The sequence below is a fragment of the Nocardia jiangxiensis NBRC 101359 genome, from assembly GCF_000308615.1.
GTDB classification, from domain to species: domain Bacteria; phylum Actinomycetota; class Actinomycetes; order Mycobacteriales; family Mycobacteriaceae; genus Nocardia; species Nocardia jiangxiensis.
The window spans coordinates 1-57002 of the sequence record NZ_BAGB01000170.1; the positions used below are offsets into that span (position 1 = coordinate 1).

Sequence of the window (57002 nt, forward strand, 5' to 3'; positions counted from 1 at the left end):
TCTATCCGCCCCGACTGCACTTCCCCCATCATCCTCATACTTGCCGCCCTCAGCGGAAGACGGCCGGGTCAAGGGCGGGTTTTCCCTTGACGCGGTTGTCTGGAGCGAGACAATCAGGCAATGAGGAGGGTGGGGGATTCTTGCGTAACCACGCCTGGACCAGCCGAATGTCCGGTTTCATGCATGAATTTGAGGCGGATTCGGAACCACAGCCGGTTGACCGGGCTGGGTGTCGGCGGATCCGTGATCGGCTGCGGGAGGTAAGCCGGGTACGGCTCTCGTCGTGCCCACACTGCTCGGTCGTTGAATTACGTGGCCAGATAGGAACAGTCAGCGGTGCTACCACGTCGCCAGAGCGGGGCCGACGTGCCCAACGCTCCCCGCCTGCCGGAGCGAAGCGGAGGCCGGCGGGTTGTGCGGTGCCGCGCGGCGGCACCGCTCCGGCGGCGCGCCAGCGCCGCCCTTGATCCTATATAGGCCAATTCGGCAGCAACCGCGCTGGGAAGTGAGCGGTCGAAATTGGCCGGGACGGCTGGAGTCGTCCAAAGCTGAGCATGAATCGGACAGCCCCGCGCTTCGAGGCGGTCCGGAATAGGTGGCGCACGAAGGTTTGTGTCCATATATCCGACTAGGCTGACGTGGCCTGAATTCGGTGATACAGTTGGTGGATAGCCACCATGCGAAAGGATCGCGCCCGATGTCGAACACCAAGCATGAGTCGAGACTCAGTGACGTACTCAGGGCGTATATGAGGGCGCACGGACTTACCCAGCACAGCGAGATGGCTAAAGTGCTGGGCGTAGATCGAACATTGGTATCGAAGTACCTGAGCGGAACGAGAGTTTGTCGGGATGTTGACCAGCTTCGGCGCTTTGCTGAGGCGATGGATCTGCCCCCGGAAACCTTCGGTTTGATCAGCCCTTCGGATGTTGCTCAGGCTGAGCGCGATGAAGCTGTGACGGAATGGCGATTGGTCCGCCAGACACTGAATCGGAACCGCCATGCTTTGACTGCTGCCGCTGCTCGGCTCTACTGGGATGTGATTCCCATTGAGGGAACGACGTGCATTACTCGACCTGGCTGGCTTGCACCGAACCCAGTTGACCTCGAGACGATTGAGCTGGGCTTCGATGCGGATGCTCCCGATCCCGAGATCAACGGTGGTGAAGTCGAGTCGGAAGCGTATCGGCCGCCCCGGCCAAACGGTGACAGGTACTCACGTTACAGCCAGGCCGTCCGGGCGATTGCTCAGCCTGCGCTGTTCGAAAATCGCACTTCGTACCGACTTCTCGACGTGGATTTCAGCGCCGCTGGTGGCCGGATGGGATTCGGTTTGACCACGTATTTCGATATGGTAGATGTGTGCGAGGTTCTAGCGCACGAGACTTCTTCCGTGTGGATTTCGAAGCAGCGTAGCCGGTTTGACATCGAGGAATTGCCCTTTCGTCGACGGGTCGGTGATCTATTTGATCCTCGGCGACGCGCAATCTTGCCCAGTATCAATACGTTGACTATCCGTCGAGGATCGGAGGGTGACACGTTCTTCCTGCATCGCCGTGGGACTGGGTCGGTTACGCTTGCGGCTGGATTGACCCACATTATCCCGGCTGGGGTTTTTCAACCTGCGGCTATCGGCCAAGCTAACATCTCGCGTGATTTCAGCCTTTGGCGGAATATGCTGCGTGAATTCTCGGAGGAATTCCTCGACGCTCCGGAGCATGACGGTAGTAGTGGAACCCCGGTGAACTATGACGTTGAGCCTTTCCGAACCCTGACGGAAGGGAGGCAGGCTGGAAAGGTTCGCGCGTGGTGTTTCGGTGTCGGGCTCGATCCGCTGGCCCCTGCCGGTGAGATCTTGACGACGGTGGTTGTCGATGCCGATGTCTTTGATGCCGCGTTCCCGACGATCGCTCCTCGTAACGCTGAGGGGGAGCTGTATCCCTCGGACGCCGGAACGGTTGGGATCGGTTGGACTGATTCCAATGTGCGCCAAGCGCTCTACCGCGAGCCGTTGGCTGCTGCTGCGGCGGCCTGCATCTCTCTTACCTGGAAGCACCGTGATGTTCTGCTGCCCGGATGACATGATGATGGTGTGCGCGTACTGGTGACCGGGGCGAACGGCTATGTTGGCCGCGCCGTTGTGAAAGCGTTGAGTCTCGTCGGCCACGATCCCGTGGCTATGGTGCGCTCACACGGTGGCGATGTCTCGGGCGCCAGCGCAATTCGGGTTGCTGATCTGCTGGACAGGCAGTCGCTGCGTCGGGCGGTAGAGGGCGTTGACGCTGTCTGTCACTTGGCGGGTCTGACGAGGGCCCGTGAGTCCTTCGCCAACCCGATTCGCTATTTCGAGGTAAACACCGCTGGAACGATCGCGCTACTCGATGCGATGAACCGCGCTGGTGTACACCAAATCGTATTCGCCTCGACCGGTGCAATTTACGGTAGCCCTGATCGCCAACCGATGACGGAAGACCTTCCGTCGGCACCGCCGCATCCGTATGCGAGCAGCAAGCTTGCCGCTGAGCTTGCGATCGAAGCACAGTGCGGCACTGGGGATTTGGCGGCTGTGGTCGTTCGGCTGTTGAATGTGGCGGGTGGTGATGACGGCGATCCGACCCGGCTTGTACCTCGGATACTTGCCGCAATCACAAACAATTCCGACTTTGCAGTGAACGGCAACGGCACAGCCGTGCGCGACTACTTACACATTGCTGATGCAGCTGATGCATTTGCGGCAAGTGTCGATCATCTTCCGGCGGCGGGTCAGGTAGCGACATACAACGTCGGCAGCGGTTCCGGAAGCAGCGTCGCCGAGGTGATCGCCGCCGCAGAACGCGTTACAGGGCAACACGTTTCGGTTGTACGTCGGCCTGCTGCGGCAGAGCCTCAAGTTCTGATCAGTGATCCATCACGAGCGATCGTAGAATTGGAGTGGGAACCTCGCCGTTCGAGCATCGACACGATTGTCGGCGACGCGTGGGCGGCAATGCCTGCTGCCCAGTAAGTCTCACTCCTTCGAAGGCGAGCTTTGGTCGACTGCCTTGTCGACGTTCGCGTCTGGTGGGCGCGCCGGAAATGTATCGGTCTCACCGGCTAGCCAGCGCAAGAAGTCGATGATGTGCGCGTTCATATTTGAGCCCGTTCGCTGTACCGCGTCCTGAGCTCGTCGGTATAGCTCAGGGTCCGGTCGATAGACGCGCGCTGGGTGCTGATGCTTGCTCGGCATACATATCAGCATGTCACGGTGGCTAGCCACGCGTCCACATATGCGGTATAGTTGGAGGTGGCTAGCCACCCTGACCTGCTGTGACAGATCGTCACGTTCGGTGGCTCGATAGCCGGTCAAGCTGAAATCAGCCAATCAAGAACTACGCGGAGGTCGTCATGCAGGCTCAGCAGATTTCATCGGTGGAGGTCCTGCGCCCGTCTCGGTTGAACTACGCGGGGTGGTGCATGTGGTGCACGGAGCGGTATTGCGCGAATCTGCGTTGCGTCGAGTTGCATGCTCGCTCGGTGTGGGAGGTGTGCTCGGAGTGCGAGGGCTCGGAGTCGTCGGATCGGGCGACCGCTGAGCGGTGCTTGAACTGCGTGGGCGGCTTGACGGACGTGACCCCGATTTCTCCGAGCCTCTCCGTGGTCCCGGATGCCCCGGATGACGAATCCGGCTGGTACGTCGTTGATCCGGAGGCGCGTCGGGTGGCTGAGCAGGAAGCGGCGACCCGGGCCCGGTTGCACGGGGTGAATACCCGCGAGGAGTACGAGGCTGCGGGTCTGGTGCCTCGGGTGTGGGTGGATGAGTGGGACTACGCGGCGGGCTGCCCGAAGTCGGTGAGCGGTGCGCGTAGCTACCAGGAGGGCCCGAAGGTGGTCGACGCGGATTACCGCCCGGCTGCCGGTATGGCGCATGTTCGCGGCTGGGGGCTGTGACCGATGGCGGGGAAGGCGAGGAAACCCCAAGGGCAGCAGGAGAGTTCGAGCGCTGCCCTTCGCGGGAAGCGGCGTTCGGCTTGTCGGTCGGTTGTCTCGGCTGAGGCCCGCGAGTTTCAGGATGCATTGAGGGAGGCGTTGACTGCGCGGGCGCGGGCTTTCGATCGTCGAGCGGCTGCGGCCGTGGACTGGGATATCGACGGCTCGGATGTGTGGTACTGATGACCAATTCTATTGTGACTGACCTGGATTCGCGTCGTCGAACGGCAGCGGAGCAACGGGCTATTCCGAACCTTCCCGAGATCGCTCAGGAGATGGCCGACCAGCACGGGGTGTGCAAGCGGCCGTTGCCTATGCGGTCGTTCGATCAGTCCTCGGGAGAGATGAAATACGTTGGCGTGCCGTGTAAGTCGACGCTGGAGTGTGTGTGTCCGGCGTGTGCAGGGCGCGCTCTGGCGCTGCGGCGTCATCAAGCCCGTGAGGGATGGCACATCCAGGAGGAACCAGTGGATCACAAGCGCAAACCCACCGCCCACGAGATCGAGATCATCGAGGCGCGGTCGGTGTTGCAAGCGGACTACGACCAGGCCAAGGAGGACGGCGACGAGGACGTGATGGCCGGTATCCGGGAGGTTGTCGCGGACCTGGATGCGGAGCTGCGCGAGGCTGGCGTGAAGGGCCCGTTCCCGCCGCTGGACCCCAAACCGCGTGCCGCGCGGAAACGTTCGACCAGGCGGCGGCAGGAGGCTCCGAACCTGCCCAAGGCGAAGGCGTCCAACTCCACGATCGGACGTGAGTACGCGGGCAAGTACCGGCCCTCGTTGTTCTTGACCCTGACTCTGCCCTCGTACGGTCGCGTGCATCCGGACGGGGCCCCGGTGAATCCGGACACCTACGACTATCGGCGTGCGGCCCGCGACATTGTGCACTTCGCGGCCCTGTTCGACCGCTTCGTCCAGAACTACCGGCGGGTGTCCGGTCGCAAGGTCCAGTACTTCGCCACGGTGGAGCCTCAGCGGCGCGGGGCCCCGCATATCCACATGGGTGTTCGTGGCACCGATCCGCGGGCGATGATCCGGCAGTTGACCGAAGCGACGTATCACCAGGTGTGGTGGCCGCACTTCGACCACGAGGTCTACAGCCCCGGCCACATGCCCCACTGGGACTACACCACCTCGCGGTTCGTGGACCCGGACACCCATGAGCCGGTCCCGACCTTCGACGAGGTAATGAACCTGATGGACGAGGTAGACGACCTCGAGCCCGCGCACGTGGTGCGATTCGGACAGCAGGTCGACGTGAAGGGAATCCTCGGCGGCACGGAAGAGGCTGGCCGGCATATCGGGTACCTGACCAAGTACCTCACCAAGTCCATCGGTGATGTCATCGAACCGCAGTCCAACCGCGCGGCCCGCCACTACGACCGGTTGCACGAGGAACTGTGCAAGACGCCGTGCTCGGAGACCTGCGCGGTGTGGTTCCGGTACGGCGTGGTTCCTGTGGGCGCCAACGCCAAGACCCAGCCGGGCCGATGCAGGGGCAAGGCGCATCGTCGGGACACTCTCGGCCTGCGCGGTCGTCGGGTGCTCGTGTCGCGCAAGTGGACCGGCAAGAACCTGACCGACCACAAGGCCGACCGGGTGGAGTTCGTCCGGCAACGGCTCGCTGAGGCGGGTATCGCACCACAGGACATCTCGCGGTTCCGGATCGCCCCGGCCGAACCAGGCGACCCGGATGTTCCTCCGCGCGAGTACCTGATCATGTCCATGGTCAGCGAGAAGATCCGGCAACGCTCGGAATACGACATCGCACGCATGGTGCCACCTGACCAAGATCATGATTCACGTGAAACCGTTGCGCCGCAACAGGATTCGGCCGATAAAGATGCGGCCTAGGAGGTGATGAGGTGGGCGAGCAAGAGTGCTACACAACCGAACAGGTTGCAAAGCTGTTGAAGGTGGATGAGTCGAGCTTGCGTCGTTGGCGTACGGCATGCCCGCCGCAGGGTCCGGCGTTTGTCCAGTTGTCGGCGCGGGTGACTCGGTATATGCGGGCCGATGTCGATGCGTACTTGCAGCGCAATCGTGTTGATCCGATGGCGGCGTGATGGCTTCTGATCGGATTGACATGATCCCGCTCGGAGTCGAGATCCGGGCGGACATCGAGGAGCGGAAGCGGGCTACTCCCTTCCGTGCGCGTGTTCGGTGGACCGATCCGGCAACCAAGCGTCGGCCGTCCAAGTCGGAAGCCTTCGACACCCGCGAGGAGGCTGAGGAATGGGTGGACCGAATTCGGCGGGCAGCTGCGCGTGGTGTTGACCCGATGACTGCGACGGCCACGCTGAAGGACTACGGCCAGACCCATTGGGATACTGCGATGCGCGGCCTGGAGGAGAAGACGGTCGGTGACGCTTATCGGCCTGCCTGGGAACGGCGAATTGTTCCGGCAATTGGTCATCTGCCGGTGACCATGATTACTGCGGGTGTGGCTGACCGGGCGGTCATGAACTGGATAGCCGAAGGGGTCAGCAAGTCGGCGGTCAAGAACGGATTGGCGGCGCTGTCCAGGGTCATGGACCAGGCCGTCAGGGATGAGGTGATCGACCGGAATCGCGTCGAGGTCGTCGGGTGGCAGCGTCAGTATGAACGGTACGAGGATGAACTCGATGACCCGCGCTCGCTGGCTCTACCGGATTGGGCGACGTTGACCAGGCTGGCCGATTCGCTCGTCGCTGCGTCGTCGGACGGCTATCAGGGCTGGGGTGACGTGGTGATCTTCGCGGCCTGCACCGCGGTGCGAATCGGGGAAGTGGCCGGATGCCGGGTCGGTGACATCGATACAACGGAGTGGGTCTGGCGATTGCGTCGGCAAACGTCTCCCGGCCCCGGCGGGCTGGTGGACAAGGGCACGAAGGGCAAGCGGTCTCGGAAGGTTCCGATCATCGAGGACATTCGGCCGTTGGTGCTCAAGCGAATTCAGGCCGCCAACAGTCGTCCGGACGCGCGGCTGTTCGTCGGTCCTCGGGGTGGCCGAATCCAAACCGGCGTGCTGCGCAAGGCAACTCACTGGCATGAGGTTGTGGCGAAACTGGGCTACGAACATCTGCGTCGGCACGATTTGAGGCACACCGGACTCACCTGGTTCGCCGATGCCGGGGTGCCGTTGCATCGGCTGCAGCAGATCGCCGGTCACACCGATCCCCGGATCACGCAGCGGTATCTGCACCCGGATATCGAGGCACTACAGAATGACGGCAACCTGCTCACAACCCACCTGCGAGCGCCACAGCGGTCCCCAAATGGTCCCCAACTGCGAGTCGTGTGAAAACCGAGAAACCCTCTCCGACGCTGGTCAGAGAGGGTTTTTTGCTGGTCGGGCTGACAGGATTTGAACCTGCGACCACCTGACCCCCAGTCAGGTGCGCTACCAAGCTGCGCCACAGCCCGTGGCGTCCGCTTTCGCGGTGCTCGACGAGATTACCCCACCACCCCCCGGTTGGACCAAATCGGCACGCTACCGGGGCGGAGTCGGGCCGCACGACCCGTGTGAACAGGTGCGGCCACGCAGTCCGCGAGGGGCCTGGATCGTCGTGGCATCGGTGCGTCGGGGTGCGTTCAACTCCACAGTGTCACATGCACTTTCGGGCGGAACCGGGTGACGCCGACGCCGGATCCGCGGATCATCGCCTGGATGCAGCGTGGGGTAGTGATGAACCGCAACAGTTCCGAGACCGCGGGCTGGCGGGTGTCGGGCGGCAGGGTGGTCGCGCACCACTCATCGGATATCTGCAGGCCGGGCCCTTTGATGTGGCTCAACCGGCCGGTCGCGAGGTCGGAGGAGACGGCGAAGCCGATTATCGGCGTGATGCCCCCGACACGGCGGACCTCTTCGAGGGCGGCGGCATCGCTCTGGAAGATCCGCTGGTGTGATTCGGGAATGGCCAACTCCCGCAGCATCGTCGCGATGTGCCCGTCGACGCTGCCGGCGCTGGGCCCCAGCATCCAGTGCTGCTCCCGCAGCAACGCCGGATGCGGTGCGACGCCGGCCAGCGGGCTGTCCGGCCGCGTGACCGAAATGATCTGATACTTCAGGAACGGCGCAGCGGTGATGGTCGTGTCGGCGGCGTCCTGCCCGGGCCCCAGCGCGATATCCACCGCGCGGCTCTCGATCAAGCTGTGGAACTGGCTGGTGGGATGCACACTCAGCTCGACCGACAGATCCTTGGCCCGCGCAGCGAACAGGTCGATGAGGCCGGGCGCGGCATGTTCGGCGAACGCATTCGATGCCGCGATGCGGAGCAACCGCCGGCCGTGCGCTGCCTCGCTCACCTCGATGGCGGTCTGGCTCTGCAATCCGAGAATCTCGATCGCCCGGCTGGCCAGGCGCAGCCCGCCGGGTGTGAAGGCCAGACCGGACGCCGTGCGGGTGAACAGCGGGTCGTCGAGTTCCTTGCGCAGCTGGGCGATGTGTGTCGAGACACCGGCGTCGGTCATCCCCAGCTCTCTGGCCGCCGCGCGGACGGAGCCGAGCCGAACCACGGTCGAGTAGGCCCGAAGCTGGGCGGGCGTCACAATCCGAGTCTACTTTGGAGGTGTACGCAGCGCCGACGGCTGCATCGCGTCTGGAGGACGCATCATGCAGGACGTGCTCACGGATCTGATGACAACATGGAACGCCGGGGGCACGGCCGGGGTCGGGACGGTCGTGCGGACGTTCCGTTCGTCGCCGCGGCCGCCCGGCGCCGCTATGGTCGTCGCCCCGGACGGCACGGTCGGCGGTTCGGTCTCGGGTGGGTGCGTCGAGGGCGCGGTCTACGAACTCGCCACCGACGTCATCCGGACCGGTTCTCCGGTGCTACAGCGGTACGGGTTCTCCGATGAGGACGCATTCGCCGTCGGTCTCACCTGCGGCGGCATCATCGACATCTTCGTCGAAGCCATCTCGCGGGAGACGTTTCCCGAACTCGGCGAAGTCGCCGCGGACATCGCCGACCACCGGCCGGTTGCGATCGCGACCGTCATCGAGCACCCCGACGCCGGACGGACAGGGCGACGGCTGCTGATCCGGCCGGGCAGTGCGCAGGGCACGCTGGGGTCGGCGCGCGCCGACGATGCGGTCATCGATGACGCACGCGGGCTGCTCGCGGCGGGGCGCACCGAAGTGCTGTCCTACGGTCCGGACGGGCAGCGTCGCGGTGAGGGCATGGGCGTCTTCGTGGCCAGTTACGCCCGGCAGCCGCGGATGCTGGTGTTCGGGGCGATCGATTTCGCGGCCGCCGTCGCCCAGCAGGGATCGTTCCTCGGGTACCGGGTGACGGTGTGTGACGCGCGGCCGATCTTCGCCACTTCCGCCCGGTTCCCGACGGCCGACGAGGTCGTCATCGACTGGCCGCACCGCTATCTGGCCGCGCAGATAGCGGCGGGCGCGGTCGACTCGCGGACCGTCGTGTGCGTGCTGACCCACGATCCCAAGTTCGACGTTCCGCTGCTCGAGGTGGCGCTGCGCGCGCCGGAGATCGGCTATGTCGGCGCCATGGGGTCGCGCCGCACGCACGACCAGCGGCTGGCCCGGTTGCGAGAGGCCGGCCTCACCGACGAGCAACTCACCCGGCTTGCCAGCCCGATCGGGCTGGATCTGGGCGGTCGGACGCCGGAAGAGACGGCGGTGTCCATCGCGGCCGAGATCATCGCGCGACGCTGGGGCGGACACGGCGCCTCACTGACCCGGACAGGCGGACGGATCCATCACACGACCAGCGCGAACAGTGAATTAAGCGATTCCTTGAATCGGTCTTGACGGCTGCGTCGGCGGGGCAGAGGCTTGGCTGGTTCCCGCTGATGTGAGGTCGATCACATGCAAGTTCCTGGGCCATTCGAATACGAGCGCGCAACGGGCGTGGATCACGCCATCGGACTGCTGGACCGGCTCGGGGAGGAGGCGCGCATCGTCGCGGGCGGGCACAGCCTGCTGCCGATGATGAAGCTGCGTCTGGCCAATCCGGAATATCTCATCGACATCAACGACCTGGCCGCTGAACTGGGTTACATCGTCACCGATCCGACCCTGGTGCGCATCGGGGCGATGGTCCGGCATCGGCATGTGCTCGAGTCCGCCGATCTCGCCGGGGTGTGCCCGATCTTCCGGGACGCCGAGCGCGTGATCGCGGACCCGGTCGTGCGCAACCGCGGCACCATCGGCGGCTCGCTGTGCCAGGCCGATCCCGCCGAAGATCTCTGCACGGTCTGCACGGTCCTGGGCGCCACCTGCCTGGTACGCGGGCCGTCCGGCGACCGGGAGATCGCGATGGACGACTTCCTGGTCGGTCCGTACGAAACCGCCATGTCGCACAACGAACTTCTGATCGAGATCCGAATTCCGGTGCGGCATCGGACATCGAGCGCTTACGCGAAAGTGGAGCGCAGGGTCGGCGACTGGGCGATCGCGGCGTCCGGTGCGACGGTGACACTGCACGGCGAGGCGATAGCGGCCGCGCGGATCGGCCTGACGGCGGTCGGCCCGGATCCGGCGGCGCTGGCCACCGCGGCGGACGTGCTCATCGGTGAGCCGCCCACCGAAGAAATATTCGCGGAGGCGGGCCGTCGCGCGAGCGCGGCGTGCTCACCCGTCTCCGATGCGCGCGGCAGCGCGGAGTACAAGCGCCATCTCGCGTCCGAACTGACGATTCGCGTGCTGCGCAGCGCGGTCGAGCGCGTACTCGATGCCCCTGCGCTGGAAGGGAATTAGCCATGCAGGTAACCATGACCGTCAACGGCGAGCCGGTGACCGCGGAGGTCGAGCCACGCACCCTGCTCGTGCATTTCCTGCGAGATCAGTTGCGGCTCACCGGAACCCACTGGGGCTGCGACACCAGCAACTGCGGCACCTGTGTGGTGGAGGTCGACGGCGAACCGGTGAAGTCGTGCACGATGCTGGCCGTCATGGCCGGCGGTCATACGGTGCGCACCGTCGAGGGGCTCGAGGTGGACGGCCGGCTCGATCCCGTGCAGGAGGGCTTCATGCAGTGTCACGGGCTGCAATGCGGATTCTGCACGCCCGGAATGATGATCACTGCCCGCGCCCTGCTCGACCGCAACCCGAATCCGGACGAGCAGACGATCCGGGAGGCGATCTCGGGCCAGATCTGCCGCTGCACCGGATATACCACCATCGTGCGGTCGATCCAGTGGGCCGCTGCGAAGCAACGAGGCGAAGCGGCGCAGCCCGAACCGGCCGCCACCCCGACGCCGGTAGGGAGAACGTCATGACCGGCGTCGAGTCCCGGCCCGAAGACCGTGTCGACAACGACCACAAGCCGTGCGGTCACGGCAGGATGCTCCGCAAGGAGGACCCGCGGTTCATTCGCGGACACGGCAATTACGTCGACGACGTGTCACTGCCCGGCATGCTGCATATGGCGATCCTGCGTTCCCCGTTCGCGCACGCGCGGATCGTGAGCGTCGATGTCTCTGCGGCACAGGCGCATCCGAAGGTCAGAGCGGTTGTCACAGGTGCGGATCTGGCGGCGAAGGGACTGGCCTGGATGCCGACGCTGTCCAACGATGTGCAGGCGGTGCTGGCGACGGACAAGGTCCGGTTCCAGGGGCAGGAGGTGGCCTTCGTGGTCGCCGAGGATCGCTACTCGGCGCGTGATGCGCTGGAGCTCATCAACGTCGAGTACGAGATGCTCGATCCGGTGATCGACGCCCGGACCGCACTGGCGCCCGGGATGCCGGTGATCCGGGACGATCTGGAGGGCAAGCAGAACAACCACTGTTTCGACTGGGAGACCGGCGACGCCGCCGCTACCGAGGCGGTGTTCGCGCGCGCCGACGTCGTCGTCGAGCAGGAGATCGTCTATCCGCGAGTGCATCCCGCCCCGATGGAGACCTGCGGTGCGGTCGCGGATCTCGATCCCGTGACGGGCAAGCTCACACTGTGGTCGACGAGCCAGGCGCCGCACGCGCACCGCACGCTCTACGCATTGGTGGCCGGGCTGCCCGAGCACAAGATCCGGGTGATCTCACCCGATATCGGCGGGGGTTTCGGCAACAAGGTGCCCATCTATCCGGGATATGTCTGCGCCATCGTCGGGTCGCTGCTTGTGGGTAAGCCGGTGAAATGGATGGAGGATCGCAGCGAGAACCTCACCAGTACCGGGTTCGCCCGCGACTACATCATGGTCGGCGAGATCGCCGCCACCGCCGAGGGCAGGATCCTGGCCATCCGGTCGACCGTGCTCGCCGATCACGGCGCCTTCAACGGCACGGCGGCGCCGTTGAAGTATCCGGCTGGCTTCTTCGGCGTGTTCACCGGCAGCTACGACATCGAGGCCGCCTACTGCAGGATGACCGCGGTCTACACGAACAAGGCGCCCGGCGGCGTCGCCTACGCGTGCTCGTTCCGGATCACCGAGGCGGTCTACTTCGTCGAGCGGCTGGTCGATTGCCTGGCCTATGAACTGAAGATGGATCCGGCCGAGCTGCGGCTACGCAATCTCCTTCGCCCCGAACAGTTCCCGTACACCAGCAAGACGGGCTGGGTCTACGACTCCGGCGACTACGAGAAGACCATGCGCCTGGCGATGGACATGATCGGCTACGACGCTCTGCGAAAGGAGCAGCAGGACAAGCGCGCCCGCGGTGAGTTGATGGGTATCGGGATGTCCTTCTTCACCGAGGCCGTCGGCGCCGGTCCGCGCAAGGATATGGACATCCTCGGACTCGGGATGGCCGACGGCTGCGAGCTGCGCATCCATCCGACCGGCAAAGCGGTTGTGCGCCTTGCGGTTCAGACCCAAGGGCAAGGGCACGAGACGACCTTCGCCCAGATCGTCGCCGAGGAACTCGGCATACCGCCCGACGACATCGACGTGGTGCACGGCGATACCGATCAGACTCCGTTCGGCCTGGGCACCTATGGCAGCCGGTCGACACCGGTCTCGGGCGCCGCGGCCGCGCTGGTGGCGCGGAAGGTGCGCGACAAGGCGCGGATCATCGCCTCCGGGATGCTCGAGGTCTCCGTCGCCGACCTCGAGTGGGAGAAGGGCTCGTTCCACGTCAAGGGCGATCCGTCCGCGGCCGTGACGATCCAGCAGATCGCGATGCGCGCACACGGCGCCGGTGATCTGCCCGAGGGCATCGAGGGCGGACTCGATGCGCAGATCTGTTACAACCCGGAGAATCTCACCTACCCGTATGGTGCGTACTTCTGCGTCGTCGACATCGACCCGGGGACGGCCGTGGTGAAAGTGCGGCGCTTCCTCGCCGTCGACGACTGCGGCACCCGGATCAATCCGATGATCATCGAGGGGCAGGTGCACGGCGGTATCACCGACGGCATCGGAATGGCGCTGATGGAGATCATGGCCTTCGACGAGGACGGCAACTGCCTCGGCGGATCCCTGATGGATTACCTCATCCCGACGGCGCTGGAAGTTCCGCATCTGGAGACCGGCTACACGGTCACCCCGTCACCGCACCACCCGATCGGTGCGAAAGGCATCGGCGAATCGGCGACGGTCGGATCGCCGGCGGCGGTGGTCAACGCGGTGGTGGATGCGTTGGCGCCGTTCGGAGTTCGGCACGCCGACATGCCGCTGACCCCGTCGCGGGTGTGGGAGGCCATGCAGGGGCGGGCCGGACCGCCCATCTGAGGTGGGTGCGAGCGATGGGATCACCGATGAAGATGAACGAACGGGCACTGCAACTGGGCCGCACTCGGACTCCGTTCGTGCACGCCACCGTCGTGCGTGCACAGCAGCCGACCTCGGCGCACGCCGGGGACGAGGCGATCCTGTTGCAGGACGGGACGATCGAAGGATTCGTCGGCGGCCAGTGCGCCCAGAACTCGGTCCGCAAGGCGGCACTGGGTGCGCTGCAGTCGCACGAGAGTGTGCTGCTGCGGGTACTTCCCGACGGCGATCTGCAGTTTCCCGAAGCGCCCGGCGCGACGGTCGTGGTGAATCCCTGCCTGTCCGGCGGCGCGTTGGAGATATTCCTCGAGCCGCAGATCCCGGCGCCGTTGGTGCGCATCTGCGGCGCGACGCCCATCGCGGATGTCCTGGCCGAACTGTGCGAACTGGTCGGATTCGAGGTGGAACGCACTGTTGCCGAAGCCACTGTTGCCGAAGCCGACTCACCGGATTCGCCGGCCGATACGACGGCAGTGGTGATCGCCAGCCACGGCGGTCCGGAAGCCGAGATGATCCGCGCCGCGCTCGACGCGGGTGTGGGATATATCGGGTTGGTGGCCAGCAGGGTTCGGGGAGCGTCGATTCTCGAGGGGCTCGGGTTGACCGACGCCGAGCGGGCGCGGGTGCGCACCCCGGTGGGGTTGCCGATCGGCGCCGCAACCTCCGCGGAGATCGCCGTTTCGATTGTCGCGCAAGTGATCCAGGCGATCCGCAAAGGTGGTTTGGCCGTGCCGCCGCGCCCGGTGCAGGTCGCGGTCGAGGCGCTCGACCCGGTGTGCGGCATGACCGTGACGGTCGGGCCGGACACACCCCATCTCACAATCGACGATGTCGACTACTGGTTCTGCGGCTCCGGCTGCCGCACCTCGTTCGCCGCGGCAAAGACCGGCTCATGACAACCGGATTCGTCACCGGAGTGGTACTCGCCGCGGGAGTCTCACGGCGTCTCGGAACTGCGAAACAGCTACTGCCGTACCGGAATACAACGGTTCTCGGCGCCACCCTCGAGGCGGTGCGTACCTGTGCTTTCGACCAGATCATCGTCACCCTCGGCGGCGCGGCGGCGGCGGTCCGGCAGCGGGTCGATCTCGCCGGGCTCGAGGTGGCCATGGCCGAGGACTTCGGTTCGGGCTGTTCGTCGTCGTTGCGTTCGGCCCTGCGCGTGGTGGACCCCCGTGCCGCCGGAATCGTATTGGTGCTCGGTGATCAGCCGGGTCTGTCGGCAGCGACCGTCGACCGACTGATCGCCGAGGGAACCTCCAGCGCGATCGCAGTCTGTCGCTACCGCGACGGTGTCGGGCATCCATTCTGGCTCGGCCGCAGTGTATTCGGCGAGTTGGCTCGATTGCACGGCGACAAAGGCGTGTGGAAGATCATCGAGTCCGGCCGTGTCGCGGTGGCTCGACTCGACGTCGACGCGCCGGTGCCCGTGGATGTGGACACCTGGGACGACTACGTGCGCCTGCTCGCCGCGACCTCGCCATGATGTCGCCGTTCGACGATATCGAGGACGTGGTCCGGCGTTTCGACGCCGAGGATTACCTCCTCGATACCGGTACCGCCGCCGCCTTCTATCTGGCCACCACATTGGGTCGGCCGCTGCTACTGGAAGGCGAACCGGGAGTGGGCAAGACGACGGCGGCCAAGACCCTGGCCACCGTGCTGGGGGCACCGCTGATCCGCCTGCAGTGCTACGAGGGCCTCACTGTGAGCGAAGCGCTCTACGACTGGAATTACCAGCGTCAACTGCTGAGTATCCGCCTGGCCGAGGCACGCGGCGCCGATCTCGCCGAAGCCGACCTGTTCACCGAGACATTCCTCGTCGCCCGCCCGATCCTGCGCTGTGTGCGCTATCGCGGACCGACACCCCCGGTGCTGTTGGTCGACGAAATCGACCGTGCCGATGACGAATTCGAAGCGCTGCTGCTCGAATTCCTCGGTGAGGCCGCGGTGACGGTACCCGAGCTCGGGACCTTCGCAGCCGAGCACCCTCCGCTCGCGGTGCTGACCTCGAACCGCAGTCGCGACCTGCACGACGCGCTGCGGCGGCGCTGCCTCTATCACTGGATCGACTACCCGGAGCCGACCCGCGCGGTGGCGATCGTGCGACGCACTGTGCCCGGTGCAACCGACGCTCTGATCGAGCACGCCACCCGATTCGTCGGGCGCGCCCGCGATCTCGACCTCGACAAGCCGCCGGGTGTCGCGGAGACCATCGATTGGATCGCCGCACTGGCGACACTCGACGTCGCCGATCTCACCGCGCCGGAGGCGGTCGCGGCGTTGAGCACACTGGCGAAGACACCCGACGACCGCGTCGCCGTGCACGCGGAGTTCGTCGAATACACCCGAAGCCTCGCGACCGGATGAGAGGGATGTTCCGATGAAGATCGCCAACGAGTTCACCGTCAACGCACCCGTCGAGCAGGCATGGGAGGTACTGACCGACCTCGAGCAGGTGGTCCCGCTCATGCCAGGCGCACGAATGATCGGCTGGGAGGGAGAGGACTTCCTCGGCACACTGAAGGTCAAACTCGGACCGGTGACCAGCGAATTCACCGGGAAGGCACACTTCACCGAGCGTGACGAACACGATCATCGCGCCGTCATCGACGGCAGCGGCCGGGATTCACGCGGATCCGGAAACGCGGCGGCGATCATCACCACGCGACTGCGCGAAGACGGCGACAGGACCCGCGTCATCGTGGACACCGACCTCAAGATCGTCGGCAAGCTCGCCCAATTCGGCAGCGGGATGTTGCAGCAGGTGTCGGAGAAACTGCTCGGCCAATTCGTCACCTCCCTCGAAGCGAAACTCGCGGCAGGCGACACGGCCGGCGTGGAGACCGAGGTCGGGTCCGACGGCCGAGAGATGCGGCCACAACCGGTCGTACAACCCGAGCCGGCACCGCTGGACCTCCTCGACCTGGTCAGGCCCGCGACGCTCGCGAAATATGCGCCCGCGATCGCGCTCGGGCTGGTCGCCGTACTCGGAATCATCCTGGTACGCAAGCGGATGCGCGCGAAGTCATGACACGAGCGGTCATGCTGCGCGGTGTCGATCTGGCCGCGTTCGCCGTCGCGGTGGTCGCTCGGTTGCGGCGTGGCGGTGTCGCGGTCGCGCCGAGCGGGCCCGCGCTGTTCGTGCAGGCCCTGGGCCGCATGGCGCCGCGGTCGCGCACCGAGATCTACTGGGCCGCGCGGCTCACGCTCGTGGATCGGATGCAGGACCTGGCCGCATTCGACGCGGTCTTCGCGACGGTTTTCGCCGACGCGGTGCTGGGTGTCGACCCGCCGAGCCGAACGCACGGACTGCCGAACGAACGCGCGTCGACCCCGGGCCCGCGGGGTCGGGGACAGCATCGGCAGGGTGGTGAAGTCCCTTGGGCGACACTGCAATCGGCGACCGCAGCCGACCGATCCATAGATCAGGGTCCGGCGCTCCCGGACGTTCTGCCGAGCCGGTTCGCGGCACGAGCACAGGAACCGTTCGACCGCTTCGATCCGGACGATCTGCGGACGATCGGCGCATGGCTGGAGCGGGCAGCGGCACGCTGGCCGCAGCGCAGCAGCCGACGCCACGTAAGCCACCCGCACGGCAAACGGATCGACTTGCGGGCGACGATGAAGAACTCTCGCCGCACCGGCTGGGAGTCGACGGTGCTGGTCCGCACCCGTCCCCGAAACCGCCCGCGCCGCATCGTCATGATCTGCGACGTCAGCCGCTCCATGCAGCCGTATTCGACGATCTACCTGCACCTGATGCGGGCCGCTGTGCAACGCCGTTCGCCCGATCGCCCCGAGGTGTTCGCCTTCTCTACCCGGCTGACCAGGCTGACCTCGGTGCTGGCGCACCGTTCCGCGGATGCCGCGGCAGTTCGGGCCAACGACAAGGTGGTCGACCGCTACGGCGGCACGCATATCGGACGGTGCCTCGGCACGCTACTCGCAACGCCGTCCGGCAACGCGGTGCGCGGCGCGGTCGTCGTCATCGCATCGGACGGCTGGGACAGCGACGCTCCCGATGTTCTGGGCCGTGCGATGGCCCGGATCCGACGCCGGGCTTGGCGCATCATCTGGCTCGATCCCCGTGCGGGCGACCCGCGATTCCAGCCGACCACCGGTGCGATGGCAGCGGCCCTGCCGTACTGCGACATCCTGATGCCCGCGCACACCCTGGCGGGCACGCACGCGTTCATACAAGCCCTGACATCGGCGATTGTCACCTGATGCACGGCGTCGACGAACTCGGTCCAGAGATGTCCGTGTTCACTGCGCCATGGCGCGGAACTCGGTGTGTAGCGAGTCCTGCAGTCGTTCGAAGGTGTCGTCCACGGATTCGGGGAGGCCGAAGCCTCCCGCGGATTCGAGGGTGACGATCCCGTGGCAGACCGTGCGGACCATGCGCACCGCATGGATGAGGTCGGCGTCGGACAGGTGGTAGCCGCGCAGGGCCGCGGTGAGGACCTGGTAGGCGCGGGTGGCGACCTGAATGTAGGTGTCGTCGGCGGTGGTTGGTGCGACGATGCCCGCGGCGTAGCGGCCGGGGTGGGTGCGTGCGTACTCGCGATAGGCGGTGCAGATCGCGCGCAGCGCGTCGCGGCCGGAGAGCCCGGCGGTGGCGTCGGCGAGCACGGTGGTCAACTCGCCGACCGACAGGATTGCCAGATCGCGTTTGACGGCCTCGAGATTGTCGATGTGCTTGTACAGGCCCGGCAGCGAGACGCCGCAACGCTGCGCCACCGCGGCGAGGGTGAGCCGCTCGAGACCCGCCTCGTCGGCGACCAGCGCGGCTTCGGCGATGATTCGATCGCGGGTGAGCCCAGCGCGCGGCACGTCGACTACCGGCCTTCCCGGCCCAGCACGATGCCGGTACCGGTGATCACGATGAGCAGCAAGGGGCCGGACACGAAGGCCAGAATAGCGAGGCCCTGAATCAGGAACAGATACGCGATCCCCGAGCCGACGATCGCGACCGCCATGGCGATGGCGGTGTAGCTCAGCCACCTGGGCAGAAGCCTGGACTGCACCGCCGCGACCGACAGTCCGGCCAGCAGGAACATCTTCGCCCCGTCGAACCGGCTCGTCAGCTCGAAGAGCAGATGGGCGGAATCCGGGGAACCGGTACGGGCCAGCGCCAGCCCGAGCAGGAACTGAGTGAACGAAATCAGCGCTGCCGCAACGCCGGTCACCGCGGCGAGCCGAGTGACGAGCGGAGTACGGGCAGCACGAGCCAGGGCCAGCGAGACGACGGCCAGGCCGATGGCCGGCAGCCCTTCGGTCAGCAGGAACTGGGTGTCGAAAGCGCCGGTGTGGCCGGACAACTCGCGGATGATCTCGCTGCCGGAGTCGGCGAAGGTCGGAGCGGGGGCGCCGACGGTCAGCCCGGCGATCCAGGAGGCCGAATAGGCGATGCCGACGACGGCGGGAAGAGAGGTGAGAATGGCGCGGCGAGGGTGGGCGACGGCGGTGGACATGATGGGCAACTCCCGTGTTAGTGCTATTAACTACAAGTTAGGGCAATTAACTTTGAAACGCAAGGCCGAGCGCGGCCGGGCGGGCGAACGGGGCAGTGTGGGCGAAAGTAGCTCTCGGAGCACGGCTTCGGAAGCTATGCCAGGACGTGGGGAAGGACGGCCGGTGGTTGTTCGCCGCAGCGGGTGGTGCTGTCCGGCAAGCGCATGTCGGGCAAGGTTTGCGGCGGCGGTGTCGGCGACCGTGTGCAGTGAAGCTGCAAATGCCATGCGCCCCAGGAATATCGGGCTCGAACGGCCGCGCTTTCGGGTGACTCGGAGAGGGTGGGAGCGCTCTACTGTGAACGGGCGGCCGAGCGGCGACGTGGCTGCCGTTTCTCCGCCGCGGCCTCGGTACCGGGCGTAGCAGACTTGCGTTGACGGACTCCGCGGTTCGGCGGCACATGCACGGCGCCGGCTGCGGCCAAGGCGATTCGAACGTACCGTTCGGCGAGTTGGCTCGGGTCCAGTGGTCCGTCGGGTTGGAACCAGCGGGCGATCGATTGGCACATGCCGAGCAGTGCGCGCGCCGTCTCGGCCGGGTCGTCCAGGGTGAATACCGCCTCACGCTCACCGGTCTCGAGGATCTCGGTGAGCAGGGTCTCGATCTCTTTGCGGTGGGCGGCATAGCGTTTGCGGTTCGGCGGCGAAAGATGCCTGAGCTCCAGATCGAGCGCGGCCAGCCGAGTCCGGTGTGCCATGTGCAGCACGATCGTCTCGATGACGTTCATGAATTTCTGCCTCGTACCGTCGCCGGCCGCAGCGGCGGCTTTGACCCGCCATGTCGCCTCGGCGGCGCTGAGTTCGAGCAGGGCGACGAACGCGCCTTCCTTGCTGTCGTGGTGATAGTAGAGCGAGGGGACCGTCTGTCCGACGCGCCTGGCGATGTCGCGAACCGTTGTGCCGTGGAAACCATGCTCGTAGAACGCCTCGAGGGCGGCTGTCAGGATCGGCGTCAGCTCCAGCGGCTCGTAGAGCCGCCAGTCGGCACCGGCTTGTGCGGCCTGTTCTTGCGGCATTACCCACCTATCGGAATCGTCGCGACCTGGGCCGAGTCTACTGAGTGGGTCTTCGGGAAGGCGTGAACGGCGGCGTAGCGGTATCCGATACTTAGCGAGCGCTAGATAATTTGTGACAGATGTCTCCATTGCGGAGCATCCTTTGACTTCCGGTGGTCTATCTAGCGATCGTTAAGTGCATTGCGGTGTGAGCCGCCGCGCAGATCCAGGAGGACACCTATGACTACGGCCGTTATCGTCGACGCCATCCGGACGCCGTCGGGCAAGGGCAAGCCCGGCGGGCAGCTGTCCGGAATCCACCCGGCCGCGTTGCTGTCTCAGGTGCTGACCGCGCTGGTGGAGCGCAATGGCATCGATCCGGGCATCGTGGACGACGTCCTCGGCGGGTGTGTCGGTCAGGTCGGTGAGCAGGCGGTGAACGTCACACGCAGCGCGGTGCTCGGCGCGGGCTTTCCCGAGCACGTTCCGGCGACGACGATCGACCGTCAGTGTGGATCCAGCCAGCAGGCGGCGCATTTCGGGGCACAGGGCGTGATCGCCGGTGCCTACGACGTCGTCATCGCCTGCGGTGTGGAGTCGATGAGCCGCATCCCGATGGGGACGGCGCTGATGGGTGCGGATCCCTACGGCCCGAGCGTGGCCGCACGCTACCCGGACGGGTTGGTGGGTCAGGGTATCTCCGCCGAACTGCTCGCGGCGAAGTGGAAGCTCGACCGCGACACCCTGGACGAATTCTCTGCCCGATCCCATGCCCGCGCCGCAACGACAGCGGCAGCAGGCGGATTCTACAACGAAGTCGTGCCCGTGGACGTCGACGGCGTGGTCCGCCGGAGCGATGAGACGGTGCGGCCCGCCACCACCGCGGCAGGGCTGGCCGCGCTGAAACCATCGTTCCGGGATGAGGTGCTGCACAAGCGATTCCCGCAGATCGATTGGAAGATCACGCCCGGCAACTCCTCGCCGCTGACCGACGGCGCCTCGGCGGTACTGATCATGAGTGAGGCCAAGGCCGGGGCTCTGGGGTTGCAGCCCAAGGCACGGTTCCATACCTTCGCGGTTTCCGGCAGCAACCCGCTGCTGATGCTCGACGGTGTGATCCCGGCGACGAAACGTGCGCTGGAGCGTTCCGGACTTTCGCTGGACGATCTCGATGCCTACGAGGTCAACGAGGCATTCGCGCCGGTGCCGCTGCTGTGGCAGCGCGAATTCGGTGCGGACCCCGACCGCCTCAACCCGCGCGGTGGAGCGATCGCGCTGGGCCACCCGCTGGGCGCGTCGGGCACCCGCCTGCTGACCACGCTCGTACATCACCTCCAGGCCACCGGCGGACGCTATGGCTTGCAGACCATGTGCGAAGGCGGCGGCATGGCCAACGCCACGATCATCGAACGCATCTGAGCAACGGGCCGCACAGCCCCGTTGGCGCCACATGACATTCCGTGTGGCTTCCCTCCACGCCAAGCGGAATCCGAAATTTCCAGGGCGGTAACACTTCTCATCTGCCAGCTGCGACCACGGGGCGACGCGGCGACGTATCGGTCGCCGGTGTCGACAGTGGATCCTCGGTTTCTCTGGCTAATGTGCCCGGTTGTGTCGACATACGAGGATTCGAAAACCCATCCTGTGCGGGCCGTTGTTTTCGACTGGCGGGGCACGCTCGTGTCCGAGCTCACGCAGCAGGGGTGGGCCCGGGAGGCGTTGCGGCGGGCCGGTCGGGAGCATGATGATGGCGCGGTGCGGGGGTTACTAGGGGATATTCGCAGGGCTGCCGGTGAGCCCAATCGTCTGCAGTCGCCGCTGGGGAACATCAGTGCTGAGCGGCATCGGGATACCTACTATTCGGTGTTTGCTGATGCTGGTTTGGATGACGAGCTCGCTGATGCTTTGTTCGCGGTGGATTCCGATCCGTCGTACAACATTTTCGCTGTCGATGCCGCCGAGACCCTCGCTTCTCTCATCGAGAAGAATTGCCGGATCGGTGTGTTGAGCAATATTCATTTCGATATCCGTCCCATGTTCGAGCGGGCAGGACTGCTCGGCTCGATCGACGCTTTCGTATTGTCGAATGAGCACGGAGTTCAGAAGCCTGATCCGGCGATATTCCGGTTGGCTCTGGAATTGCTCGGCACTCGTGCCGAGGAGACGCTCATGGTGGGTGATCGTGCGTCCCGTGACGGTGTCGCCGTCGAGGTCGGGATGCCCACTCTGCTGGTGCCGCCGTTGACCGATCCGCGACAGCGGCGGCTGCATCTGGTCACCAATGTCGTTGGTGCGCGGCGCAACTCCGAAACCGCAGGTGGGTGAGCGGCCCGTATCTGCCGGGCCGATACACTGCGCCCGTTCGTCACACCGACGACCGGTCCTCGAGTCACACCGAGACCCTCAGGTTATCTCGGAAGACGGGCCGTGTCGTTTTCCGATGTCGTTTGGAGAAATACCGGCGGACCTACGGAATCGAGTCGGATATGACCATCAACGAGACCGAATGGCTGATCACGAGCGACCGGATCCTGGAGGTGGCCTTTCGCGTCGACCTTCCCGAAGCCCACCGCGGAATGTGGATCCTGTCGTATCTGCCCACCAGCCTGCGCCTCACCCGTGAGCAGGCCGTCGTCGGGATGACGCTGGCGGAGATCGTGCTCACCGGCCAGCTCGACGACACCGACGAGTTCATGCCGGAGATCGCGCATCTGTATGCCGAACGGCTCGGTTTCGAGCTGGTCGACGTTGCGTGCATGCTCGCCGCGCGCTCGTCCTGCGAGGTTGTGGGCTGTGGAGCCGGCACGGGTCCGCTCGGTCCGAACGGATCGGGTGAACCATCGAATCCGTTCGGGCACCGGCACTCCGGCCGGATCGCTCAGGCGCCCACGGCTCGCTTCAGCGGCCGAGCATCCCGATCGAGTTCGGTGCGCCGCGTGCCGTCCGAACCGTTGGCGACGATGGTGACCAGGGGCAGGCGGCCGGGGCGCTGGATGCGGACGATGACGGAACCATCACGGGCACGGTCGAGTTCGGTGACGGCCACCGTGCGCAGGCGTCGGCGGACCGGCTCGGTGACGTCGTCGAATCCGTGTTCGTCGTAGAGCAGCACTTCCACGCCGCGGCTGCGGGCCGCGCGGGCCGCCGCGACGACCGGTGAATGCGCGAGTTGCGGAGCTCGCAGTGCATCGCGCAATTCGGCTTCCTGCAAGGCGCATTCGTTCCGGACGTCGTCGATGGGCTCGGCCCCGGCGAGCTGTTCCAGGAGCGGCCGGGTGAGTCCGCCGAGTCGATGCAGTTGCCGGTCCCGCTCGGCGATCGCGGCCGCTTCGGCGGCTTCGACGGAGACCCGGTGCAGAGTGTCCGCGCGCAGATCCAGGACCGTGCTGGCGACCGGGCGGATGATCCGGTGGAAGAACGTCGCGGCGACCAGCGGTGCGAGATACAGGAACGGGACGGTGAACCCGTGCGTCCCGCCGGCGGGCAGACCGGCCCGGAACGCGAATTCGGCGAAGACGAGCACCATCGCGAGCCAGCCGAGTGCGACGCGGCCGCGTAGGCACATGAACGTGCACACCGCCCCGGCCGCGCCGAGGGACCATTCCTGCGCGGTCGTGTCCTGCCACAGTGAGCCCACGGCGGAGACGATCGCGAACTGTGCCGGACCGCCCGCGACGAGGATGGCCAGCGAGACTCCGAGCGATGGCGGGGCACCCGGCATGAGCAGGACCGCTGCCGTCGCCGCCACCGTCAGAACCACGCAGGCCAGGGTCGGCCACGGGTCGGACAACAGCGCCGGGGTGGTGGCGATCGAGGCGGTATAGGCGAGCAGATAGCACCCGACGAGCACCCTCGCAGCGGGCGTGCGCATGCCGAGCAGGGTTCGCATACTCAGCGGCGCAAGGGATCTCGCCACCGGACCGCCGTATTCGTTCACGGCGGCGCGACGATCGATCAGCGGGCCCGACCAGTCCAGCCGGACCGTGGTTCCCGCGCCGGGACGGGACGTTATCGCGGCGCTGCCACCGCCCAGCTGCCGCATTCTGGCCCGGATGCTGAGTGTGATGCCGAGTCGATCCGGGCGATCGGCGGCGGTGTCGAAGCCGACGCCGTCGTCGGTCACGATCACGTGGAATCCGTTGTCGCCGACGTGAATCCAGACATGGCGGTAGGCGCCGGCGCCCGCGTGCAGCAGGCTGTTCCGAACCGCTTCACCGGCGGCCGCGGCGGTCACGCTCACCGCCGCGGCGGGGAACGCCCACCGCTGGGCGTCGGTCACGACCTCGACGGTGATCGGCAGCTTCGGATCGATGTGTGTGATAGCCGCGCGCAACCGGGCGGCGGTGTCCGGCGCATCGAGCACCCGCCCGAACGGATGCTCCAGATCGTCGAGGTAGTTCAGCGTCCGTGAGGCCAGCCGCCGCACGGTGTCCCGTTCGCTGCCGCGGGCTGCGGCCAGCAGGGTGGACATCACCCAGTCGTGGGTCAACGCGGCGAACCGCGCGCGTTCGTCGGCCCGGCCGCGCATGGCCGCGGCAGAGGCGGCGCCCCGGAACGTCTCGGTCTGGATCGTCTGTAGTTGTCGGCCGGTGCGAATGAACATCAGCAGGGCGGCCACGAACAGGGCGCTGTAGCCGCAGGCGTAGAGCAGATCCGGCACGAACGGAACGTTGACCTCCGGCGCACGGCCGGTGTAGTTGACGACCGTGGCGGTGGTCGCGGCGACGACGAGCGTCAGCAGGCTCGCCCACACGGGCCAGACGACCGCCGCGGACAGTCCGGCCAGCGCAGGGACATCCGCGAGCCATTGATCGGCGTGCAGCGGAATGTGCCGCCACGCGATCAGCCAGGTCCCGGTCGCCACCGGATAACCCATCGCCGCGAGCACCGCGGCCCGCCGCATCCACACCGAGTCGGAATGAAAGCTCAACGCGCCCATGGCAAGTCCTGGACCGAACGCCAGGGCGACCGCGAACGGGGTCCACCATGTCGCGGCCATCCGGGCCTGATCTCCCATATCGGGTACGACGAGTATCAGACCCATCAGGTAGCCGACGGCGACGATACGACCGGCCAGCCGCCGGAAGCGGTCGGCGATCGCAACGTGGCCGCCAACCATCGCAATCACACGCCCCATCTCATCCGACCGCTGACCTGCTCCCATACTTTACCTGCTGGTAGACGAGGAATCCTTCCGTCGATATCGGCCCCGGCCGGATTCGGCAGTGCGGTCGCGGAATTGATCACCACTGCTATGCTGCTGGCTCAGGAATGGGGTGAGGTTCAGTGATATTCGAGGTCATGGCATACGATCGTGCTCCGTTCCCCCTCGTGCTCAACCGATTACAACCCTGATCGAGGATATGTCGCACCACGGCACGCACGAACAGACATCCGCGCCGACGGACGGGCTCCACATGCCGCACCGTCGATCTGCACGACCGGACCGAGGTCGAGGTGAAGCCTGAATGATCAATCCGCCGATGTACACCGACAGCGACCGCATCGCCCTGTACAGCCCGGAATTCGCTGCCATGCCGCACGACTGCTACCAGGACATGCGCAAACGCTATGGGTCGCTGGTGCCGGTCGAGCTGTCGCCGGGCGTTCCCGCCACTCTGGTGATCGGTTATCGCACCGCGGTGCAGATCCTGCACGATCCCGCGCATTTTCCGGTCGATCCGCGGGCGTGGGAGAAGGACGTCCCGGACGAGTGCCCGGTGAAGCCGATGCTGGCGTGGCGGCCCAATGCGATGCGTAGTTCGGGCGAGGAACATCGGCGCTACCGGGATGCGAACGTCGCGGCGCTCTCGGCGGTTGATCTGCACGGTCTGCACGCGGTGGTGGAGCGGATCGCGGTGCCGCTGATCGCGCAGTTCTGCGAGACCGGCTCGGCCGATCTGATCGCGGATTACGCACGGCCACTGGCCTTCCAGGTGGTCAACGCGATGCTCGGGTGCTCACCAGATATCGGCCAGCGGGTCGCCACGGGCGTCATGACCATCTTCGAGGGTTCCGATGCCGCGGCCGGAAACATCATGCTCATCGAGGCGCTGAGCGAACTGGTCGCGGGCAAGCGCGCCGAGCCCGGTGACGATGTGACGACCCGGTTGGTCCAGCATCCGGCCGGGTTCGACGATCAGGAGGTCATCGAGCAACTCGTGCCGCTGTACGGCGCGGGTGTCGAGCCGGTGCACAACCTGATCGTCAATACGCTGCTGTTGATCCTGACGAACGACCGTTTCGCGGGCAGCCTGCTGGGCGGCAGCCTGTCCACCCGTGACGCGCTGGACGAGGTGCTGTTCCTGGACCCGCCGATCGCGAATTTCTGTATGACCTATCCGCGCCAGCCGGTGCTGCTCGACGAGGTGTGGCTGCCCGCGCACCAGCCCGTGATCATCAGCATCGCCGCGTGCAACAACGACCCGGCCATCAGCGGCGGCGACTACACCGGCAACCGATCCCACCTGGCCTGGGGCGCGGGCCCGCACGCCTGCCCCGCACGCCAGTCCGCCTATCTGATCGCCCAGGACGGCGTGGACCAACTGCTCGATGCCCTGCCGGAGATCGAACTGTCCGTCGAGCCCGACGAATTGGCGTGGCGCCCAGGACCTTTCCACCGCGCCCTGGCCACCCTGCCGGTCTCTTTCGTGCCGTCCCGCCCCTTTGCGAGCTGGCACCCCAGCTGACAACCTGCCCGGATCCCGCGACGTTCCGGCGAAGTCGGCCGTGCGGTTACCGGGGGAGGGCGGCGGCGATCTCGGCGACGGGTTCCAGGCTGGGCACATCGACGAGTCCGTGCTGCAGATCGATGACGAGCAGTGCGGAGGTGGGGTCGATGGTCGTGATGGGCATGGTGATCCTTCGAAGAGAGGTATGAACGGATTCAGTTCGTCGCGGTGCGGGGCAGGCGGCGATCCAGGACGGTGAGTGCGAGCAGGAAGACGCTGGCGCCGATCATGATCCAGGCGATCGTCGCGACCCCGGAGTCGGAGACGTTGTCGTGGAACACGATTCCGGTGATCGCCGAGGAGGCGATGGAGCCGAGATAACCGAACGAGCGCATCAGTCCCGATGCGGTGCCCAGGAGTTCGGCGGGCGTCTGGAGGTAGAGGGCGAGCTGATTGCTGCTGGCCGCGCCCTGGGCGAATCCCAGCAGGACGGTGATGACCACCACCAGCACCGGCCATCCCGGTGAAGCCAGGAACAGCGCGCCGACTGCGGCGAGCACACAGGCCGCCGCGGCCCAGATCACCGGTCCGCGAACGAGATTGCGGCGCGAGATCGGCACGATGACCACTCCGGCGATCACCGTCATCGGCAACAGCAGCAGTCCCGCGGCGAGTTCGGAGAGGTGACGGTCGGCCTCGAGCCACTGCGTGATGCCGTACAGCACCAGGTAGGAGGAGAACAACACCATGCCGAATCGGATGTAGGTGCGGGTCAGCGCCATGTTCCGGACCAGCAGCCGCAGGTCCAGGAACGGTGCGGCCGCACGCAACTCCCAGAGCGCCTCGGCGATCCAGAGCGTCACGGTGGTGGCCAGCAGAGCCCAGTTCACCGTCGGCAGATGCGACAGGAACAGCAGCAGTGCGCTCATCGCGGCGGCGAATCCGATGATTCCGGTGACGTCCAGCAGCGATGCGATCTCGCGTGCGTAGCGCCGCGCGCGATCGCGTTCATCCTTCGGAACCCACAGCAGCGTGCTCACCAGCGCGATCAGCGCGACGGGCACGTTGACGAAGAAGACCGACCGCCATCCGGCGAGTTGTACGAGTACGCCGCCCAGGGGTAGTCCGAGGGAGGCGGTGGCGATGCCAGCGATCTGCAGGCCGCCCAGTACACCGCCGGGCGGTTGGGCCAGTCCGGCGCTCTGGGCGCGGCGTCGGATGAGCACCATGGCCGTCGGATAGGCGCAGGATGTGCCGAGCCCGATCAGGATTCGGCTGATCAGCAGGATCGACAGCGTCGGGGCGAACCCGCCGACCAGCCCACCCAGGAGTACGAGCAGGATTCCGGTGAGGAAGACGCGGCGCGGGCCGAATACGTCGGCCGCCTTGCCCGCGGTGGGTTGTGCGATCGCGCTGGCCACATACAGTGCCGACACCAGCGCCGCGGTCTGCCCGATCGAGACGTGCACACCCGCGGCGATGGGTACGAGCGCGGTCGCGATCAGGGAGGTGTTGACCGGGTTCAGGGCCGATCCGACGAACAGTGGTGCGGTGAACCGCCAGGTGAATGGACGTTCGGCGAGAGATGTTGTCGCCGAAAGGGTTTCGGGCATGGTGGTACCTCGGCAACGGCGTGCGGGCACGCCGCGGGCAGGCATCGGCCGCGGCTGCCGATGCGGTGAAAGGGTAAGGGGGTCAGAGGAATTGGGCGATCCGCTCGAACAGCGGCGCTGCTCGGCGGATTTCCGCGATCTCCGCGGGGGTGAAGTTGTCGGCCAGTACGCGGGCGATCTGCTTCGTTCGGTCGTCGCGCGCGGCGCGCAACAGTTCTGTGCCCGCCTCGGTGAGGGACAGCAGTCCTCGGCGCTTGTCGTCCGGGTCGGGGATACGGTGCAGCAGGGCGCGGGATTCGAGGCCGCCGACCGTCGCGCCCATGGCCTGCGGGGTGATCTGTTCCCAGCGGGCCAGACCCGAAATGCTGTCCGGCCCATTGCGATCCAGGCGAGCCATGACCGCGGTCTCGGGCAGGCTCAGATCCCGGGTCTGGCTCTCCCGGGTGCGACGCTCGAGCAGGCTGATCGCCCGGCGAACCGCGGTGGCCGTGGTCAGCAGCTCCTCGTCGCCTCGCATATGTGAAGCCTAGGTTGCACAGTTGAAACTTGCAAGTTTGTCTTTCTAATTTTCCCGGTCCGCCGGATCTCAGATGAGGCCGAGCTCCTGGGCGCGCGCACCGGCCTGGAAACGCGAACTCGCGCCCAGGGCGCTCATCAGTTCGGCGACGCGACGACGATAGGTGCGCACCGACAGCCCCAGTACGCGGGCGGCTGCCTCGTCGGTGGCGCCGGTGTTGAGCTGGTCCAGGATGCGCGGCGCGAGCTTGCGCAATTCGTCCAGGTCGCGGTCGTAGGTGGCGAAATCCGTTGCCGCACGCCAGGTTGCGTCGAACAGCGACGCCACGCCGTGCACCACCTCGGGCACCGTGACGATGCTGTAGCTGCGCAGTCCGTAGGAGGTGTCCCCGGCCAGGATGGCGACTCGCCGGTCCAGCAGGATGGTCTCGCTGATCTCGTCGTCGCTGATGCGCACTCCCGCGCCGCGCTCGACCATGGTGTGCAGATGTTGCGACAGCGACGGGTCCAGCAGTGCCGAGGGCCGGTAGAGCTTGCGCAGCGCGACGGTGGGACGCAGCGTCTGGTGGCGGCCGTTGTGCCAGGTCGCGTGATCCTTGGCGGCGCAGTCGAAGCTGACCGTGGTGGCTTCGAACAGGTGCGCGGCGCGCTCGGTGAGTTCCTGGTGACCGCGCACGACGGTGACCGACTGGGTCTGGGCCATGATTCGAGTCTCGTGATGTTCGCGCTGGTCGTCAACGCGTGGCAGCTTGTTGCCGAATGCGGACGCCGCATCTGCCGGTCGGCCAGGCTGATGACCATGACTGAAGCACAGACGATATCGGCCCGCGCGACGGGCGAAGGCCGTTTGGGATCGTTCCGGGTGAACCGAGTCGGATTCGGCACCATGAAGCTGACGGGCTGGCCGGAAGGTAAGCAGCCTTCCCGCGAGACCGCGATCGCGTTGCTGCGGCGCGCGGTGGAACTGGGCGTGAACCACTTCGACACCTCGCAGTTCTACGACCGCGACGGGGTGAACGCCAACGAACTGCTGCATGCGGCGTTGCACCCGTATCCGGAGGATCTCGTGCTGGTCACCAAGTTCGCCGGCGCGATACCGCCGGGGCTGACCCCCGACGGCCTGCGGCAGAGCGTCGAGGCGAATCTGCGCACCCTCGGCGTGGACCGGCTGGACGTGGTGAATCTGCGCATGGGTGAAGCTGTCGCACCCGCGGAGGGCTCGCTCGCGGAGCCGCTGACCGGCCTGGCGAAACTCCAGGAGGAAGGTCTGATCACGCATCTGGGTATCTCGAACATCACTCGGGCGCAGTTCGATCAGGCTCGCGATCTCGCCCCGTTCGTCTGCGTGCAGAACGCCTACAACGTCGCGATGCGCGATGCGGATCCGCTGATCGACGCCTGCGAGGAGGCCGGGATCGCGTTCGTGCCGTTCTTCCCGGTGGGCGGATTCCAGCCGCTGCTGACCGAACATCTGGACACCGTGGCGACCCGGCACGGCGCGTCCGTGCAGCAGATCGCGCTGGCGTGGCTGCTGACCCGGTCGCCGTCGATCCTGCTGATCCCCGGCACCACGGATCCGGCGCACCTCGAGCAGAACATCGCCGCCGCGAACATACGGCTCACCGAGGAGGACCTGGCGCTGATCGGCTGAATCCGGATCGTGGGGCCCGTGGCGCCGTGTGCGCCACGGGCCTCTCTGCGGTAATTGGCACTGTGCCAACGCGACGGTACGCTGACCGATACCTCGCGTCGCGGTCGATGCCGTGATGCGGCAGACCGATTCGAGAGGGTGCGATGAGCTCGGACACCGACGTGAATGCCGACGACCAGGTACTGCTGGAGCGGGAGGGGCCGATCGCGATCGTGCGGCTGCATCGCCCCGATCGGCTCAACGCCTTCACCGCCGCGATGTGCGAACGTCTGATCGCGGTATTCGACGAGACCGATGCGGACGACTCGGTGCGTGCGGTGGTGCTCACCGGCACCGGCCGGGCATTCTGCGCCGGAGCCGATCTCGGTGCGGGCGGGGAGACGTTCGTACTCGACGACGACCCGGACACCGGCGGCGCGCCCGCGGACACCGGCGGCCGGGTATCGCTGCGGATCTATCGGTCGAACAAGCCGGTGATCGTCGCGATCAATGGCGCCGCGGCCGGTGTCGGGGTGACCATGACCCTTCCCGCGGATATCAGAATCGCTTCGGACACAGCGAAATTCGGCTTCGTCTTCACGCGTCGCGGGATCGTGCCCGAGGCGTGCTCCACCTGGTTCCTGCCGCGCGTGGTGGGCGTGTCCACGGCATTGGAATGGACCCTGAGCGGCCGGATGGTGCCCGCGGCCGAGGCACTCGAACGCGGGCTGGTGCGCGAGGTCGTGCCCGCCGACCGGGTGCTCGAACGGGCCCTCGAGCTGGCCCGGGAGATGGTCACCGGCACCGCGCCGGTCTCGGTGGCGCTGACCCGGCAACTGATCTGGCGCATGCTCGGTGCGGACAGCCCGGAGATCGCGCACCGCGCCGAATCCCTCGCCATCTACCTGCGCGGTGCGTCGGGGGACGCTCGCGAAGGCGTGGAATCCTTTCTGGCCAAACGTGTTCCGGAGTTCCCGGACCAGGTCTCGGATGGCCTGCCGGATCTGTTCGAGTCACGGTGAGCTGATCCGCGTCATTGCGCGCACCGCTCCGGTCCGATGTGTGCGGCGCACCGGCGACGTCGGCCTCCGTGCGAGCATCCGCTACGTTCGAGACATGGTGGACGCGGGCGCATCCAGGGCCCGGTCCTGATCACGGAGTGGGCTGGGGAATGGGACGAACGATGCGCCTGGGCTCGGGGCCGACCCCGGAGCCGGGTTTCGGTTTCGGGGTGTCCGGGCTCGATCGTGCACTGGGCCCGCTGATCCGCGGCGAGAACGCGCTGTGGGGCCTGGATCGGGAGATGGCCTCGGACATCCGCGACCGGATCGGTGCCGCGGCGAGTCCGTCGCGGCACTACGACGCCCGCACGCTCGATCGGCTGCGCGAGGACGTCGCCGCGGAACCGGGCCTGACCGCGATCGTCGATCTGACCGACGTCGGCGACGAATTGACCGGGACGTCCTGGGCCGCGCGAATGCGCGAATGCGCGTGTGCGGTGTTCGCCTCGGCCTCGGTCTGCCACTGGCTCGTGCCCCGCGTCTGTGTCGACGCCGTGTCCTGGAATTGGCCCGCCCAGTGCGTGTTGAGCGTCAACGAGCGGGAGGTGACCGTCTGCCGCGCGGACGGTCGCACGACGGGCCATCTGCGGGTTCCGCTGGATTCGGACGCGCCCGCCGGGGCGCGGCGTTCGGCGCTGGGTGCGGCGAATCTCGGCCGCGGCCTGCGGGTGGCGCGGATCGAAAGAGGCTGGAGCCAAGCCGAACTCGGCCGTCGCGTGGGGGTGAGCGCGAGCGCGATCTCACAAATGGAGCGCGGTCGGCTGGGACTGTCGCTGGAGACGGTGATCGAGGTTTCCGAACAGCTCGGCGTCACGATCGACGACCTGTTGCGCGGGGACACCGCCGGCTGGTTCATCGCGGTGAACCGTCCCGGCATCGCGAGTGAGTCCGCTTCCGCCCGTGTCGGTTCGGGCCAGGATGCGGTGGCGCGGGAGGCGATGCACACCCAGATACTGGGCGGCGGCGGAACGCTCACTCCGCCGGTGGGGCCGAGCGGCCGGATCACGATCCTGGTCGGCTCGGGTCAGATCTGCGTGGAGCGCGCTCCGCAGCGAACCCTGGTGCGCGCCGGGGACATCGTCGACATCACGCGGGCGGTGGGCGTGTCGGTATCGAATCTCGGCAGCCACGACGCGGTTCTGTTCTGGTTCTGAGGCCGGATTTTCGTACGCCGGGGCAGCGAGGCTAGCACCCGGCGTCTTCGCCTGCCGCACTTAAACAAGTGATGATTAATACCGACGCGGCAAATCGGGCATACATGTAAGTATCACCTTCATAATGTGAGGCCGACAGCGTCGGCCGGAGTTGGTGCTGCGTTCGGCAGTGCTTGGTGAGAAAGGTTCCCGAATGTCCCGGCCGCCGATCTACAACGCGTTCCTGCACCTGACCCCCAACCACCACAGCCACGGTTTCTGGCGCACTCCGGAGGGGCAGGTGCAGTACGGGTACAAGGATCTGGACCCGTACATCGACGTGGTGCGCACCCTGGAACGCGGCCGGATCGATACGTTGTTCATCGCCGATGTGGTCGGCGTCTACGATCTGGACTTCGGCGACGGCAAGACCACGATCCGCGCCGGATCGCAGTTCCCGGAGAACGATCCGGTGACCATCGTCTCCGCGCTCGGGCACGTCACCGAACATCTCGGAATCGCGGTGACCAGCAACATCATTCAGGATCATCCGTTCTCCTTCGCGCGCCGGCTGTCCTCGCTGGACCACTACACGCACGGCCGCGTCGCGTGGAACATCGTCACCTCGTATCTGAGCAACGGATTCCGCAACTACGGCTACGACGCCATCGTCGGGCACGACGAGCGATACGCGTGGGCGCAGGAGTACGTGGACGTCACCTACAAGCTGTGGGAGCACTCCTGGGAGGACGGCGCGGTCCTGCACGATCCGGCGACCGGGCAGTTCTTCGATCCGGCCCGGATCCACACCATCGATCACGAGGGTGCGCGCTACAAGGTGCAGGGACCGCATCTGGTGGAACCCTCACCGCAGCGCACGCCGGTGCTGTTCCAGGCCGGAAATTCCACGGCCGGAAGGGAATTCGCGGTGCGCAACGGTGAGGTGACCTTCCTGCCCTCGCTGACGCCGCGCACCGCCCGCGCCGATATCGCCGTCCTGGACGAGGCGCTGCGCTCGGTGGGCCGAGCCTCCTCGGCGTTGAAGAAGATCGTCGCGCTCTCGACCGTCATCGGCTCGACCGAGGAGGAAGCGCGTCGTAAACAGCAATACTTCCGCGAGAACGTGGATTTCGATGCGTTGCAGGCATTCTGGAGCGGCGGCAGCGGCATCGATCTGTCCTCGGTGGATCCGGACACACCGCTGGCCGAACTGGCCGAGCGGGTCCGGCTGGGTGATCACGTGCGCTCGATCTTCCGCGCGGCCGCGGAATCCCAGGACGATCCGGGCACCGTGTCGTGGCGGGATTACCTGCTGGACAACGGACTTCTGCCGGGCAAGTTCGCCGGTACGCCCGAGCAGATCGCCGATCACGTCGCCGAATGGGTGGCCGCGGGTGTCGACGGATTCAACGTCGTGCCGATCACCACGCTGGGCTGGTGGGGCGAATGGGTGGACCATGTGGTGCCGGTGCTACAGGATCGCGGGCTTGCCCAGCGCGAGTACACGCCGGGGACGTTGCGCCACAAGATCTTCGGCAACGGCGATCGGATCGATGCAGCCCATCGCGTCCACCAGGTCGGCCGCTCGGTCGCGAGCGCGAGCTGAGGCAGCGATGACCGTCGAAACCACCACTGCCACTTCCGGTCTCGCCGAGCTGAGCGCCCGATTCGCGGATCTGTTCCAGCGCATCGCCGACACCGCCGTGGAACGTGACGCGCGGCGCGAGGTGCCGCACGGCCTCGTGCGCGAATTGGGCCGCGCCGGATTCGGCGCGCTGCGAGTACCGCCCGAGTACGGCGGCTCCGGCATCAGCATGGCGGAGTTGACCGAACTGCTGCTCGAGCTCGCCGCGGCCGATTCGAACTTCCCGCAGATCCTGCGTGCGCACTTCCTATACACCGAATCGCTGCTGCACGCACCGGATTCGGAGTTGCGCACCCGGTGGCTGCGGCGCATCGGGGCCGGTGATCTGCTCGGCGGCGCCTACACCGAGCGGTCCACGGCGAACGCCTCGCACTTCTCCACGACCGTCACGCACGCCGGAGAACGGCGAATCGTCAACGGGGAGAAGTACTACACCACCGGCTCGCTGTACGCGGACTGGGTGATCACCGCGGGGGAGGGCGACCACGGCGTCACCCATGTCATCGTCGCCGCCGGGACACCCGGACTGGAGATCGTCGACGACTGGAACGGGTTCGGTCAGCGGCTCACCGCCAGCGGCACGACGCGGTTCACCGAGGTCGACATCACCGAAACTCCGCAACTGCCGGAGGATCTCACGCCCGGCAGCTACGGCACCTCGCTGGCCCAGTTCTGGCACATCGTGGCGCTGGCGGGTATCGCGCGCCGGCTGCACACCGACGTCCTGGCCTACGTCCGGGACCGCAAGCGATACTTCAGCCAGGGCGCGGCCGTGCTGCCGCGGGTGGACCCGGTCATCCAGACGGTGATCGGGGAGATCGGCTCGGCGCGTTTCGTCGCCGAGACGCTCGCGCGCCGGATCGGTTCGCAGATAGGCGATCTCGATCTCGCCGTGCGGGCGGGTTCGGCGACCGAGGCCGATTTCGACACGGTCGAGATCGATGTGTATCGCGCGCAGGTCAGCGTGATCGACATCGTCCTGGCCGCCGCCGGACGCGCATTCGACGTCGGCGGGGCCTCCGCCCTGGACGCGACCGAGGGCTGGGATCGGCACTGGCGCAACGCACGCACGCTGGCCAGTCACAATCCGACACCGCATCGCCTGGTCAGCATCGGCGACCACGACCTGAACGGCACGTCGCCGTACCGCACCTGGCTCAGCGGAATCGATCTGAGGAATCGGTGATGGATCTGCTCACCTATGCCTCGCTCGGCCTGTCCACCGGGGGAGCCTATGCGCTGGTCGCCTTGGGCCTGGTCGCCGCCTATCGTGGCACCGGGGTGATCGATTTCGCGCAGGGCGCGCTCGGCATGTTCGGGGCGTATCTGTTCTGGAAGTCGTTCAGCCAGTTGGGGATTCCGGTCGGACTGGCCATAGTGATCGGCGTGGTCGTCAGCGCGGCGATCGGCGTGGGTTTCTTCGCGCTGGTCGGCCGTCGACTGGCGCACGCACCCGCGGTGACGAAGATTCTGATCACCATCGGCCTGATGCTGGTGCTCGAGGCCGTGGTGCGGATCGTGTGGACCAACCATCAGCAGACCGTGACGCCGTTCGTCGCCGCGGGCGGTTTCGAGGTGGCCGGTGTGCGGGTGCAGTCGATCGGTGCGCTGCTGGCCGGGGTCGCGATCGTCGCGACGGTCGCCCTGCACCTGCTGTTCACTCGAACCGCGTTCGGGCACATCACGACTGCGCTGCGCGATACCGATCTGGGCGCGCAGTCCATCGGCATCAATCCGCGGTTGTGGGGCTCGCTGGCCTGGGGCCTGGCCGGGGCGCTGGCGGCGGTGAGCGCCATCCTGCTGCTGCCGATCACGCAGCTGTCGCCGACCGCGTCGACCACGCTGCTGGTTCCGGCCCTCGGCGCGGCACTGGCCGCCCGGTTCACCAGTTTCCCGATCGCACTGAGCGTCGGCCTGGGCACCGGTGTGCTCGAGGGGTTGTGCACCGGACTGCTCGACGCCCAGATCGCCCGTGCCGTACCGGATGTCGTCGCACTCGTGGTGTTGCTGCTGGTCGCCCGCACCGATATGCGACGCGGCACCCGCGAGGTGCAGGCGGTCTTCCACGTCGGCAGCGGGCGGATCCGATGGACCTGGCTGGTCGCGGGGACGGCGGTGGTGCTCGTCCTGATCGGCACCACCATCGGGACGGTGGTCGACGCACTGAGCCTGACGGCGATATTCGGCCTGGTCGCCCTGGGCATCGTGGTCTCCATCGGCTACACCGGACAGGTCAACGCGCTGCCGCTGGGCATCAGCGGGGTCTCGATGATCGTCTTCGGCGCGGTGAGCGACGGCGGCGGTTCGCTGCTGCTCTCGACCCTGGCGGCGGTGCTGACCGCGGTCGCCGGTGCATTCGTGCTGAGCGGGCTGTTCGTCAACGCGCGGATCTACGAGGTGACCATCGGCGCGCTGGCGGTGGCCTCGATTCTGCAGGCGATCGTGTTCTCGGTGGACTTCTTCTTCAACGGCAGCAAGGGCTGGACGGTCGGGGACACCACGATCTTCGGCGCCGACATCGGCAATATCGGCAATCCGCGCGGATTCGCGGTGGTCGCATGGCTGATTCTGCTGCTCGCACTCATCGCGGTGGCGAATCTGCGGCGGTCCTCGGTCGGCCGCTACGTGCTCTCGGTGCGACAGGACGAGCGGCTGCCCGCCGCGCTGGGCGTCGTGCCCGCCCGCGCCAAATTCATCGGACTGGTCATCTCCTCGGTGCTGTGGGGAGTGGCCGGCGCGCTGCTGGCGGTGCAGCGCGGATTCATCGCCAAGGGAGATGTCCGGATGGAGGGATTCGACTATGCGGATTCGCTGGCGCTGATCGCCTTCGTCATTCTGGCCGGATCCGGATATCTGGTCGGCGCGGTCCTGGCCGGCGCCTTCGCGCCCGGCGGATTGCTCTCGCACATCCTGTCTTTCGCGCCGGATGTCAACGACTGGTTGTCACTGTTCTTCGCCGCCAACATGATCTGGGTGCTCGCCACCGAGCCGGACGGCGTGGTCGGCCAATTCCTGCGTCTGCGTGACGGATTGATACGGCGTCGGCCCGCTCTGACGATTCTGCTCGGCGGCGCGCGGCCCGCTGCGGCGCCGTCCGCCACCGAGAAAGGAGATGTCGGTGTCACGGCTTGACATTCGCGATCTGACCGTCGAAATCGCCGGGAGCACAATTCTTTCCGAGGTTTCACTCACCGTGGAACCCGGCACCGTGGTCGGCTTGCTCGGCGCCAACGGTGCGGGCAAGAGTGCGACCGTCGACGCGATCGCCGGATATCAGCGGATCCGCTCGGGTTCGGTGCGGGTGGACGATCGCGAGATCGGACGCCGCAGCGCCGCGACCCGTGCCCGGCTCGGGGTGATCCGCACCTTCCAGGACTATCTGCTCCTGGAGGATCTCACCGTCGAGGAGAACATCCTCGGCGCGGCGGAGATCGCGGTCCGAAAGTCGATGGTGCGCGATCTGTTTCGCTTCGGCAGACCGCTGCGTGCCGCGCGGTCGCACGCCCGGGAGATCCTGCGCGCGCACGGCCTGGAGAACTTCTCCGCCACCCGGGTCGAGCAGTTGTCGCTGGGGTGGCACGCACGGGTCAACCTCGCCCGCGCCGCCGCGCAACAGCCGCGAGTACTGCTGCTGGACGAACCCGCCGCGGCTCTGAGCCTGGACGCCCGGCGCGCGGTCGTGGCGACCATCCGGGCACTGCGCGATACCGAGGGCCTGGCGATCCTGCTGGTCGAACACAATCTCGATGTCGTGACCGCCGTCTGCGACGTGATCTACATCCTCGAACAGGGCCGGGTGATCGCGCACGGACCGACCGCCGAGATCCTGGACAGCGCCGAGGTCCGCGCCATCTACTTCGGTGAGCAGCCCGACGACTCGCAGTCGCTTCGCACGGTGGGAGCGGCACTGTGACCGCGACGGACACCCGAGTGCGCACCGGTGGTCTGGACGTCACCGGGCTGACCGTCGACTACGGAAACGGCACGGGGCTGTGGGATTTCGACCTGCACGTCGGCGCGGGTGAGGTCACCTGTGTGATCGGGCGCAACGGCGCGGGAAAGTCCAGCGCCCTGCTCGGCATCGCCGGATTCGTCACACCCACCGCGGGAACCGTCGCCATCGGCGGTGCGAAGGTTTCCGGCGCGCCGTACCGGCGGTGCCGCACACAGTTGTCGCTCGTGGTGAAGGGGCGCTCGCTGTTCGGCAGTCTCACCCTTGCGGAGAATCTGTCGCTGGCGCGGATCGATCCCGACGAATTCTTCGATCTGTTCCCGCAATTGGCGTCCCGGCGTGATGTCGCCGCCGGAAGCCTGAGCGGCGGGCAGCAGCAACTCGCGGCCGTGGGCCGGGCGCTGCTGCGGGACGTGCGCGTGGTCCTGCTGGACGAGCTGACCTTCGGGCTCAGCCCGGCGGTGCGAGCGCTGATCGCCCGCGTGGTGCGTGAGCAGGCCACCCGACGCGAATTGGCCGTCGTCGTGGTCGAGCAGCACGTGGAGACCGCCCTGGCGATCGGCGACCGCACCCTCGTGCTCTCCGAGGGGCGCACGGTTCTGGACCTGTCCGCGCGGGAACTGGCCGACCGCACCGAAACCGTGGAACAGACCTACCTGCACCCGTAGTGCCGGGCCGATTCGACGCCCGCGCATCCCCTTGCACAGAAAGCCGATATTCGACCATGTTCACACGTAGATGGACGATCGCGGCCGCCGCGGCGGCCGTGGCGATCGCCGGTTCGATCACCGCCTGCGCGTCCTCGGACGACAACGATCCCAACACCATCAAGGTGGGATTCATTGCGCCGCTGTCCTCTTCACCGCAGGCGTTCCGCGATCCCGAACTCGCCGCCGAGGTCGCCGAGAAGGCGGTCAACGATTCCGGCGGGATCAACGGAAAGAAATTGAAGGTCGTCGTCTACGACACCAAGGGGCAACCGGCGAACGTCGTCGCCGGAGCCCGCAAGCTGGTCGATCAGGACAAGGTCGTGGCCTTCATCGGCGGCAACAGCAATGACGGCCTGGCCGCGATCGGCCGCAAAGCCGGTGTGGCGAACTGGTTCCCGATGGGCTGTGCCTCCGCCGACGTCGACAACGACCTGTCGATGATCGCCGCGCTCAATTGCGCGGGCGCGGCGCAGGGGACCTATCTGGGCGGTTTGCGCTTCACACCGAAGAAGGCCGTGTACGTCGCGTTCGCGGGTAATACGCCCTATATCGAGAATGCGAAGCTGGGCTACCGCAATGCCGGGGTGGACGATGTGAAGATCATCGAAGTGCCGCCCGAGACAACCGATTTCGCGCCGATCATCGCGCAGGTCAGAGCCGCGCATCCGGATGTGTGGGGCGGCATGATCTTTCCCCCGGAAAAACTGACCGCCCTGCTGCGCGCCGCGATCGACCAGAACTTCCGGACGCCGCTGGTGCTGAGCAACAACGTGATGGAGGATCCGACGATCAAACTGGTATCCGATTCCGGGATACCGAACTCGGTCGCCCTGGAGAAGGGTGAGGACGCCACCCGATTCCCGACCTGGCAGGCGTACGAGTCCCAATTGGCGAAGTACGACCCCGACCACCGGATCAAGACGCCGCACGACGGCTCGGTGACCACCGACTGGCTCGCGGTGTGGACCTTCGCGCAGGAGGCGCGCAAACTCCCGACCGTGACCGCGGCGACGTTCCGCGAGCACGCGAAACAATTGCACGACTTCAAGACCGACGTGCTGCACGATATCGATTTCACGGTCGACGGTCCGGTGCCGACCGCGCCGCGACAGGCGAATCTGTGGGCGTTCGCCGGACATATCGCCGACGGCCGGATCGTGGTGGACGATCCGACGCCGTTCAGCGCCTTCCAGAAGACCCCGATCAGCAACTGAGCGTGGACCTCGTGCCGGCGAGGTGTTCGTTCAGTCCTGCGGGGTGACGGTCAGCCGGGAGACGATCGATGTCGGTCGGCTGACCGTCTGGGCGACGGGCGATCCGGCGATGGCGCGATTCCACAGTGCGGTGAGTGTGTCGCGATCGGCATCGGCATCGAGGTCTCCGCTGATCTCCAGCGTTCCGAAGCCCGGATTGCCCTCGTCGGCCAGCTCCGCCCACCGCAGGATGTTCTCGAATGTGCCGGTCACCGTGACCGACAGCCGCCGGATCCGGATTCCGGCCATGGTCGCGTGCAGGACGAGACCGTCGGTGACGCAGGCGCCCACCGCGGAGAGCAGGTACTCGTGCGGTGTCGGCGCGGAATCCTCGGCGGTCAGATCGGCGGGTTCGTCGAAGACGACGGTGTGCGTGCGCGCCCGCGCGTCGACCCGGAAACCGCCGCGCCACTGCGTCTGCGCGGTCCACGGACCGCTGAACCGAGCGACGAGATCGCTGTCGCGAATGCGCGCGGCCAGCGCCGCCCGATGCCCGGCGGAGATCCCGTTGAGCGCATCGTTTTCGGAGGGCACTCGATCGGTCATCTGATCAGAATAATGCGTGCTCGGTCGTTGCCGGCAACGGCCGCCATATGCCGTTGTCCGGCGTCATCGGCGCTGGGATAAGGTTGCCGCTCTGGTTGATTCACCACGACGGAAGGGAATTTTTTCGATGGCCCGCAAGGTCATAGTCGAGCTCGTGGACGACTACGACGGTAAGTCACCGGCAGAGGAATCCGTGCTGTTCTCTCTGGACGGCGTGGAATACGAGATCGATCTGTCGGTGCTCAATGCTGCGGCACTGCGCGGCATCTTCGACCAGTGGACGCCGCATGCGCGCAAGGCCGGAAGAGTCTCGAAGAGTAAGGGACAGAAGGTCTCCCGCTCCTCGGCCGAGCGGGAGCAGACCGCCGCGATCCGGGACTGGGCACGCAAGAACGGCTATTCGGTCTCCACTCGCGGCCGCATCCAGGCCGAAGTGGTGGAGGCGTACAAGAACGCTGGTTGAGAATCGGCCGAGCCGCTGATCCGTCGCCTCCTCGCGCGTCGAATCAGCGGCTCGGCCGGTTGTACGCCGAATTTCCGGTGGTAGGCCGAATTTCGGGGGCAAGAACCCCGCGGGTGGGCCGGGAGTTGATCAACCGAGTGTGGTGAGCAGATCGGTGAGGGTCCGGATTTCGGTCGTCTGATCCGGAGTGTCAGCGCGGACCGCGTGCAGCGCGTCGTCGATCCGGCCGTCGATGATCGTCCAGGACCGTCCGTCCATGGGCTGCAAAGTGTTCTGGTCACGGTCCCAGGCCGTTTCCAGGTCCTTGATCCGGGATTTGGCCGCACCGTGGTGACCGGTCTGGATCAGGGTGAGGGTGTCGCTGGTGATGGTGCGGAACGTGGCGATCTCGGTGGGCGGGAAGTGGGCGTGTGCCGGTGCGGGGGCTGTCGAGGCCGCAGCGGGTGCGGCCTCCTCGTTGCCACTCGCGGCGGCGTGCGGTTGGGCGGACGCCCAGAACAGCAGTGCGCCCGCAGCGATTGCGACGAGCACGTAGTAGCCGAGCATGAGCCGCTCTCGAGACGGTTCGATGGTGGGCGTCGGTGTGGGCGAAGAGTTTTCATCGACAATGGTGTCGCGGCGGGTGCGGGTCAGGTACAGGACCGTCGCGAGGATGGCCACGAGGAACAACACGCTGGTCACCGCGGTGCCCAGGCCGAGGCCGTGGTCGGCGGTGGGGGAGGCCAGCCAGTCGCCGAGATTCGCGCCGAGCGGGCGGGTGAGTATGTAGGCCAGCCAGAACGACAGCACCGCATTCGCGCCCAGTCGACGGCCGAGTGCGATGGCGGCGATCAGTGCGGCGGGCAGCAGCACCGAGATTCCGGGACTCCAGCCGGTCAGCTCCAATGTCCAGTCTCCCGCCGCGGTGCCGAGTGCGAAGGTGACCAGGACGGCGAGCCAGTAGAACAATTCGCGCGGCGTGGTGCGGATGGAGTGGATCGAGAGCGTGCGTTCGCGCAGGAACCAGATGCCGAACACCACGGCCAGGATCGCGGCGAAGACGCTGGTGCTCGACGCGAGCGGGACCGAGAGGCCGTCGGTGAGGATGTCGGTGTAGAGCGTGCCGGTCACGCTGAGCACGACCACGGTCAGCCAGTACACGAACGGCACATAGCGAGTGAGCCGTAGTTGCCAGCTCAGCACCGCCAGGAGAATCACGGTGAACAGCGCTGCGGTGAGGTTCAATCCGACGCCCAGCGTCATATTGATCCAGTCCGCGAAGCTTTCGCCGACGGTGGTGCACAGGATCTTGATGATCCAGAACCACACCGTGACCTCGGGCACCTTGCTCAGCATCCGGCGGATTGCGCCGACACCGGAATCAGTCGTCTCCGTCACGGTCCGTGACGGTAATGATCCGTTGCTGTGTCCCCGCTGAGAAGTCCGGTGAAGACACGGACCACGGCCCAGTGCGATCTCAGCGTGTTCTCAGCGGCGGTCGGCGAGTGTGGCGGTGTGATACCGACCAGACCTGTGCCCAGCTGCCCAGCGGCGCCTGCCGACCTGTCCCTTGTCCGCACCTGTGGACGGGAGGCGTCGTGCAGCAACTGATTCTGTCCTACGGACTCATCGCGATCTTCGTGCTGATGGCCGCGGAGTCGGCCTGCATCCCGATTCCGTCCGAAGTGACCATGATGCTCGGCGGCGCGCTGGCGGCCGGTGCGGTCAGCGGTCCGCATCCGAATCTGATCGCGGTCGTGGTCGCGGGTACCGCCGGTAACGTCGCGGGTAGCTATGTGGCGTGGCTGGTCGGCCGGTACGGCGGACGGCCGGCACTGCACCGCTGGGGTCGCTACATCATGCTGCGGCCCGAGGAGATCGACCGCGCTCAGGACTGGTTCGTGCGTCGTGGCGCGATGTCGGTGTTCTGGGCGCGCCTGCTCCCCGGTATCCGCACTTTCATCTCCCTGCCCGCCGGAATCGCCGCGATGCCGCCGGTGCGCTTCGGCGCGTACACCCTCGCCGGGTGTCTGCCGTGGACTGCGGCGCTGGCCGTGGCGGGCTATGCCGTCGGGGCCAACTGGCACAGCCTCGAACAGTCGCTGCGCGGACCCACCTATCTCCTCGCCGGACTCGTCGTACTGGTTCTCGTGGTCGCCGGGCTGATCGTCCTGCGCCGTCGCCGGGCGGCGACTCCGGTGGAGTGAGCGGCGACGATCAGCGGCGGTTTCTGGAAAGTGATCTTGCCAAATTCGTTATTCTGGTAGAGGATCTTGCCAGAAGTATGACGGGTGTGGCGCGCAGCCCCGATCGATGTGCTGACATCTGCTGCGAAGGAGAGATCATGGATTCGACCATTCCGACTCGGCACCCCGCCGCGCCGCGGTCCGTCCCCGGGGGCTGGCACTACCGCCATCTCACCGGACCGCGCCGCCGTCTCGCGCGCTCCCAGCATCTGTCGATCGCCACCATGTTCCTGGGATCCGGTGCGATGCGGAAACTGGGTCTGCCTCCGGCTGCCGTGCCGTGGTATCCGTTGCTGCGCATACCTTTCAACCTCGTCCGTACCGTCTGGACCCGTGCCGTGCCGGGACAATTCGAGCGCGCCGCCGCCCACGGCCGCGAGGCGCAGCTGGCATTCATTCGCACCCTGACCGGTGCGGAGTCGGCGGTGATCGGCGGCTCCGCCGAACACATCGCCACAGCCGCCTGAGCCGTTCTCACCGGAATCCGTTCTCCCGGAGCACCGTTCAGACCTCGGAACATGCGATCGCCTCGACCGGCTGGCGCAGGATGGTGCGTAGTCTGGCCGGGGCTGTTCGGCGGAAGTCGTTCAGGTAGATCTCGTGGTGTCGGCCGGTCATCGCGAGGCCGGATTCGGGGATGAACTCCTGGTGCATCCTGGCCAGGGTCTCGGCCTCGTCGTCGAACGGGCCGATGTGCAATGTCTGTACGCACCGGCCTTCGTCGAGGGTCTCCAGGCGTACCCGCTCCGGCACCGCCGGATTCTTCACCGCGGCCGCGCTGACGGCGGCCTCGAACATCTCGCCGGTGATCCAGTCCGGAACCATCGACATGATCGTCCAGTTCCAACGGGACTTGTCTCGGGCAGAGGTGAACGTCTCCATCTGCTCGGACCACCACAGTCCTTCCAGCGGCATCACGACGTAGTCGCGGCCGAGATCCTGCTTGCTGGCGAACTTGAGCTTGTACGCCACCGGATACAGCGCCTCGGCCGCCGCGGTGAACTCCGGCGAGGTGTTCGGATCGCCCCGGCCGTCGACCATGACGTAGCGCAGCGGCGGGACCTCGAGCACGCGGAGCTGCCCGGACCTGGCTCGATAGGAGTCCAGCGTCTTACGGAAATCGGTCTTGGTCATGCCGTCCTTCCTCGCCGAGAACCGGAGGTGCGACCACTCTAACGGCCCTCACCGACAACCTTTTTCGTCTCATATACAGACTTGTATCTCAGATACATCTCTGTACAGTTGTGGTGGCGATCACCATCGCGCGCCGCAACCGCAGAGGAGGACGGAGATGCAGTCGACGAAGCCGGGGGAGTGGGTCGATGCCGGGGCGGGGCTGGCCGGCATCGCGGCAATCTGCTGTGCACCGGGCAGGGGAATATGAAACGTTTCCTGTGCCCGTACCATCTGTGGTCCTACGACCTGGACGGTCGCCTTCGCGGTGTGCTGCGCGAGCAGGAGAACGTCGTGTCCTCCCCGGACAAGGAGGGCCTGTCGCTGCTGCCGGTGTCGGTCGACTGCTTCGGTGGATTCCTGTTCCTCAATCCCGATCCCGAGGCCGCGCCTCTGCTCGAATACCTCGGCCAGGAGGTCGCCGACCTGCTCGAGCCCTACCATCTGGACGAGATGGTCACCGTGCTGGATGTGCGAGAGGCGTTGAACTGCAACTGGAAAGTCGTGATGGACGCCTTCGAGGAGGGGTATCACATCTCGGGTATCCATCCGCAGCTGCTGCGCGTCATCATGATCGATCCGGCGAACAGTCGCTACAAGTTCTTCGACGAGCACAGCGTCTCGATGGCTCCGTTCGAGGTCGCCGATGCCGAGAAGTACGGTCCCGAGGAGCAGGTCGAAGGGATTCTGGAGCTTCCGGAGACCTTCCCGTCGGTGCAGGCGGCCCTACCGCGCTTCCGGGAGTTGGTCGCCTCCTATCGAGATGACAAGGGGGAGCTGAATTTTCCCGAGGGAGTCACCGCGCGAACCCTCCTGCAACGCGCCACCCGCGAGACGCTCTCGGGGATGGGCCTGGATCTGAGCGGTCTGACCGACGCCCAGATGAGCGACAACCACGGCTGGGTGCTCTTCCCGAACTTTTTCATGACGGTTCGCGCGGGCGAGGCGACGGTCATCAAGGCCGAGCCGCATCCGGACGGTGACCCGAACCGCTGTGTCTGGCACATCGTGAGCGTGATGTGGCTGCCCGAGGAGCATCGCGGTGCCTTCGAGGCCGAGCCGATCGAGGTCACCGAACCGGGCAGCTTCAAGTATTTCCTTGCCCTGCAACAGGATTACGAACAGATGCCGCGTCAGCAGGCCGGGCTGCGCAATCGGCGGCTGGAATCGATGTCACTGGTCGAAGAGGAGGTCGTCATCGCGCATTACCACTCGGTGATCGACCGCTATCTGGCCGGTGCGAGCCGAGGGGCCGGCGATGAGTGAGATCGATGCCGTGATCGGCGGCTACACCGGATTGCCGCGCGTCGCGTTGCGGTACGGCCAGATCGTCGGCGAACTGGTCAGGGCGGCAAAGGATCCCGGCTTCGGCCCGGACGGGTGGGCGCCGCTGGCCGAGCTGGTGGACATGCCGAATTTCGTGCGTGTCGGCACTTTCAAGGAGGTGCAGAACTGGTCGGAGTACACCGAATTCCTGACCGGGTGGGCATCCTCCGCGGAATGGGACGGCTCGTTCAAACGAATCACCGAAGCCGAGGGGATCGTCTTCCTGGAACTGGAGGAACGCAGCCGGATCGGCGACTTCCGCAGCGTGGTGAACTCCGTGAGCGTCTACGAGTTCACCGCGGACGCCCGGATCCGGCGCATCGAGGTCTACTTGCAGATGGAGTTACCGGCCTCGGGCTGATCCGGATCTGCTTGTCCAGGAACGACATTGGCCATCACCATCTGCAGGAAGGGTTCGAACAGGTCGGCGCCGTCGATATGCCCGTTGATGGTGATGCCGTTGTTGATCGCGATGAGCAGATGCGCGAGCGTGTCGGCGGGCATCCGCAACGTGCCGCCCAGGCGCTCCACATGATCGGTGATGTACCCGGCGAGTGATCGCGCAGTCTCCTCGCGCTTGGCCGCCAGCCGGTGCCGGGCGTCCGGATTACGCAGCAGGAACAGTGAGAATTCCAGGCCCAGTGCGGCGGCGTCCGGTGCGGCGATGGTCAGCTCCCGCCACCGCTGGGCGATCTTGCCGACGTCCAGATCGTGCAGGTTGTCGAAGGAGGTGATCACATCCGCGAAGCCGTCCAGGAAGTTCTGCAGGTGCCGCTCGATGACGACCAGGAAGAGTTCTTCCTTGGTGCCGAAATGCGAGTAGATGGCGCCGCGGGTGTAGCCCGCGACCTCGGCGATGTCCTCCAGGGCCGTGCCGCCGAACCCTTGCTTGGCGAAGACCTCCTCGGCGGCGTCCAGCAGCACCGTCCGGGTGTGCTCGACGCGTCGTTGTCGTGTCCATCGTTCTGCCACGAACCCATCTTCCCAGGTCGCCGATCACGGGCGTCGGCTACGTCCCCAAATCTCGAATACGGAGTCGTATTTCACATACAGTTGTGTATATTTCGAAACATCCACCGCCACAGGGAGATCGGGAGGAGTCCGCGATGAAGCCCGAGGACCGTATCGCCAAGCACCGCCGGATGGCCGAGAACTATCGCGACAAATACGTCCTGCAGCAGGTGCAGCAGGGCGAGACCTACGACGAGTGGGAATTCACCGACGACGCGGTCTACACCTCGCCCTACTTCGTCGCCGAGCAGGAACTGGTGCTCGAGGATGTGGCCACATCTTTCGATCTGGCCGCCACGGTCGAGGCCAAGGCGTATTCGGTGGTCTTCCCGGACTGGAAGCCGGTGGAGTACAAGCTGTGGGCGGCCGACAACGGATTCGTCATGCGGTACCGCTGGGAGGGCACCTCCTCGATCGACGGCGCCGCCATGGGCTTCTACTCGATCAGCTTCGTCGAGACCAACGAGGACGCGCAGATCACCCACTGGTCCACCTATGTCAACGACGAGGAGTACGGCCCGTTCCTGCAGGCGGCCATCGGCGCGCGCGGCCCGTTCCACGGCGAGGAGTACATGCAGGCGCTGAGCCGCCATTTCGAGAAGCACGGCCTGACGATCTGAGCGCCGGGCCCGCCGACAAGGACCAGCGATGACCGCGAGCACCACCGACGAGCTGTACTACGACCCCTGGAACACCGGGCTGAACGCCGATCCGTACCCGATGTTCGCCCGGTTACGTGACGAATCACCCCTGTACTACAACGAGATTCACGACTTCTACGCGCTGAGCCGATTCGAGGATGTCAACCACACGCTGATCGATCACCGGGGTTTCAGCTCCGCACGAGGTGTCGTGCTGGAGATCCTGAAATCCGGTATCGAGATTCCGCCCGGTGTGCTGATCTTCGAGGATCCGCCGATCCACGACATCCACCGCAAACTGCTGTCCCGGGCGTTCACCCCGCGCAAGATCCACGCACTCGAGTCCCGTATCCGCGAGTTCACCGTGCGCTGCCTGGATCCGTTGGTGGGCGGCGATTCGCTCGACTTCGTCAAGGATCTGGGGGCGGTGATGCCGTTGCGGGTCGTGGGCATGCTGTTCGGTATCCCCGAGGATTATCAGCGCCGGGTCCAGCAGGACGGTGAGCGGTTCGTGCGCACCGAGCGCGGCGGCCAGATGACCGACAATCCGGACGGCCCGATCACCGACGGCCAGGTGTTCGCCGATTTCCTGGACTGGCGAATCGCCCATCCCGCAGACGATCTCACCACCGAACTGCTCACCGTCGAATTCGAGGACGAGACCGGCGAGCGGCGCAGACTGCGGCGCGACGAACTGCTGATGTTCATGAACGTCGTCGCGGTGGCCGGCGCCGAAACCACCACCCGGCTGATCGGCTGGTCGGGCAAACTGCTGTCCGAACATCCCGACCAACGTCGTCGATTGGTGGCCGATCGCACCCTGCTGCCCGGCGCGATCGAGGAGATCCTGCGATTCGAACCACCCGCATTGCAGGCGGCGCGCTACGTCACCCGCGATGTGGAATTCCATGGGCAAACCGTGCCGGAGGGCAGCGCGATCCTGACGCTGATCGGCGCGGCCAATCGAGACGAGCGCCATTTCGGCCCCGACGCCGCGGTCTTCGACATCACCCGGGAACCCCGCCAGAATCTGGCCTTCGGCGTCGGCGCGCATTTCTGCCTCGGTAATGCACTCGCCCGGCTCGAGGCGCGAATCGCGTTGGAGGAGATCATGAATCGCTTCCCGGACTGGGAGGTCGATCTCGACCGGGCGATATTCTCCTCGTCCTCCGCGGTGCGCGGATGGGACAGCATGCCGTCCCGGGTCTGAGCTAGAGGTCGCCGGATCGGTTCGGCGATGCGGACGCCGGTTGCGGCAATCCCGCTGTTCCTCTTCGGGATACGTGCCAACCGGATTCCCGGTTGGCGGGAGTCATGACGCTGTCGACGGTAGAGCCGGTCGACGTGGGGATCGCCGCACAGCGATGATCAGCGCGCTGAGGGCGAGCGGGGGTAGCGCCCACAGCGCCGCGGTGATGTAGCCGTCCGAGGTCGGCAGCATGGACCTGGCCGGGGTGGCGGCAGCGAGCAGGAATCCGGCCAGTGCACTGCCGGTGCTGAACCCGATGCTGCGGACGATCTGGTTGATCGAGAGCACGCCGGCCGTTTCCGCTCCGGGCACGCCGACCAGCACGAGCTTGGGCATCACCGAAAAGACCCCTCCGACTGCGAAACCGAGCAGGGCGATCGAGACGAGAACGGCGAGCAACGAGCGGTCGGCGGCGACGAACAGCACGACGGCGGCGATGGCGATCATGGTGGACAGCGCATACGCCCACCGCTCGGTGATGCGAGCGACGAGATACGGCAGCGACTTGCCTGCGACGAACCCCATCAGGGAAAAGGGAATCAATGCCGCACCGGCGGCGACGCCGGGGAGCGCGAATCCGTAGTGCGCGCCGGCGGGTGTCTGCACATAGCGCGTGAGCAGACTGAACAGCAGATACAGCCCTATCCCGACGATGAACATCGCCAGGTTCGCGCGCAGGACGGGCCGCTGTCCGAGCAATCGCAGGTTCACCAGCGGTGCGGCGGTGCGCATTTCGACGATCGCCCAGAGGGCCAGGATCGCGAGAGAGCCGACGAGAATGCCACCGGCCAGCCATGCGGTCGCCCACAACGAAGGTTGGGCGAGGACAAGTAGCAGCCCGAGTGTCCCGAGAGCGAGCAGCAGGGCGCCGGCGACGTCGATCCGGGGCCGCTCGCCGGGCGCTTCAACTGGCAGTACCCGCCAGGCGATGGCAAGCGCGGCAATGGAAAGCAGAAATCCGAGTCCGTATGCGGCACGCAGCCCTGCGAGTTGATCGAGCAGGCTGATCACCGGGTAGCCGACCCCGATGCCCACAGTCGAGGCGACCGACAACGCCGCGATCGTCGATGCCGAACGCTCCGGTGGCAGGTGTGTGCGGGCGACGCTCATCAGCAGCGCCCGACCGCGAGCCCCTGCAGACCGCGCCCGATCAACAAGGCCGCGAACGGAAGTGGCAGTACCGTCAGCAGCCCACCGCGACCAGGGCCAGGGTGGCCAGGATCGTGGTGCGACGGTACGGGCCGCTGCCGAGCCTGCCCAGAACCGGGCCCGCGATCGCACCGATGAACAGAGTCACCGTCAGGGTCCACTGCGCGGCATCGAGGGATACGTGCATTCCGGTGGCGACCGGAGTGATCAGTGGCGCTCCGACACTGCCGATCACCGCTCCCGACAACGCCGTACAGAACAGCGCGACGCTCAACCGCCCGTCCCGGGCGGTGACATCGCTGGAGTCGTCGAGGCGGGTGTTCACCGATTCGCCTCGGTGGTGACGTGCGCGAACAAGCCCGACTGGATTCGGGTGCGGACACCGTCGGCCCATGCCGCGTCGACCTGCTCGACATCCATTGCGGCGCCGACGTTCAGCAGCATCCCGAAGGCGAGGAACGTCTTCACCGTCACCGGTTCCAGACCCGTGCCGTCCTCGGCCGTGCCCCACATCCGCGCGAAACACGCTCGTACCGCGTCGCGCACCTCCGGGTCGCCACAGGCGGCGAAGCCTTGAAGTTGCAGTAGTAACCCGGTCCGATCGGTCAGCTGGTCGAAGTACTGGCCGCCCATCGCCGAGAGTGCTTCCAGCCCGGCCTTTCCCGCGCCCGCCGCTCGCATACCGTCGCTGACGGATTCGAAGGCCGCCTCGACGAGCTCCAGGAACAGGGCTTTCTTCGTGCCGAACATGCGGAAGATGTACGCCTGCGTGATCCCCGCACTTTTCGCGATCGCCTCGGTCGATGCCCCGTGCAATCCATGCTCCGCGAACTCTTTCGCTGCGATGGCCCGTACCTGGGCTCGTCGTTCGGTTCCGCTCATCCGTTCGGCCATGGTGACAAGTTATCAGTTACTAACTACTAACTAAATGTGATGTAGATCCATCCCGTCGCAGATCGCCACGCGGATCCGGATGCGATCCCCGTCATCGGCAGCGGAGTTGGCCTCGGGCCTGGGGTGTCGGCGCGAGCGGCTCGGATGGTTTCTCCCCGGCAAAATCCGGACTGCGACGAAATAATTCGCGAAAGGTGGCAGGAATCCGAAAATTCTAATGATTAACGCCCAAGACTAGTTCGGCGATCTCCCGGGCGAGCGGCTCGGTGAGCGGTTCGCTACCGAAATCGCTTGCGGCCCAACGTCTGATGCTGTCGGTGAGCAGCGTCTGGGCGATCCGCGCGGCGCGGGTGACATCGGTTCGCGCGGGGAGCTTTCCGTCGCGCTGCGCCTGCTGGAAGGGAGTCAGGAACAGGACCGTGAGTTGATCCTGGGCGGTGCCGTCGGCGAGGGCGCGGCGCTCGAGCCGATACGTCTCCAGGATGGTCTCGAAGACCAGTTCCGGTGGATAGTTGCGCATCTGGCTCTCCAGCGGCCCGATGACAGCGGCGATCAGCTCGACCAGTTCGTACGGGCGCGCGAGGACCGTCTCGGCGGCCAGTTGCGCATGGTGCACGGTGAACACCTCCACCGCGAGCAGAACGTCCTCGCGGCGCGAGAAGTACACGTAGAACAGCGCTTTCGATACACCGGCGGCCTTGCAGATGTCGGTGACGGTGGTGTCCGCGAAACCCTTCGTACGCCACAGCGCCAGCGCGGCCTGCATGATCGCGTTCCGGCTGGCCTGGGAGCGGGCCTGCGTCGGAACGGCTCTCGACTGACCGTGGTCAGGCTTGTAGTCGCGCGAAACTGATGGCATAGCAGCAGCATACAGTCCTGACAAATATTGACTACAGTCAGGAATGCTGGGATGCTTCCGCCACGGACACGCGGTGGCCGGAGCATCCACCTCCGGATGCGGTGGCGTGCCCGGCGGAAAGGAATGCGGGTATGCAAGTCCTCCTCGAAGACGAGAACCGCTCGGCGGCAACGAATCTGCGGGCCCAGCAGGCGATCCTCTGGTCGACTCCCGCCGTCGCGGCCGTCCTGCTGGTGCTGTTCGCCGCGTTTCCGGGTTTCTTTCCGCCGATGTCGCCGAATATGACCGCCACGCAGGTGGCCGAGTTCTACCGCGACCACACGGCGATGATCCGGTTCAGCATGGTCGGATTCAATCTCTGCGGGATTCTGATCGTCCCGTTCTTCGTGCTGATCCTGGCCCGGATGCAGCGGATGCGGGGCCAGAGCCACATCTTCGCGTTCTCGTATCTGTCCGCCGTGGTGGCCGGGGCGACCCTGTTCGCGCTGTCGGACATCTTCTTCGCCGTCGCCGCGTTCCGCACGGACCGATCCGCCGATCTCATCCAGGTGCTCAACGATCTGGCCTGGATCTTCTTCATCGCACCGATCGGCATGCTGGTCGCCCAGTTCGTGTTGCTGGCGCTGGCGATCTACTTCGACGACCGTGATCCGGTATTCCCCCGATGGGTGGCGCACTATTCGCTGGTGACGGCCGTGCTCATGGCTCCCTCGGCCGGAGCGGCGGTGTTCCGGGACGGTCCGCTGGCGTGGAACGGCGTGGTGTCGTTCTGGTTGCGCAATATCGCGTTCGCGGTGTTCGTCGTGGTGATGTTCTTCGTGCTGCGCTCGTCCTACCGTCGCGAGGCCCGGGAGTCGGCATGAGTACCGTGACGTCCACCGCCCCGGACGATCCGGCCGAGAGCGCGACGCCCGCACGCGCAATGCGCCCTGACGTCTACCTCAGCTACTGGATCTTCGCCGTCTTCTACGGTGCGCTCTCGGCCGGGGTGATCTTCATGGGCCGGGCCACGCCGCCGCCGCGCCCGGATGTCACCGATATACAGGTGGCGCACTGGTTCGCCCAGCATCATGCGACCATTCGAATCGGTTTCGCGATACTGCTGGTGATCGCCGGGGGTGCGGCGATCTCCAACGGCATCATCGGATATTTCATGAAACGGATGTCGTCGGGATCGGTGCTGTCCTATGCCTATATCGCCAGTATGGCTGTGGGCGCCATTCCCGGATTCCACGTTCTGCTGGTCTGCTGGCTCACCGCGACATTCCGGCCGGATCGCGAGCCGCGGATCCTGCATCTGCTCTACGACCTGGGCATGCTGTCCTACAACGGCTCACTGGGCTGTTTCACGGCCGCCTACGCGGTGATCGCCATCGCCATTCTCTACGACCGGAATCGGATATTTCCCAAGTGGTTCGCCTATATCTCGATCTGGCAGATCGTCACCGAGGTGCTGGCCACGCAGATGTGGGTGTTCCATTCCGGCGCGTTCGCCTGGAACGGCATGATCACCTTCTATATCGCGGTGGTGATCTTCGGGATCTGGGTCGGCTGTCTGCTGCCCATCATGTGGAATGCGGGCCGGGCCGAAACACCCGGTACCCCTGCCCTCTACGCCCGTGAGGACGCGCGATGACGATATCCGATCGAGACGCATCCGACGCGCTGGAGGAATCAGCGGCCCCGGTCACCAGCCGGCTTCCCGGTGACCTGGACATGTGGGTGCTGGTGCTGGGCGACCTGTTCTTCTTCGGCTGCTATTTCATCGTCTACATGGTGTTCCGGGACCGCTCGCCGGATCAGTTCGCGCAGGCGCAGCGACATCTGAATCTCGGTGTGGGCGTTGCTAATACGGTCGTACTGCTGACCAGTTCGATGTTCGTGGCGATAGCGGTGCAGGAAGTCCGGCGCGGGGCTGTCCGGACGGCGGAACGGCTGATCGGCGCGGCGGGCGTCTGCGGCGTACTGTTCGTGGCGCTCAAGGCTTTCGAATGGCATCAGGAGATCACGCACGGATTCACCGTCTCGAACGAATTCTTCAGCTTCTATTTCGTCCTGACCGGAATCCATCTCGCCCATCTCGTCCTGGGCCTTCTGATTCTCGGAATCGTCCTGCGGGAACTGCGGAATCCGGATCTGCGGCGACCACAGATGGTCGAGCAGGGCGCGACCTACTGGCACATGGTGGATCTGCTGTGGGTCGTCATCTTCGCCATTCTCTATCTCATGAGGTGACCCGTGAACTCCCAGACCACCACCCCCGTGCGCCGGATGCGGCCGGACATCCGCAATATCGCGCTCGTATGGCTCGTGCTCGTGGCGATCACGATCCTCGCGTGGTGCCTCACCCCCGAGAATCGGGGAGCCGGGTCCGTACTGGACAGCGTTCTCGTGACGGTCATCGTCGCACTCGGGATAATCAAGTCCCGCTTGATCATCCGGCATTTCATGGAGGTGCGCACCGCACCGCGATGGCTGCGGATCGGCACCGACGTCTGGGTGGTCGTGCTCTGGACGGCGCTGCTCGCGATCAACCTCTATCGGTGACCGTGACCGGTCGCATCCGGTCGGGTCCGGTGCGGCACAGTGGATTGTCATGGGACAGGACGATGTCGAGTCGATCCGCCGGATGGCCGGATCTCGGTCATCCGGCAACGCTCGGCATCGTCGAGTGGATCGATTCGGTGCATGTCAACCCTCCTGCTCGACACGGTGACGATCGGGAATCATCCGCAGGGGTCGGTAGATCGCGAGTCATTCTCGAAGGCGGTAATGTGCGCCCGGATTCGTTATGCCGTAACCGGTTTGATCGTCGCGTTCACGGCTGTTGTTCATGGTGGTGTGTAACAAGTCTCGATAGCGGGTAGAAGTTCCCAGCGAGGAATTGGGTCAGGCCCTACACTCGACGCACACGCATGCTTTTCTACGGAGGTGATCGGCGGTTGAATCCCAGGGATCCGCGCGACCAGCACACGGCACGGTACGAACCCGGCTATCAGCCGGGGAATTATCGTGAGCCCGGCTACGGACGGGATCGCGGGTACGACGCCTATCAGCAGCCCGAGTACGGATATCAACAGCCCGAATATCCGAATCGGCAACCCGAGTATCCGGATCGCCACCCGGAATACGCCGAGTACGGGGATCCGCGGCAGTACCCGGATCGGCCGCCCCGGCAGCGGCAGCGCCAGGGGCCCGAACTGGACCCCGGCAAGTTCATCGGAGGCGTGCTGGCCGCGGCGGTGGTGACGGCGCTGGCTGCCTGGCTGTGTGCGTGGGTCATCCAGATCATCGCCACCAAGGTCACGCAGAGCGGCAAATTCGGGGTGTGGAACCCGATGGCCGAGGATGCGTACTGGTTCGCGGTGGTGGCCTTCCTCTGCGCGATACTCGCCGGAGCCCTGTGGTTTCTGCTGCGCACGGGCACTCCCACGCCCGGGTTGTTCTTCACCTGGATCGTCGGAATCCTCACTGCCGCAGCGGTGATCATCCCGCTGGTGCTCTCCGACGACGTGTGGGTCGGCATCACCACGGGGATCGAACACCTGGTGATCGGCCTGCCGATCCTGAGCATGATCCGCATGGTGGGCGCCAGGAGTGTGGTCTACCGCTGACGGCCGGCGCTGGGCAGCGGATCGGACGAGACGACGTACTCGCTCGATCCGCTTCCACGCGTTGACGATTCGTCGGGGATGTCTTGCGCTACCGCGCAGGGGAATTCACAATGATGTGGGCCGATCGGTTCGTCCGCACTGCGTGAGGAGCATCCCGTGACCTCCCCACATCCGCCGAATTCCGTCGAAGTGATCACCGGTCTGGACGATCTGCGGGTGGATCTGGCGCGGCGGCACCGAGCGACCGTCAGCGCGGCCTGGACGATCGATCCGGCGGTGGCGGCGGCGGATCTGGCGGCCGTCGAGCGGGACGGGTACGTCATCTGGGAGAACCTCATCAGCCCTGCGGAGTGCGAGCGGCTTCGTGCGGCGCTCGCGCCGCTGCTCGGCCGGACCGGCCGCAATACCTTCGAGGGGGAGCGGACCAGGCGGGCGTACAACCTGGTCGACAAGACGCGTGCCTGCGACGGGCTCGTCGAGCATCCCCGGGTGCTGGCCCTGCTCGATCGGCTGTTGCTGCCGAATTATCTGCTCTCCCAGCTCCAGGCGATCGAAATCCTGCCCGGTGAGCGGGCGCAGTTGCCGCATCACGACGACGGTTTCTATCCGGTGCCCCGGCCGCGTCCGGCGCTCAGTGCCGCGACCATGTGGGCGATCGACGAGTTCACCGAGGACAACGGCGGCACGGTGCTGCTGCCCGGCAGCCATCGCTGGGATGGCGAACGGCAACCGGCGCAGTCCGATGCCAGGGTCGTCGCGCGGATGCCCGCCGGATCGTGCGCGTTCTACCTGGGCACGCTGTGGCACGGCGGCGGCGAGAACCGTTCGGCCGCTGCACGTCTGGGCCTGACCGTGCAGTACTGCGAGCCCTGGCTCCGGCCGCAGGAGGCGTACACACTGGCCGTCGGTCGCCGCACCGTTCGGGCGGTGTCGGAGGATATGCGGCGGATGCTGGGGTACAGCATCCATCCGCCGTTCATGGGTGCGGTCGACGGCATGCACCCCAAAAGAATTCTGGAACAACAGGATTCAGCAGGGGAGTGACGGCGGGGGTCAGGTGGCCACCTTGCGAAGCGAGATGCGGTACAGCACCAGATGTTCGGCCTCGAACTGCCGGATCGAGGCCTCGAGATAGCGTTCGTACGCCTGGGTGACGGTCGCCCCGGCGATCCGCTCGGCCTCGACGCGTTGTGCCCGGAGCCGTCGCAGCCATTCCGCACAGGTCCGCGCGTAATCGAGACGATCGTTGACCAGCGAACGGAATTCGAAGAGTTTCTCTGCCGCGTGGGCGAGTTCGGCCAGCCGCGGCGGCTCGGATTCGGGGAATATCTCGTTCGCCAGGAACTGCACGTCGGTGAGTGAATCCGGGCCCAGCGGCCGGTTGCCCTTGCCGATCGTCTGGATCACCAGCGCGCCACCCGGGTGCAGGATGCTGTGACAGTGTGTGAGGAACGCGCGGTAGGCGTCGGTGCGTTCCTTGCGCGACAACCCGAATCGCACGAAGTGCTCCAGCGCGCCGACGCAGAAGATCGCATCGTA

At 66.1% G+C, this 57002-nt stretch carries 57 protein-coding genes, 1 tRNA gene and 1 pseudogene (1 of these 59 running past the window's edge); 40 read left to right on the forward strand and 19 right to left on the reverse strand.

Annotated features, from left to right (window positions below; translation table 11 throughout):
* Positions 1-697 precede the first annotated feature (697 nt).
* The 6 genes from ON40_RS42960 (at position 698) to ON40_RS42980 (ending at position 7251) form a co-directional block, all read left to right on the forward strand.
* Entirely contained in the window at positions 698-2080 is a 1383-nt protein-coding gene (locus ON40_RS42960; protein WP_051194480.1) for a helix-turn-helix domain-containing protein, read from the forward strand.
* Between the two features lie 12 nt (positions 2081-2092).
* A complete protein-coding gene (locus ON40_RS50910) occupies positions 2093-3004 on the forward strand; it encodes an NAD-dependent epimerase/dehydratase family protein (protein WP_083896377.1) in 912 nt (303 codons plus the stop codon).
* Between the two features lie 692 nt (positions 3005-3696).
* On the forward strand, positions 3697-3927 hold the full coding sequence (locus tag ON40_RS52880) for a hypothetical protein (protein ID WP_157186795.1): 231 nt from the start codon (positions 3697-3699) through the stop codon (positions 3925-3927).
* Positions 3928-4241: 314 nt separating this feature from the next.
* Positions 4242-5822, forward strand: coding sequence for a replication initiator (locus tag ON40_RS42975; RefSeq protein ID WP_308418322.1), 1581 nt, complete (start codon positions 4242-4244; stop codon positions 5820-5822).
* Between the two features lie 11 nt (positions 5823-5833).
* Positions 5834-6034 carry a helix-turn-helix transcriptional regulator gene (locus ON40_RS50920; RefSeq protein ID WP_083896379.1) on the forward strand — a complete coding sequence of 67 codons (201 nt, stop codon included), beginning with the start codon at positions 5834-5836 and terminating at the stop codon, positions 6032-6034.
* 215 nt (positions 6035-6249) lie between these two features.
* Entirely contained in the window at positions 6250-7251 is a 1002-nt protein-coding gene (locus tag ON40_RS42980; protein ID WP_245568250.1) for a tyrosine-type recombinase/integrase, read from the forward strand.
* A 45-nt stretch (positions 7252-7296) separates the two neighbouring features.
* On the opposite strand, the gene ON40_RS42985 is transcribed toward ON40_RS42980, so the two are convergent.
* Both ON40_RS42985 and ON40_RS42990 read right to left on the reverse strand, forming a co-directional pair.
* Positions 7297-7373: transfer RNA gene (locus ON40_RS42985), tRNA-Pro, on the reverse strand.
* Between the two features lie 168 nt (positions 7374-7541).
* Positions 7542-8498 (reverse strand): LysR family transcriptional regulator, encoded by a 957-nt coding sequence (locus ON40_RS42990; RefSeq protein WP_040831527.1) that lies wholly within the window; start codon positions 8496-8498, stop codon positions 7542-7544.
* A 64-nt stretch (positions 8499-8562) separates the two neighbouring features.
* Here ON40_RS42990 and ON40_RS42995 point away from each other — a divergent pair, with 64 nt between their 5' ends.
* The 9 genes from ON40_RS42995 to ON40_RS43035 are packed head-to-tail and all read left to right on the forward strand — an operon-like array spanning position 8563 to position 17848.
* Complete coding sequence (locus tag ON40_RS42995; RefSeq protein WP_040831528.1) at positions 8563-9723, forward strand: XdhC family protein; 1161 nt, start codon at positions 8563-8565, stop codon at positions 9721-9723.
* A 57-nt stretch (positions 9724-9780) separates the two neighbouring features.
* Positions 9781-10671 carry an FAD binding domain-containing protein gene (locus ON40_RS43000; RefSeq protein WP_040831529.1) on the forward strand — a complete coding sequence of 297 codons (891 nt, stop codon included), beginning with the start codon at positions 9781-9783 and terminating at the stop codon, positions 10669-10671.
* A gap of 2 nt (positions 10672-10673) precedes the next feature.
* Positions 10674-11192, forward strand: a complete 519-nt coding sequence (locus ON40_RS43005) for a (2Fe-2S)-binding protein (protein WP_040831530.1) — start codon at positions 10674-10676, stop codon at positions 11190-11192.
* Complete coding sequence (locus ON40_RS43010) at positions 11189-13579, forward strand: aerobic carbon-monoxide dehydrogenase large subunit (protein ID WP_040831531.1); 2391 nt, start codon at positions 11189-11191, stop codon at positions 13577-13579. Before ON40_RS43005 ends, ON40_RS43010 begins: the two co-directional genes overlap by 4 nt.
* A 26-nt stretch (positions 13580-13605) precedes the next feature.
* Complete coding sequence (locus tag ON40_RS43015; RefSeq protein ID WP_040831651.1) at positions 13606-14514, forward strand: XdhC family protein; 909 nt, start codon at positions 13606-13608, stop codon at positions 14512-14514.
* A complete protein-coding gene (locus ON40_RS43020; protein WP_040831532.1) occupies positions 14511-15104 on the forward strand; it encodes a nucleotidyltransferase family protein in 594 nt (197 codons plus the stop codon). The genes ON40_RS43015 and ON40_RS43020 overlap by 4 nt, the downstream gene beginning before the upstream one ends.
* Entirely contained in the window at positions 15101-15988 is an 888-nt protein-coding gene (locus ON40_RS43025; protein WP_040831533.1) for an AAA family ATPase, read from the forward strand. The genes ON40_RS43020 and ON40_RS43025 overlap by 4 nt, the downstream gene beginning before the upstream one ends.
* 13 nt (positions 15989-16001) lie before the next feature.
* Positions 16002-16652 (forward strand): SRPBCC family protein, encoded by a 651-nt coding sequence (locus ON40_RS43030; RefSeq protein WP_040831534.1) that lies wholly within the window; start codon positions 16002-16004, stop codon positions 16650-16652.
* Positions 16649-17848 carry a vWA domain-containing protein gene (locus tag ON40_RS43035; protein ID WP_040831535.1) on the forward strand — a complete coding sequence of 400 codons (1200 nt, stop codon included), beginning with the start codon at positions 16649-16651 and terminating at the stop codon, positions 17846-17848. Before ON40_RS43030 ends, ON40_RS43035 begins: the two co-directional genes overlap by 4 nt.
* Positions 17849-17887: 39 nt before the next feature.
* On the opposite strand, the gene ON40_RS43040 is transcribed toward ON40_RS43035, so the two are convergent.
* The 3 genes from ON40_RS43040 to ON40_RS43050 all read right to left on the reverse strand — a co-directional run bounded on the left by ON40_RS43040 (position 17888) and on the right by ON40_RS43050 (position 20150).
* On the reverse strand, positions 17888-18454 hold the full coding sequence (locus ON40_RS43040) for a TetR/AcrR family transcriptional regulator (protein WP_040831536.1): 567 nt from the start codon (positions 18452-18454) through the stop codon (positions 17888-17890).
* A gap of 5 nt (positions 18455-18459) precedes the next feature.
* Positions 18460-19095 carry a hypothetical protein gene (locus ON40_RS43045; protein ID WP_040831537.1) on the reverse strand — a complete coding sequence of 212 codons (636 nt, stop codon included), beginning with the start codon at positions 19093-19095 and terminating at the stop codon, positions 18460-18462.
* A gap of 332 nt (positions 19096-19427) precedes the next feature.
* Positions 19428-20150, reverse strand: coding sequence for a TetR/AcrR family transcriptional regulator (locus ON40_RS43050; protein ID WP_083896381.1), 723 nt, complete (start codon positions 20148-20150; stop codon positions 19428-19430).
* 219 nt (positions 20151-20369) lie between these two features.
* Here ON40_RS43050 and ON40_RS43055 point away from each other — a divergent pair, with 219 nt between their 5' ends.
* Together ON40_RS43055 and ON40_RS43060 are read left to right on the forward strand one after the other, a co-directional pair.
* A complete protein-coding gene (locus ON40_RS43055) occupies positions 20370-21548 on the forward strand; it encodes an acetyl-CoA C-acyltransferase (protein WP_040831538.1) in 1179 nt (392 codons plus the stop codon).
* Positions 21549-21740: 192 nt separating this feature from the next.
* Entirely contained in the window at positions 21741-22454 is a 714-nt protein-coding gene (locus ON40_RS43060) for an HAD family hydrolase (RefSeq protein ID WP_218008973.1), read from the forward strand.
* An 83-nt stretch (positions 22455-22537) separates the two neighbouring features.
* Here ON40_RS43060 and ON40_RS53610 read toward each other — a convergent pair whose 3' ends face one another.
* Both ON40_RS53610 and ON40_RS50925 read right to left on the reverse strand, forming a co-directional pair.
* Entirely contained in the window at positions 22538-22840 is a 303-nt protein-coding gene (locus ON40_RS53610) for a hypothetical protein (RefSeq protein WP_218008974.1), read from the reverse strand.
* Between the two features lie 167 nt (positions 22841-23007).
* Positions 23008-25248: a sensor histidine kinase gene (locus ON40_RS50925; protein ID WP_505790158.1), complete on the reverse strand. Its 2241-nt coding sequence runs from the start codon at positions 25246-25248 to the stop codon at positions 23008-23010.
* A gap of 349 nt (positions 25249-25597) precedes the next feature.
* Between ON40_RS50925 and ON40_RS43080 the strand changes: the two genes are divergently transcribed.
* Entirely contained in the window at positions 25598-26818 is a 1221-nt protein-coding gene (locus ON40_RS43080) for a cytochrome P450 (RefSeq protein ID WP_040831541.1), read from the forward strand.
* A gap of 197 nt (positions 26819-27015) precedes the next feature.
* On the opposite strand, the gene ON40_RS43085 is transcribed toward ON40_RS43080, so the two are convergent.
* The 3 genes from ON40_RS43085 to ON40_RS43095 all read right to left on the reverse strand — a co-directional run bounded on the left by ON40_RS43085 (position 27016) and on the right by ON40_RS43095 (position 29632).
* Positions 27016-28413, reverse strand: coding sequence for an MFS transporter (locus ON40_RS43085; protein ID WP_040831542.1), 1398 nt, complete (start codon positions 28411-28413; stop codon positions 27016-27018).
* Positions 28414-28495: 82 nt separating this feature from the next.
* Positions 28496-28930 (reverse strand): MarR family winged helix-turn-helix transcriptional regulator, encoded by a 435-nt coding sequence (locus tag ON40_RS43090; RefSeq protein ID WP_040831543.1) that lies wholly within the window; start codon positions 28928-28930, stop codon positions 28496-28498.
* A 69-nt stretch (positions 28931-28999) separates the two neighbouring features.
* Positions 29000-29632 carry a helix-turn-helix transcriptional regulator gene (locus ON40_RS43095; RefSeq protein ID WP_040831544.1) on the reverse strand — a complete coding sequence of 211 codons (633 nt, stop codon included), beginning with the start codon at positions 29630-29632 and terminating at the stop codon, positions 29000-29002.
* A 96-nt stretch (positions 29633-29728) separates the two neighbouring features.
* Between ON40_RS43095 and ON40_RS43100 the strand changes: the two genes are divergently transcribed.
* The 9 genes from ON40_RS43100 to ON40_RS43140 all read left to right on the forward strand — a co-directional run bounded on the left by ON40_RS43100 (position 29729) and on the right by ON40_RS43140 (position 40274).
* A complete protein-coding gene (locus tag ON40_RS43100) occupies positions 29729-30580 on the forward strand; it encodes an oxidoreductase (RefSeq protein ID WP_157186811.1) in 852 nt (283 codons plus the stop codon).
* Positions 30581-30723: 143 nt separating this feature from the next.
* Positions 30724-31581: a crotonase/enoyl-CoA hydratase family protein gene (locus ON40_RS43105; RefSeq protein WP_040831545.1), complete on the forward strand. Its 858-nt coding sequence runs from the start codon at positions 30724-30726 to the stop codon at positions 31579-31581.
* A 149-nt stretch (positions 31582-31730) separates the two neighbouring features.
* Complete coding sequence (locus ON40_RS43110) at positions 31731-32774, forward strand: helix-turn-helix domain-containing protein (protein WP_083896382.1); 1044 nt, start codon at positions 31731-31733, stop codon at positions 32772-32774.
* 193 nt (positions 32775-32967) lie between these two features.
* Positions 32968-34359 carry an NtaA/DmoA family FMN-dependent monooxygenase gene (locus tag ON40_RS43115; RefSeq protein ID WP_040831547.1) on the forward strand — a complete coding sequence of 464 codons (1392 nt, stop codon included), beginning with the start codon at positions 32968-32970 and terminating at the stop codon, positions 34357-34359.
* A gap of 7 nt (positions 34360-34366) precedes the next feature.
* Positions 34367-35584 carry an acyl-CoA dehydrogenase family protein gene (locus ON40_RS43120; RefSeq protein WP_040831548.1) on the forward strand — a complete coding sequence of 406 codons (1218 nt, stop codon included), beginning with the start codon at positions 34367-34369 and terminating at the stop codon, positions 35582-35584.
* Positions 35584-37530 carry a branched-chain amino acid ABC transporter permease gene (locus tag ON40_RS43125; RefSeq protein WP_083896383.1) on the forward strand — a complete coding sequence of 649 codons (1947 nt, stop codon included), beginning with the start codon at positions 35584-35586 and terminating at the stop codon, positions 37528-37530. Before ON40_RS43120 ends, ON40_RS43125 begins: the two co-directional genes overlap by 1 nt.
* Positions 37511-38311 carry an ABC transporter ATP-binding protein gene (locus ON40_RS43130; protein ID WP_373282077.1) on the forward strand — a complete coding sequence of 267 codons (801 nt, stop codon included), beginning with the start codon at positions 37511-37513 and terminating at the stop codon, positions 38309-38311. Before ON40_RS43125 ends, ON40_RS43130 begins: the two co-directional genes overlap by 20 nt.
* The gene (locus ON40_RS43135; protein WP_051194482.1) at positions 38308-39018 is read left to right on the forward strand and encodes an ABC transporter ATP-binding protein; all 711 of its coding nucleotides are present in this window, start codon (positions 38308-38310) and stop codon (positions 39016-39018) included. The genes ON40_RS43130 and ON40_RS43135 overlap by 4 nt, the downstream gene beginning before the upstream one ends.
* A 56-nt stretch (positions 39019-39074) precedes the next feature.
* Positions 39075-40274: an ABC transporter substrate-binding protein gene (locus ON40_RS43140; protein ID WP_040831549.1), complete on the forward strand. Its 1200-nt coding sequence runs from the start codon at positions 39075-39077 to the stop codon at positions 40272-40274.
* A gap of 30 nt (positions 40275-40304) precedes the next feature.
* Here ON40_RS43140 and ON40_RS43145 read toward each other — a convergent pair whose 3' ends face one another.
* Positions 40305-40859, reverse strand: coding sequence for an OsmC family protein (locus ON40_RS43145; RefSeq protein WP_040831550.1), 555 nt, complete (start codon positions 40857-40859; stop codon positions 40305-40307).
* A 127-nt stretch (positions 40860-40986) separates the two neighbouring features.
* Between ON40_RS43145 and ON40_RS43150 the strand changes: the two genes are divergently transcribed.
* Positions 40987-41322, forward strand: coding sequence for a histone-like nucleoid-structuring protein Lsr2 (locus ON40_RS43150; RefSeq protein ID WP_040831551.1), 336 nt, complete (start codon positions 40987-40989; stop codon positions 41320-41322).
* Positions 41323-41451: 129 nt separating this feature from the next.
* On the opposite strand, the gene ON40_RS43155 is transcribed toward ON40_RS43150, so the two are convergent.
* Entirely contained in the window at positions 41452-42699 is a 1248-nt protein-coding gene (locus ON40_RS43155; RefSeq protein WP_040831552.1) for a COG4705 family protein, read from the reverse strand.
* Between the two features lie 200 nt (positions 42700-42899).
* Here ON40_RS43155 and ON40_RS43160 point away from each other — a divergent pair, with 200 nt between their 5' ends.
* A complete protein-coding gene (locus ON40_RS43160) occupies positions 42900-43508 on the forward strand; it encodes a DedA family protein (RefSeq protein ID WP_051194483.1) in 609 nt (202 codons plus the stop codon).
* 137 nt (positions 43509-43645) lie between these two features.
* A complete protein-coding gene (locus tag ON40_RS43165; protein ID WP_040831553.1) occupies positions 43646-44014 on the forward strand; it encodes a hypothetical protein in 369 nt (122 codons plus the stop codon).
* Between the two features lie 37 nt (positions 44015-44051).
* Here the strand turns inward: ON40_RS43165 and ON40_RS43170 are convergent, their stop codons facing one another.
* Positions 44052-44681, reverse strand: coding sequence for a GyrI-like domain-containing protein (locus ON40_RS43170; protein ID WP_040831554.1), 630 nt, complete (start codon positions 44679-44681; stop codon positions 44052-44054).
* 201 nt (positions 44682-44882) lie between these two features.
* Here ON40_RS43170 and ON40_RS43175 point away from each other — a divergent pair.
* Together ON40_RS43175 and ON40_RS43180 are read left to right on the forward strand one after the other, a co-directional pair.
* Positions 44883-45986 (forward strand): annotated as a pseudogene (locus ON40_RS43175) (aromatic ring-hydroxylating oxygenase subunit alpha); the annotation flags it as partial.
* Positions 45979-46407, forward strand: a complete 429-nt coding sequence (locus ON40_RS43180) for a hypothetical protein (protein WP_040831555.1) — start codon at positions 45979-45981, stop codon at positions 46405-46407. The pseudogene ON40_RS43175 and the gene ON40_RS43180, both read left to right, overlap by 8 nt.
* Here the strand turns inward: ON40_RS43180 and ON40_RS43185 are convergent.
* Positions 46374-47018, reverse strand: coding sequence for a TetR/AcrR family transcriptional regulator (locus ON40_RS43185; RefSeq protein ID WP_040831556.1), 645 nt, complete (start codon positions 47016-47018; stop codon positions 46374-46376). The genes ON40_RS43180 and ON40_RS43185 overlap by 34 nt on opposite strands.
* Before the next feature lie 134 nt (positions 47019-47152).
* On the opposite strand from ON40_RS43185, the gene ON40_RS43190 reads away from it, so the two are divergent.
* Together ON40_RS43190 and ON40_RS43195 are read left to right on the forward strand one after the other, a co-directional pair.
* Positions 47153-47677, forward strand: coding sequence for a hypothetical protein (locus tag ON40_RS43190; protein ID WP_040831661.1), 525 nt, complete (start codon positions 47153-47155; stop codon positions 47675-47677).
* 28 nt (positions 47678-47705) lie between these two features.
* Positions 47706-48908: a cytochrome P450 gene (locus ON40_RS43195; protein WP_040831557.1), complete on the forward strand. Its 1203-nt coding sequence runs from the start codon at positions 47706-47708 to the stop codon at positions 48906-48908.
* 102 nt (positions 48909-49010) lie between these two features.
* Here the strand turns inward: ON40_RS43195 and ON40_RS43200 are convergent, their stop codons facing one another.
* From ON40_RS43200 to ON40_RS43210, 4 genes are all read right to left on the reverse strand, one after another.
* Positions 49011-50057 carry an MFS transporter gene (locus ON40_RS43200; RefSeq protein WP_245568251.1) on the reverse strand — a complete coding sequence of 349 codons (1047 nt, stop codon included), beginning with the start codon at positions 50055-50057 and terminating at the stop codon, positions 49011-49013.
* A 73-nt stretch (positions 50058-50130) separates the two neighbouring features.
* A complete protein-coding gene (locus tag ON40_RS55285; RefSeq protein WP_245568252.1) occupies positions 50131-50421 on the reverse strand; it encodes an MFS transporter in 291 nt (96 codons plus the stop codon).
* Positions 50418-50990 carry a TetR/AcrR family transcriptional regulator gene (locus ON40_RS43205; RefSeq protein WP_235748081.1) on the reverse strand — a complete coding sequence of 191 codons (573 nt, stop codon included), beginning with the start codon at positions 50988-50990 and terminating at the stop codon, positions 50418-50420. The genes ON40_RS55285 and ON40_RS43205 overlap by 4 nt, the downstream gene beginning before the upstream one ends.
* Positions 50991-51204: 214 nt before the next feature.
* Entirely contained in the window at positions 51205-51849 is a 645-nt protein-coding gene (locus ON40_RS43210; protein WP_040831558.1) for a TetR/AcrR family transcriptional regulator, read from the reverse strand.
* Positions 51850-51980: 131 nt separating this feature from the next.
* On the opposite strand from ON40_RS43210, the gene ON40_RS43215 reads away from it, so the two are divergent.
* The 6 genes from ON40_RS43215 (at position 51981) to ON40_RS43240 (ending at position 56507) form a co-directional block, all read left to right on the forward strand.
* A complete protein-coding gene (locus ON40_RS43215; protein WP_040831559.1) occupies positions 51981-52712 on the forward strand; it encodes a hypothetical protein in 732 nt (243 codons plus the stop codon).
* Positions 52709-53485, forward strand: a complete 777-nt coding sequence (locus ON40_RS43220) for a hypothetical protein (RefSeq protein ID WP_040831560.1) — start codon at positions 52709-52711, stop codon at positions 53483-53485. Before ON40_RS43215 ends, ON40_RS43220 begins: the two co-directional genes overlap by 4 nt.
* Positions 53482-54084, forward strand: coding sequence for a cytochrome c oxidase subunit 3 (locus ON40_RS43225; RefSeq protein WP_083896384.1), 603 nt, complete (start codon positions 53482-53484; stop codon positions 54082-54084). Before ON40_RS43220 ends, ON40_RS43225 begins: the two co-directional genes overlap by 4 nt.
* Before the next feature lie 3 nt (positions 54085-54087).
* Positions 54088-54396: a cytochrome C oxidase subunit IV family protein gene (locus ON40_RS43230; protein ID WP_245568253.1), complete on the forward strand. Its 309-nt coding sequence runs from the start codon at positions 54088-54090 to the stop codon at positions 54394-54396.
* A gap of 368 nt (positions 54397-54764) precedes the next feature.
* Positions 54765-55463 carry a DUF6069 family protein gene (locus tag ON40_RS43235; protein ID WP_051194484.1) on the forward strand — a complete coding sequence of 233 codons (699 nt, stop codon included), beginning with the start codon at positions 54765-54767 and terminating at the stop codon, positions 55461-55463.
* 156 nt (positions 55464-55619) lie between these two features.
* The gene (locus tag ON40_RS43240; RefSeq protein ID WP_040831561.1) at positions 55620-56507 is read left to right on the forward strand and encodes a phytanoyl-CoA dioxygenase family protein; all 888 of its coding nucleotides are present in this window, start codon (positions 55620-55622) and stop codon (positions 56505-56507) included.
* A 9-nt stretch (positions 56508-56516) separates the two neighbouring features.
* Here ON40_RS43240 and ON40_RS43245 read toward each other — a convergent pair whose 3' ends face one another.
* A protein-coding gene (locus ON40_RS43245) for a class I SAM-dependent methyltransferase (protein WP_040831666.1) crosses the window boundary here: on the reverse strand, positions 56517-57002 show its 3' portion. The gene runs 390 nt beyond the window's last position; 486 of the gene's 876 nt are visible here — the last part of the coding sequence; its start codon lies off the right edge, out of view; the stop codon is at positions 56517-56519.

Coding starts and splice junctions, on each gene's coding strand:
- ON40_RS42960 (WP_051194480.1), top strand. CDS start 698: ATGTCGAACACCAAGCATGAGTCGAGACTCAGTGACGTACTCAGGGCG.
- ON40_RS42975 (WP_308418322.1), top strand. CDS start 4,242: ATGGCCGACCAGCACGGGGTGTGCAAGCGGCCGTTGCCTATGCGGTCG.
- ON40_RS42980 (WP_245568250.1), top strand. CDS start 6,250: ATGACTGCGACGGCCACGCTGAAGGACTACGGCCAGACCCATTGGGAT.
- ON40_RS42995 (WP_040831528.1), top strand. CDS start 8,563: ATGCAGGACGTGCTCACGGATCTGATGACAACATGGAACGCCGGGGGC.
- ON40_RS43000 (WP_040831529.1), top strand. CDS start 9,781: ATGCAAGTTCCTGGGCCATTCGAATACGAGCGCGCAACGGGCGTGGAT.
- ON40_RS43005 (WP_040831530.1), top strand. CDS start 10,674: ATGCAGGTAACCATGACCGTCAACGGCGAGCCGGTGACCGCGGAGGTC.
- ON40_RS43010 (WP_040831531.1), top strand. CDS start 11,189: ATGACCGGCGTCGAGTCCCGGCCCGAAGACCGTGTCGACAACGACCAC.
- ON40_RS43015 (WP_040831651.1), top strand. CDS start 13,606: ATGAAGATGAACGAACGGGCACTGCAACTGGGCCGCACTCGGACTCCG.
- ON40_RS43020 (WP_040831532.1), top strand. CDS start 14,511: ATGACAACCGGATTCGTCACCGGAGTGGTACTCGCCGCGGGAGTCTCA.
- ON40_RS43025 (WP_040831533.1), top strand. CDS start 15,101: ATGATGTCGCCGTTCGACGATATCGAGGACGTGGTCCGGCGTTTCGAC.
- ON40_RS43030 (WP_040831534.1), top strand. CDS start 16,002: ATGAAGATCGCCAACGAGTTCACCGTCAACGCACCCGTCGAGCAGGCA.
- ON40_RS43035 (WP_040831535.1), top strand. CDS start 16,649: ATGACACGAGCGGTCATGCTGCGCGGTGTCGATCTGGCCGCGTTCGCC.
- ON40_RS43045 (WP_040831537.1), bottom strand. CDS start 19,095: ATGTCCACCGCCGTCGCCCACCCTCGCCGCGCCATTCTCACCTCTCTT.
- ON40_RS43050 (WP_083896381.1), bottom strand. CDS start 20,150: ATGCCGCAAGAACAGGCCGCACAAGCCGGTGCCGACTGGCGGCTCTAC.
- ON40_RS43055 (WP_040831538.1), top strand. CDS start 20,370: ATGACTACGGCCGTTATCGTCGACGCCATCCGGACGCCGTCGGGCAAG.
- ON40_RS53610 (WP_218008974.1), bottom strand. CDS start 22,840: ATGCGCGATCTCCGGCATGAACTCGTCGGTGTCGTCGAGCTGGCCGGT.
- ON40_RS50925 (WP_505790158.1), bottom strand. CDS start 25,248: ATGGTTGGCGGCCACGTTGCGATCGCCGACCGCTTCCGGCGGCTGGCC.
- ON40_RS43080 (WP_040831541.1), top strand. CDS start 25,598: ATGATCAATCCGCCGATGTACACCGACAGCGACCGCATCGCCCTGTAC.
- ON40_RS43085 (WP_040831542.1), bottom strand. CDS start 28,413: ATGCCCGAAACCCTTTCGGCGACAACATCTCTCGCCGAACGTCCATTC.
- ON40_RS43090 (WP_040831543.1), bottom strand. CDS start 28,930: ATGCGAGGCGACGAGGAGCTGCTGACCACGGCCACCGCGGTTCGCCGG.
- ON40_RS43095 (WP_040831544.1), bottom strand. CDS start 29,632: ATGGCCCAGACCCAGTCGGTCACCGTCGTGCGCGGTCACCAGGAACTC.
- ON40_RS43100 (WP_157186811.1), top strand. CDS start 29,729: ATGACTGAAGCACAGACGATATCGGCCCGCGCGACGGGCGAAGGCCGT.
- ON40_RS43105 (WP_040831545.1), top strand. CDS start 30,724: ATGAGCTCGGACACCGACGTGAATGCCGACGACCAGGTACTGCTGGAG.
- ON40_RS43110 (WP_083896382.1), top strand. CDS start 31,731: ATGGGACGAACGATGCGCCTGGGCTCGGGGCCGACCCCGGAGCCGGGT.
- ON40_RS43115 (WP_040831547.1), top strand. CDS start 32,968: ATGTCCCGGCCGCCGATCTACAACGCGTTCCTGCACCTGACCCCCAAC.
- ON40_RS43120 (WP_040831548.1), top strand. CDS start 34,367: ATGACCGTCGAAACCACCACTGCCACTTCCGGTCTCGCCGAGCTGAGC.
- ON40_RS43125 (WP_083896383.1), top strand. CDS start 35,584: ATGGATCTGCTCACCTATGCCTCGCTCGGCCTGTCCACCGGGGGAGCC.
- ON40_RS43130 (WP_373282077.1), top strand. CDS start 37,511: ATGTCGGTGTCACGGCTTGACATTCGCGATCTGACCGTCGAAATCGCC.
- ON40_RS43140 (WP_040831549.1), top strand. CDS start 39,075: ATGTTCACACGTAGATGGACGATCGCGGCCGCCGCGGCGGCCGTGGCG.
- ON40_RS43145 (WP_040831550.1), bottom strand. CDS start 40,859: ATGACCGATCGAGTGCCCTCCGAAAACGATGCGCTCAACGGGATCTCC.
- ON40_RS43150 (WP_040831551.1), top strand. CDS start 40,987: ATGGCCCGCAAGGTCATAGTCGAGCTCGTGGACGACTACGACGGTAAG.
- ON40_RS43165 (WP_040831553.1), top strand. CDS start 43,646: ATGGATTCGACCATTCCGACTCGGCACCCCGCCGCGCCGCGGTCCGTC.
- ON40_RS43170 (WP_040831554.1), bottom strand. CDS start 44,681: ATGACCAAGACCGATTTCCGTAAGACGCTGGACTCCTATCGAGCCAGG.
- ON40_RS43180 (WP_040831555.1), top strand. CDS start 45,979: ATGAGTGAGATCGATGCCGTGATCGGCGGCTACACCGGATTGCCGCGC.
- ON40_RS43190 (WP_040831661.1), top strand. CDS start 47,153: ATGAAGCCCGAGGACCGTATCGCCAAGCACCGCCGGATGGCCGAGAAC.
- ON40_RS43195 (WP_040831557.1), top strand. CDS start 47,706: ATGACCGCGAGCACCACCGACGAGCTGTACTACGACCCCTGGAACACC.
- ON40_RS43200 (WP_245568251.1), bottom strand. CDS start 50,057: ATGAGCGTCGCCCGCACACACCTGCCACCGGAGCGTTCGGCATCGACG.
- ON40_RS43205 (WP_235748081.1), bottom strand. CDS start 50,990: ATGGCCGAACGGATGAGCGGAACCGAACGACGAGCCCAGGTACGGGCC.
- ON40_RS43210 (WP_040831558.1), bottom strand. CDS start 51,849: ATGCCATCAGTTTCGCGCGACTACAAGCCTGACCACGGTCAGTCGAGA.
- ON40_RS43215 (WP_040831559.1), top strand. CDS start 51,981: ATGCAAGTCCTCCTCGAAGACGAGAACCGCTCGGCGGCAACGAATCTG.
- ON40_RS43220 (WP_040831560.1), top strand. CDS start 52,709: ATGAGTACCGTGACGTCCACCGCCCCGGACGATCCGGCCGAGAGCGCG.
- ON40_RS43225 (WP_083896384.1), top strand. CDS start 53,482: ATGACGATATCCGATCGAGACGCATCCGACGCGCTGGAGGAATCAGCG.
- ON40_RS43235 (WP_051194484.1), top strand. CDS start 54,765: ATGCTTTTCTACGGAGGTGATCGGCGGTTGAATCCCAGGGATCCGCGC.